This is a genomic window from Trinickia soli, assembly GCF_002879855.1.
Taxonomy (GTDB): Bacteria; Pseudomonadota; Gammaproteobacteria; order Burkholderiales; family Burkholderiaceae; genus Trinickia; species Trinickia soli.
Genome location: NZ_PNYB01000001.1, coordinates 461374 through 514473, shown reverse-complemented (window position 1 = coordinate 514473; position 53100 = coordinate 461374). Strand labels below are relative to the sequence as shown.

Sequence of the window (53100 nt, the reverse complement as noted above, 5' to 3'; positions counted from 1 at the left end):
CCGGTTTGGAAGCCGACCGATCGCTATCTGCCGGAAGAAGATCCGCTGCAACGCGTTGCGCAGGCGGCATCGCCTGCACACGTCTTCTACTACCACTGTGATCATATCGGCACGCCGTATATGATGATGGACGAGCTGGGCGATGTGGTGTGGGAGGCGACGTATCGAGCGTGGGGCGAGACGCAGGACGTGATCGCGCGCGTCTCGCAGGCGGTGGGGATCGCGGCGCGGAATCCGATTCGGTTTCAGGGGCAGCAGGAAGATTCTGAGACGGGGCTCAGCTACACGCGGAATCGTTACTATGACTCCAGCAGCGGACGCTTCATCAGTCAGGACCCGCTCGGCGTTCTGGGTGGCATCAATGCCTACCAGTATGCCCCCAGCCCGACTCAATGGATCGACCCTCTCGGCCTTCGCAAACGGCTAGGGTGTAAAGGGAAATTCCATTCGTTCCATGATTTCGATCTCCCCGAAGACAAGCTTTTCGCCAGCGACGCTGTGCAATTCCGCCTAGCCAACAAAACGCTGATCGAAAGGATGAATACGGACCCCGAGTATCGGAGGGATATGCTAGGTCGCAATCCTGCTTTGCTCGACTGGATGAAAGACCCCGATCTAAGCAAGAGCCCCCCGGGCATGACGTGGCACCATAACGATGCGCCAGGTTTACTTAACCTAGTTAGCTTCGATGACCACAGAGATGGTATGGACGCCTCCCTTCCGCGTCGGTAGCGAGAGGCAGTAGAAACGGCGGAGCCCTCGCTGTACCCGACGGCATCAGAGTGCCAAAGTGGTGGTGTTGCAACGACCACAAAGGGTAAGGAGGGCTCGAAATGAAGACTACGACATTTGGCCTGGACTTGGCAAAGCGAGTATTCCAGATTCACTGGGTTGACATGGAAACGGGCGAAATCGGAAAACGGCAACTGAAGCGGGATCAAGTGCGCCCGTTCTTCGCGAATCGGGCACCGGCGGTCGTGGCCATGGAGGCGTGCGGCAGCGCCCATTACTGGGCGCGACAGTTGACGGGGCTCGGCCACGACGTGCGGCTGATCGCTGCGCACTTCGTCAGACCGTTCGTAAAGCGCAACAAGACCGATGCCGCGGATGCTCAAGCGATCTGGGAAGCGGTGCAACGTCCCGAGATGCGCTTTGTGGCCATCAAGAGTGAAGCGCAGCAAGGCGTGCTGACGCTGCACCGCGTGCGCGAGCAACTGATGAAGATGCGCCGAATGCAGGTCAACCAGATGCACGGTTTGCTCTACGAATTTGGCGCGGGCGTGCCAGCCGGCCCGCACGGTATGACGCACGCAGCGCGCGCGTTGACCGAATTGGCTGACACGTTGCCGGCCATGGTGATCGAGACGCTGCGAGAACAACTGCAACGCATCGAAGCACTCACGCACGACATCGCCGCTATCGAACGCCGGTTGGCAGCCTGGCAACGCGAGGACGAAGCGGCCAAGCGCCTCATGGCGATTCCGGGCGTGGGACTGCTCAGCGCGAGCGCCGCCATCGCGACAATCGGCGATGCAAGCACGTTTCGCTCGGGACGGGAATTCGCCGCGTTCCTGGGCTTGGTACCCCGGCAGAGTGGCACCGGCGGGCGCGTCAAACTCTTGGGCATCAGCAAACGAGGCGACGTGTATTTGCGCACTTTGCTGATTCACGGCGCGCGATCGGTACTCACACACCAAAAGCAGTTCAGTGAGCACTTGCAGCATTTGCTAGCACGACGACCGTTCAATGTGGCCGTCGTCGCGCTAGCCAACAAAATAGCTCGCACGATCTGGGCGCTGCTCGCCCACGGCCGAACGTACGAGCATGGTTACGTGGCCCACGCTGCGTAGATGATTGATTGACTACAGGAGTTGGATCGCTAATAGGTTGCGCAGGTTGATGTACGCGTGATGGCACAACAGGTCGGACCGCGGGGAAGCAAGCCTGGATCGTTGTCTGTCCTTCGAGGACGCTACAGAGATGAGGCCTTCCCCGGCGAATTCCATCAGGGCCAGCGGACTCACGTCCGCACCAAAGGCCGGATATAAGTCTGCAGCCTGATCCTGTCCGTGCTCCACATCGAACATCACTTGGCAAACCGGGAGGCGTCCATATAAGACAACCATGGCATCTACCATCCCGACGGAAGCGGCGGTAGAGACAAGTGGGGAGGCGGAGACCCAGGAAGGCGAGGCAAGCTGAACCAACGCACAGGATGTCCAAAATGAGCCAATTCAAGAACAAGGCATATCAGATAGAGGATTTCATCGCCCTGGTTCGGGAGAAACGAGATCGCACCGTTGGGTACGATAGGACCTACCTATACGACGTCTACGGTGACGATTCCGACGATGGCTTCCGGCCTGGAATGACTATCTATGTTGGTGACACAGTCCAAGCGGACGACGATGGAGAGGAATTCTATCCGGCACAGGTCAACGATCTCGGATATTCGTTCCTTTACTCCGGAGAAAATTTTCAGGCCGTGGTGGACCTAGCATACCGGCAGAAGCCGACAGCTACGATCGAGGAAGTTGTCCGGTGCCTGAACCACTACGCGCAGTACGACGACTTCCTAGACTTGCACTGACGTGCTCATGTGAGCCGAACGAAACCGCATGCATGCAGAGCATCGCCCCGTTCGGCCGGATTGTCATTGGAGCTTACGAATGAGGTCCCTCGTCGAGGTTTTGAGCGGGACAGCGCTTGATGGGACGGTACCGCCAAAGATCATGAACGTGTTGCGACTCGACGCATGGTCCCGAAGCGATTATTTCGTCCGCAAGGTCGCCGACTTCGAGGTCGTGTGGGGGCTGTTCAACACCGGATGGGCCACTGCTTCCACTGGCGCAACGACAGCAGTGCCCTTCTGGCCAGAGGACGAGTTCGCGGCACTTTGTGCGACTGCAGAGTGGCAAGGGTTCCAGCCGAAAGCAATCGCGCTGGAGGATTTTCTTGCCCGATGGCTTCCCGGCATGGAGAAGGACCAACGAATTTGCCTTGTCTTTTCGACGCCGACCGACCGCGGAAGCCTCTTGCATCCGAAGGACCTCGACAGTTTGATCCGGCAGGAGTTGCAGCAATACGAGTGACGCTATAAGCATGCACGGTTTCAGGGGCAGCAGGTTGATGAAGAAAGCGGGCTGCATTACAACCGCTACCGTTACTACGACGCAACTGTTGGTAGGTTCATATCGAACGATCCCATTGGCTTGGCCGGCGGCGCCAACGCGTATCAATACGCGCCAAACCCATCAAGCTGGCTCGATCCGCTGGGACGCGCAAAACGATGCGGCTGCCCTTGCGGGGGCGAGCCGCATGGCAACCAACCATCACCGCGGCCGACGGGCTACCAAAGTCACCACGTCATTCAGGACCGGTGGGCCAAAGCGAACGAGATCGCGGGCTACAGCTATGGCGCAGCACCAGCGATCCTCATCCCTCAAAATCCGATTCACAAGGCAATCAGCGATAGCCAAAATGCGCGTCGCGATGCCGCGGTCGCCGCGGGTAAAGATCCCTGGTCATCGAGCATCCAAGGCCCATTCAATTACTCATCGCAAGACATGCGAGCTGCTGGGATATCTGACGAAACGGGACTGCATTACAACAGGCACAGGTACTACGCTGCAAGCAGCGGTCGGTTTCCAAGTCAAGATCCGATAAAGGGCCAGGCGGGCGCTCGCGCGACTCCCATCGCCTTGTACGAAAACGCATGCATGCTAAACGGCAAAACAGTTCTACAATTTTGGCGTTTTTCCACCCCCACTCGGAGGCACGAATGAGCGCGTCAAACGTAAAAGCCATTCCAGAAGGGTTTCACGCGGTCACACCGTACATCACCGCATCAGACGCACGCGCAGTGATCGATTTTCTGAAACGCGCGTTCGACGCGACAGTCGGCGAATGTCTCGAAGACGGCCAAGGCCGCATTCGCCACGCGCAAGTGAAACTCGGTGATTCCCATCTCATGCTGACGGACGGCAACGACGAATGCCGGCCAACGCCCGCTGCCTTCTACCTGTATCTGACCGATGTCGATAGCGCCTACGATCGCGCGTTGCGCGCCGGCGGTGCATCGGTGATGGAGCCTGCCGATCAGTTCTACGGCGACCGCAACGCCGGCGTGCGCGACAAATGCGGCAACACCTGGTGGCTCGCGACGCATATCGAGGACGTCCCGAGCGAGGAAATCGCGCGTCGTGCGCGGCCGGCCGGCGGGGCGTGAACGTTCCGGCCCGCTGCACGCTTCGGACCTTCTATTTCCAACCTTCCAGCCGGAGCGTCGCTCTCACCAGGCGCTGCTCCTCCCTTTCGATCTCACGAAGGCACTCGGCCACACTGCGCGTGTGCTCAGCTGCGGCTCGGCGCGCCTGATCCGGTAGTTTACCAAGCACCGCGTTGTACAGCCTCGCGTGCTGTCGGTCGATCGTGCGCTTTTCCTTCTCCCGGTGATACAGGTTATTTACCGAGGCAAATACCGAGCTAAGCAGCAAGTCGGTGAGCGACTGCAATGTGTGAACGAGAATCGGATTGTGCGACGCCTCGCATATTGCAAGATGAAAGGCATGGTCCAGCCGTGCGTGAGTCTCAGCGTCGCACTCGCCGACCTGCGTCATCTCCTCATAGCGGCGCGTAATCAGCACAAAATCGGCGGGCGTGCCGCGCAGCGCCGCCAAGCGCGCCGACTCGGCCTCGAGCACGCTCCGAACTTCGAAAAGATCATAGAGCGTGCGCGGCTGAGAGGAGAGCAGATGCATCATGGGCGTCGTATGCTCCCGCGGGGCGAGGCGCGCGACGAACGAGCCGCGCCCGTGGGCCGTCTCGATGATGCCCCGCGCACGCAACAGCTTGAGCCCTTCGCGCAAAGCAGCGCGTGAGACGCCCAATTTCTCTGTCAGGCGCCGTTCCGATGGTAATGCCTGCCCCTCTTTGAGCACGCCGTCGACGATCAGCTTTTCGATGCGCTCCGCCACGACATCCGCGACGTGGCGAGCGGCGTTGTCTTCAATCCCGGATTCCACTGGTCTGACCACCTGTTTGAGAGCAATGCGGACATAGGCCGAGTGCCTTTGTAGCCGCGATGTGCACGTATTTTCTGGGTTATTCGCGCCTGGTGCAACAAAAAAACTGGTATGACCACGCCGTTTCCTGATGGACAGATCCACTGCCCTACGTCCAACATCGCCCAAATGCATAGGCTGAAGAGACGGCTGTACCCAGGAAAACGCCACATGAGCTTTACATATGATGAAAGGATTGACGGTGCGCTGCCTGCGGTTGACCGCGAGGCGTTCATCGCTCAGTTGACAAGTCTGTCGCCGACCATGGAGGTGCTTCACGAGCGCGAAGACCTGCGCCCCTATGAGTGCGACGGTCTGTCCGCGTATCGCACCGTTCCGCTCTGCGTCGTCTTACCGCAGACAGTGGATGAGGTCGCGGCCGTACTCAGGCTTGCGGCATCGCGCGGGGTCCCCGTCGTTGCGCGAGGCGCGGGGACCGGCCTCTCCGGTGGCGCGCTGCCGCTCGAGAAGGGCATTTTGCTGGTGATGGCGAAATTCAACCGCATCCTCGAAATCGATGCTGACGCAGGCACCGCCCGCGTGCAGCCCGGCGTGCGCAACCTGGCGATTTCGCTCGCGGCCGCGCCTCACGGCCTCTACTACGCCCCCGATCCGTCGTCGCAAATCGCCTGCTCGATCGGCGGCAATGTGGCGGAGAACGCGGGCGGCGTACATTGCCTCAAGTACGGTCTCACCGTTCACAACATCCTCAGGGTCGAGATCGTGACGATCGATGGAGAGCGTCTGACGCTGGGCGCCGAATCGCTCGACAGTCCCGGCTTCGATCTGCTCGCGCTCTTCACCGGATCGGAGGGCTTGCTCGGCGTCGTCGTGGAAGTAACGGTGAAGCTGCTGCCCAAACCGCAGAGTACGAAGATGCTGATGGCGAGCTTCGACGACGTCGAAGCCGCGGGCAACGCGGTGGGTCAGATCATCGGCGCAGGCATCATTCCGGGCGGCTTGGAGATGATGGATAGTCTTGCGATCCGCGCCGCCGAAGATTTCATCCATGCGGGTTACCCCGTCGATGCCGCGGCAATCTTGCTGTGCGAACTCGACGGCGCCGCCGGCGATGTGGACGAAGACATGGAGAGCGTGAGCACGCTCCTCTCCCATGCAGGCGCCACGCGAATTCTGATTGCGCGCGACGAGACCGAAAGGCTTCGCTTGTGGGCGGGACGCAAGAATGCGTTCCCCGCAGTGGGCCGCATCTCGCCCGACTACTACTGCATCGACGGCACGATCCCGCGCCGCGAACTGCCGCGCGTGCTCAACGGGATTACGGCGTTTTCCGCCGAGCACGGGCTGCGGGTTGCCAATGTCTTCCATGCGGGCGATGGCAATCTGCATCCGCTTATCCTTTTCGATGCGAACCGGCCTGGCGAACTCGAGCGCACGGAGGCCCTGGCGGCCAGGATCCTCGAGCTTTGTGTCGCGGTAGGCGGCAGTATCACGGGCGAGCACGGCGTTGGCCGCGAGAAAATCAACCAGATGTGCGTGCAGTTCTCGAACGACGAAATCGAATTCTTTCATGCCGTAAAGGCCGCATTCGATCCGGCCCGGCTGCTCAACCCAGGGAAAAATATTCCGACGCTACATCGTTGCGCCGAGTTTGGCGGCATGCACGTACATCACGGCAAGCTGCCGTTTCCTGAATTGGAGCGCTTCTGATGCGACGCGAATGGGATTCAGCCGATTGCAGCGACGGGCTGGTCGAGATGGTGCGGGAAGCGATCGGAGCGGGTACGCCGCTCGCGATTCGCGGCGGCGGCACCAAACCGTTTCTCGGCCGTCTCGCGGAGGCACCGCACCAACGGCCGATTGATATCCGCGACCATTGCGGCATCGTCGACTACGACCCGACCGAACTCGTCATTACGGCCCGCGCAGGGACGCGGCTCGCCGAACTCGAAGGCGTGCTTGACGAGAACAACCAGATGCTGGCCTGCGAACCGCCCTCGTTCGATGGCAATGCGACGGTTGGCGGCATGGTCGCGGCCGGGCTGTCGGGCCCACGCCGTCCCTGGGCCGGTTCCGTGCGCGACTATGTGCTCGGCTGCCGGGTCATCACGGGTCATGGCAAGCATCTGCGCTTCGGCGGTCAGGTTATGAAGAACGTCGCGGGCTTCGACGTATCGCGTCTCATGACGGGCAGCCTGGGCTGCCTCGGTCTGATCACAGAGGTATCGCTGAAAGTCGTGCCGAAACCTCGCGCGACGCTCGATCTCACTCTCGAGATGTCGGACGCAGATGCCTTGAGCAGCTTGGCGCAATGGCGGCGCGAGGGGCTGCCGCTCGCTGGCGCGTGCCACGTGGGCGGGCAGCTTCGCTTGCGGCTCGAGGGCGGCACGAGCTCCGTGCGTGCTGCACGTGAGCGCCTCGGAGGCACTGTGTCCGACGGCGTATTCTGGGCCGACCTGCGAGCGATGAGGCTGCCGTTTTTCGCCCGCCCCGAGGCGCTATGGCGGCTTTCCGTGCCTGCCTCGGCGTCGATCGTCGCTTTGCACGGCGCGGCGCTGCTCGACTGGGGTGGCATGCAGCGTTGGATCAAAACCGACGCACCTGCCGAAACGGTGCGTGCAACGGCACACGCGCTCGGCGGCCATGCAACGTGCTTCACCCCGGGCATCACCGACGAACCATTTCATCCGCTACCCCCTGCGCTTCTCAACGTGCATCGGCAGTTGAAGGCACAACTGGACCCGCGCGCAATATTCAACCCTGGCCGTCTTTACGCGACCGTCTAAGCCGACGTTTTCGATGCAAACACAACTTAGCGAAGAAGCTCGCTCGATTCCTGGCGTCGACGAGGCAGAAGACATCCTGCGCTCTTGCGTCCATTGCGGCTTCTGCAATGCAACGTGTCCGACTTACCAGGTGCTCGGCAATGAGCTCGACGGACCCCGAGGACGGATCTATCTGATCAAGCAACTGCTCGAAGGCAATAGCGCTGGCGCCAAAACGCTGAGCCACCTGGACCGATGCCTCACGTGCCGCAACTGCGAAACGACGTGTCCTTCGGGCGTGCGTTATCACACGCTGCTCGACATCGGCCGGGCCGAGCTCGAGCGCCGGACCACGCGGCCCGTCAGGGAGCGGCTCGTCCGCGCAGCGCTGCGGGGCATCGTGCCCGAGCCGTCGCGCTTCGGCACGCTGCTCAAAGTGGGCCGGGCCGTGCGTCCGCTGCTGCCCAAAAAGCTGCAGGAAAAGATCCCGAGAAGCGGGAAAGCCGCTTCGGTCCGACCGCCCGCGCGCCACGTACGCCGCGTGCTGATGCTGGAAGGTTGCGTGCAGCCGAGCCTGGCGCCCAACACGAATGCCGCCGCGGCGCGCGTGCTCGACAGATTGGGCATCAGCGTGACGCCCGTTCATGAGGCCGGCTGTTGCGGCGCAACCGAGTACCACTTGAACGCGCAGGACGACGGACTGAGCCGGGCTCGCCGCAATATCGACGCCTGGTGGCCGCATATCGAGGCCGGTGCCGAAGCCATCGTGTTGACGGCCAGCGGCTGCGGCGCGTTCGTGAAGGAATACGGCGAGCTTTTGCGACGCGACGAGGGCTACGCGGAAAAAGCCCGACGCGTGAGCGCGCTTGCGCGCGATCTCGTCGAAGTCATCGCCGCGGAGCCGCTCGATGCGCTGCTGTCCAGCGGTGCTCCGGGCAGCGGCGCGCCCGCAAACCGTCTGGCTGTCCACTGCCCCTGCACGCTCCAGCATGCGCAAAAGCTCGGTGGCGCTGTCGAAGCGGTGCTGCGGCGCCTGGGCTTCGATCTCACCGCGGTCGCCGACGGGCACCTGTGCTGCGGCTCGGCAGGCACGTACTCGATCACTCAGCCCGATCTTGCCCGCACATTGCGAGACCAAAAGCTCGATGCTCTTGAAGCGGGCCATCCCGACACGATAGTGACGGCCAATATCGGTTGCCAGACCCACTTGGCCGGTGCCGGACGTACTTCGGTACAGCACTGGATCGAAGTTGTCGACGCGTCGCTGAGGCAGCGAACGTCGACGAGCATCGACCCTGCCACCCAATCCCAATAGGAAGAGAGCATTACATGCAAAGCAAACCCGTCCTCGGTACAGCGCAAATCAGCGAAATCCTTACCGCGGCGCGCGCCGAAGCCGACCAACATGGCTGGGCCGTATCGATCGCCGTCGTCGACGACGGCGGCCATCCGCTCGGCCTCATGAGGCTCGATGGCGCATCGCCCGGCAGTGCGTATCTCGCGACCGAGAAGGCGCGCACATCGGCGCTTGGCCGCCGCGAGTCCAAGGTCTACGAGGACATGATCAATGGCGGACGTTACGCCTTTCTGAGCGCACCGCTGCACGCGACGTTGGAAGGCGGTGTGCCCGTCATCGTGGAGGGTCAGTGCGTCGGGGCCGTCGGCGTCTCGGGCGTGAAGTCGGACCAGGACGCTCAGGTCGCAAAAGCGGGCATTGCCGGCGTCGTACGTCCGCAGTCTTGAGGCCGGCCCTTCAACGAAGCTTTCGACACACAAGACAAGCAAGCAACTCACCATCCACCACAGCAGCCGCATGAACAACCTGATCGACCAACATGGCTTGCGCGTCGCGCAAGCACTCGTCAGCTTCATCGAAGACGAGGCACTCCCCGGTACCGGGATCGAGCGTGAAGCATTCTGGCGGGGCTTCTCCGCCATCGTCCACGACCTTTCTCTTCGCAATCGCGCGCTGCTTGCCGAGCGCGATCGCCTGCAAAGTGCGCTCGACGAATGGCACCGGGTCCATCCGGGCCCCGTGCGCGACATGCGCGCCTACCGCACGTTTCTTGAAGAAACCGGCTATCTGGTGCCTGCGGCCGACTGCGTCCGGGTGACGACCGAAGGCGTCGATGCGGAAATCGCCGAACAAGCGGGTCCGCAGTTGGTCGTGCCGCTTTCGAACGCACGGTACGCGCTCAATGCGGCCAATGCACGCTGGGGTAGTTTGTACGATGCGCTGTATGGAACCGATGCGCTTGCGGAAGAGGATGGGGCGCAGAAAGACGCCACTTACAATCCCGTGCGCGGCGCGCGCGTGATCGCTTATGCGCGCGCCTTCCTCGACAAGGCCGCGCCGCTCGCGAGCGGTTCGCACAGCGACGCGAATCGCTATTCGGTTCGTCACGGACAGCTTTTCGTGAGCACAGCCGCCGGCGAGATAGCGCTTGCGGCACCGGGCCAGTTCGCGGGATTCCGCGGCGAGCCCCACGCACCCACGGCGATATTGCTGAAACACAATGGCCTGCACATCGAAATCCAGATCGATGCCTCGACGGGCATCGGCCGCACCGATCCGGCCGGTGTGAAGGACGTACTGCTCGAAGCGGCGATCACGACCATCATCGACTGTGAGGATTCGGTCGCCGCCGTGGATGCCGATGACAAGGTCGCGCTTTATCGGAACTGGCTCGGGCTCATGCAGGGCACCCTGACCGAACAGGTGACGAAAGGAGGCACGACGCTCACGCGCCGGCTCAACGAGGACCGCATCTACCGCGCGCCTGACGGCGGCCCCCTCGCGCTGCGAGGCCGCTCGCTGCTGTTCGTGCGTAACGTCGGCCACCTGATGACCATCGGCGCCGTGATCGACCGGGACGGCAACCCGATTCCTGAAGGTATTCTCGATGGCGTCGTGACGGTGCTCTGCGCGTTGCACGACCGCCAAAGCAAACGCAACTCGCGCGTGGGCTCGATCTACATCGTCAAGCCGAAGATGCATGGGCCCGCCGAGGTTGCGTTTGCCAATGAATTGTTCGATCGAATCGAATCCCTCTACGGCCTGCCGCGTGACACCATCAAGATGGGCGTCATGGATGAGGAGCGCCGCACGAGCGTCAATCTCGCGAGCTGCGTCGCCGCGGCGCGCAGCCGCATCGCGTTCATCAACACCGGGTTTCTTGACCGCACCGGCGATGAAATCCACACGGCGATGGAAGCGGGGCCTGTATTCAGAAAAGGCGACATGAAAGCCTCGGCCTGGATCAAGGCCTATGAGCGCAACAACGTGCTGGTCGGCCTTACATGCGGTATGCGCGGACGCGCGCAGATCGGCAAAGGGATGTGGGCGATGCCCGACATGATGCAGGCCATGCTCGAGCAGAAGGCCGCGCAACTGAGGGCCGGCGCCAATACAGCCTGGGTGCCTTCGCCGACAGCCGCGGTGCTGCATGCGCTGCACTATCACGAAATCGATGTGCAGGCGGTGCAGAAGGAACTCGAGAAGACCGATTACGCGAGCGAGCGTGATGCGTTGCTCGACGCTCTGCTGAGCGTGCCCGTTGCCTCAGGCGCGCAGTGGTCGCAAGACGAAATCCGCAACGAAGTCGAAAACAATGCGCAAGGCATCCTCGGCTACGTGGTGCGCTGGATCGATCAAGGTGTTGGCTGCTCGAAGGTGCCCGACATCAACAACGTCGGTCTGATGGAAGACCGCGCAACGTTGCGGATCTCGAGTCAGCATATTGCCAATTGGCTGCGCCATGGCGTAATCGACGAAGCGCTTGTCAAGCAAACGTTCGAGCGCATGGCGGCCGTGGTTGATAAACAGAATGCGGGCGATGAAGCGTACCGCCCGATGGCCGCCGATTTTCCCGGATCCATCGCTTTCAAGGCTGCCTGCGCGTTGGCGCTCGAAGGCCGGCATCAACCGAACGGCTATACGGAGCCGCTACTGCATCGATTCCGCCTGGAAGCAAAAACCCAGCCGTCGAATTAATGGAGTTTGCAATGTTGTAAAGAACGCCGCATTTGGGGCGTGGCCTCTTTTTGGCGGCCCTCCATGCGGCACGCGAGCCGGGACGCGCGTCGAGCAGATCGAAGCGGGCAACTGCTTCGATCTGCGAAAGAGCGGTTCTGTTTCAAGTGGGGGAGAGGGCCTGTCCGATTCAGGCCAGTGACTTTTAAAAAGCGACATCGGCCGACATAGGCCGTTTCAGGAGACGTGATGAATCCAACTTTAGCGCTACCAGCGGGAATCCTGTTTGCCCAGCCACTTACGCCGGTCGCAAATTCGCTCTTGCTGTCATTTCTTGTTGCCATCGTGCCCATTGCTGTCGCGTTGGTGATGCTGGGCGTTTTTCGGCGTCCCGCCTGGCAAGCGTCGCTCTCGGGGCTCGTCGCCGGTTTCGCGATCGCGGTCGCGGTCTGGGGCATGCCGGCCGGTCTGGCATTGAATGCGGTCGGCGCCGGTATGATGCTGGCGCTGATCCCCGTCATGTGGATCGTGTTCAATGCGCTCTTGCTCTATAACATTGCCGTTAAAAGCGGGCGGTTCGATCAGTTCCGCCAGTGGATGCTCGACCATCTGCCGGACGATCGCCGCCTGGTCCTGCTCGTCGTCGCGTTCTCGTTCGGATGCCTGCTCGAAGGGATTTCAGGCTTCGGGACGCCCGTCGCGATCACGAGCGCGCTATTGATCGGGCTCGGCTTCCCCGCACTGGAAGCGCTTACGTTCACGCTCATCTTCAACACGGCGCCGGTCGCGTTCGGCGCGCTCGGGGTGCCGATCACGGTCCTCGGTGCGGTCACCTCGCTGCCGGCCGCTACGCTTGGCGCGATGGTCGGGCGGCAGTTGCCGTTTTTTGCTCTGCTGCTGCCGTTTTACAGCGTCGGCATGTATGGCGGCTGGCGTTCGATTCGAGAACTGTTTCCGGCGCTGCTTGTATCGGGCGGTAGCTTCGCGCTCGCACAGTTCGTCACGTCCAACTTTCTCGGTTATCAACTCACGGACGTGCTGTCGTCACTCACTTCGCTGATCGTTACGATCGGCTTCCTGAAGGTCTGGAAGCCGCGGCCCAATCCCGCGTTCGCGATGGTGCGCGTTGGTGCGGGCAGCGGCGGTTCGGTGCGTGCGGGTGGCCCGGTCAAGTCCGGCAACGGCGCAGATTGCGCTGAAGCCGGCGATGCGGCGGTCGCCGTAGCCGTGAAGATCGAGCGCAATCACGATACCCATCGGATCGGGTATGGCGGCTGGTTACCATGGCTGGTCGTGTCGGCGGTCGTGATCTTTTGGGTACACGCGGGCGTGGCGGCGATTGGCGATGTCAAGGTCAAATGGCCGGGCCTGCATAACGCTGTGTATATGACGCTTTACCACAAGCCGTATGCGGCAATCTGGGATTTCCAGCCGCTTGGCACCGGTACGGCGATCTTGCTTGCAGCGATCATCACGGCCCTCTGGACGCGATTGTCGGTGCGGGATTTCTTCGGCTGCGTCGCCGGCACCTGGAAGCAGACGCGCATCGCTATCGTGACAGTGATGATGATCGTGGGGCTCGCCTATCTGCTCAACTACTCGGGCATGAGCTACACACTGGGGATGGGCGTTGCGTCGACGGGCGCACTGTTTCCTCTCGTGTCGGCAACCCTGGGCTGGGTCGCGGTTTTCCTTTCCGGAAGCGATACGTCAGGCAATGCGCTGTTCGGTAACCTGCAGGTCGTCGCCGCGCGGCAGTTGCATCTCGATCCGGTGCTGATGGCCGCGACGAACTCGTCAGGCGGGGTGATGGGGAAGATGATCTCGCCGCAGAACATTGCGACTGGCGTGTCGACCACCGACCTCAAGGGGCAGGAAGGGGTCGTGTTCGCGCGCACGTTCTGGCACAGCATCCTGCTTACGCTGCTGCTGGGTGTGCTCGTCTTCTTGCAGCAGCACGTGCTGTCGTGGATGATTCCGCATTGAGCGATCAGCAGCACACCTGGAACGGGTGCCTCCGCGATTGGCGCCAGCCCGATGCCTGCACGAGATCCGAGCGACAATCCGGGCCGGTTACGCGTAGTCCTTGCAGTGGGTAAAAGAAATATCGGGCAGGTGTCGATTCTGGCGCGCGTCGAACGTCGACGGAAAGAGGGGCTCAATGTGCGAAAGCTGTTCGTTGAAGGATTAATGAAAGCTTGAGCGCAGGTCAGCCCCGAACGCGCGCCAGCGTGCGCCTGAAACCAAGGAGTTCAATTCCCATGAAACTCTACGCTCACCCGTTTTCCGCTTACTGCCAAAAGGCGCTGACCGCGCTGTACGAAAACGGCACCTCGTTCGAATTCGCGCTGCTGTCACCCGACAACCCACGGGCGCAAGCCGAGCTGGCGGGGCTTTGGCCCCTAAACGCTGCTGTCTGCGGCGTCGAATCGCAGATATCGCAGGGCGAGCGTCGGCAGCACGAGCAGGTTGAGCGCCGTCGATGTGACGAGGCCGCCGAGAATGACGATCGCCATCGGGCCTTCGATTTCGTTGCCCGCGGCGCCGCTCGTCAGTGCGAGCGGCAGTAACGCGAGCGCCGTTACAAGTGCGGTCATGAGGATCGGCACGAGGCGCTCGGACGCGCCGCGCAATGCCGTGCCGGCGTTCCAATGCATGCCTTCGACATGGACCAGGTGTTCGTAGTGGCTGATCAACATGATCGAATTGCGCAATGAAATGCCCAATAGCGTCACGAAGCCCACCATGCTGCCGAGCGTCAGGTTGCCGCCCGCAGCGACAACGCTGACGACGCCGCCCACAAGGGCGAACGGCACGTTGAGCATGACGACTGTGACGGCTCGTGCGCTGCGCAGCGCGAGCGACAGCAGCAGCACGATGCCGACGAGCGAAATGGCGCCATAGGCCAGCAAGTCGCGTTGCGATTGGCGTCGCGCTTCGCTTTCGCCCCCGAACACCGCGTAGACGCCGGCCGGCATGGGAACGTCGTGCGCGATGCGCGCCTGCGCTTCCTTCACGAAATCGCTGACGGGGCGGCTGCCGAGCGTCACCGCAACCGTCTGCACGCGCTGGCCGCCGTCATGCGTGATCTGATAGCGGCCGGATACCTGGCGAATGGTCGCCAACGATCCGAGCGGGACGGCCAAACCGTCAGGATTCCTGATTGTCAGCGTTTTGACATCGTTCAGCGACTGCCGCGCGGAAGGCGCGAGTTGAACCGCGAGGTCGTAGGTGCGGCTGCCATCGTGAATCTGTGCCACCGTGACGCCTTCGTAGGCGGCTTGAATCGAGTCGAGCACTTCGACGGGTCTCAAGCCCCATCGGCTCAACTGTTCGGGCTTCAGCTTGACGTCCAATTGCGGCGTTCCAGGTGGCGACTCGACATTGACGCCCGCGACGCCATGGATCGTGGCAAGCACGCGGGCGATGGCTTGCGCCTTGCGATCGATGAGGTCGAGGTCGTTGCCGAAGACGTTCACGACAACGGGCGCGGTCACGCCCGAAATGGTTTCGTCGATCCGCTCGATCAAGAACGTATTGATCGAAGTCGTCAGACCGGGAAAGCGTGCCAGCGTCGCGTGCATGGCGTTGATCGTCTTGTCCTGGCGCGCAGGACTCATGGGGGCGAGATCGACTTCGAATTCCGATAGCTGCACACCGGTCGGGTCGACGACATCGTTGGCGCGTCCCGCTCGCTGTGCGACGAGTCGCACGCCCGGAACACGCATCAGCGCGTCGGATACCTTTGTCCCCACCCTGATCGACTCCGCCAACGAGGTGCCCGGCGCGAGGCCCATATGCACGATATAGTGCCCCTCGCGCAATTGCGGAATGAAGTTGCCGCTCATGAACGGCAGGACGCCCAGCGCCGCGACGCATAGCAGCGCAACCACGACGACCGTACCTGTCCGATACCGCTCGACGGTTGACAGCAGTCCTGCGTAACGCGCTTTGATGCCGGCGATCGAGCGCGGCTCGCGCGAAGGTAGCGCGCCGCGCGACAACAATGCCAGCGATAGCGCGGGTGTGACCGTCAGCGCAACGCCCAACGATGCGAGCACGGCAAGGATGTAAGCCACGCCGAGCGGCGCGAACAGCTTGCCGGCCACGCCCGAGAGCGTCAGCACCGGCAGGAAGATCAACATGACGACGAACGTGGCGAAGACGACCGCGCTGCGTACTTCCAAAGACGCTTTCAGCACCACGCGAAGCGGCGGGAGCGGCGTGGCGCGCAGCCGGTTTTCGCGCAAGCGGCGGTAGATGTTTTCGACGTCGATGATCGCATCGTCCACCACTTCGCCTAGTGCGATGGCGAGGCCGCCGAGCGTCATCGTATTGAGGCTTGCGCCGAGCGATGTCATGACGATGACGGCGGTCAGCAACGACAACGGAATGGCGACGGCCGAGATCAGCGCCGTGCGCACGTTCAGTAGAAACAGAAACAGCACGGCAATGACAAGCAGCGCGCCAACCAGCAATGCCGTGCGCAAATGATCGATCGCGGTCGCGATGAAATTCGCGGGGCGAAACACGTTCGGCTGCAGATCCACGCCCAGTTTGTCGAGCACGGGTGCGAGCGATGCCAGCCGCGCCTCGATGCTGCGCGTGACGGCCATCGTATTCGTGCCGTATTGGTTCTCCATGACGAGCATGACGCCAGGTTTGCCCATGATCGTCGCCGAGCCGACCTGCGTCGCCTCTCCCCATTCGACGGTCGCGACATCCGACAGATGCAAAGCTGCGCCGTTACTCCAGCGCAGCACGACATTGCCGAGCTGCTTCGGGTTCGCGATTTGCCCATCGACATGAACGTCGATACGTTGATTGGCGTTTTCGATGAAGCCAGCGCCACGCGTTCCGGTTGCCTGGCGCGCTGCCGCGATCACGTCCTGCAGCGACAAGCCGTAGCGCAGCAGTTTTTGCGGATCGACCTCGATCTGCAATTGCCGCGCGGCCCCGCCGAACACGATCGCGTCGGCTACGCCGTGAACGCTCAGCAGCTGCGGCCGTATCGTCCATTGCGCAATATCGTAGAGCGCGGTGGGCGAGAGCGTCTTCGACGTGAGACCTATCGTGCGTACGACGCTCGTCGTCGTGGTCAGCGGCAGCACGACCGGCGGCATGACACCTGTGGGCAACGCAGCGGCCGTCGCGCTGAGGCGTTCGGCCACCATCTGCCGGGCCTGCAATACGTTGGTGTGATCGTTGAAGACGAGCGTGATCGACGACAAGCCCTGCATGGACCGCGACCGTATCGATTTCAAACCGACCATGCCGCCGAGCGCTTCTTCGATGGGCTGCGTCACGAGCGTTTCCACCTGCTCGCTCGTCATGCCGGGCGCTTGCGCTTGCACGATGCTCATCGGTGGGGCGAATTCGGGGAAGACGTCGAGGTCCGCTCGCGTCAGCGAAAAAATCCCGTAGCCGGCAGTAACGACGGCCAGTGCGAAGACGATGCCGCGAAAGCGCAACGAAAATCGGATGATGGCTTGGAGCATGGATACGCGATGGCGCAAGGAGAGAGAAGCGAAGCGCGTGCGGCGCTTAGCCGTTGCGTACTATCAGTCGTCGCATTCGGGCGGATCTTTGCAGGCCGTCGCAACGCCTTGTGGTTTCAGCTCTTGCGACAGCAACAGTTGCGCGCCGCGTGTGACGACCTGATCGCCGCTGTGAAAGCCCGACGTTACGGCAATTCCAACCTCATTTTCGCTCGCGGGTTTCACGTATCGCCGTGCGAATCGATCTGGCGCAACGCGAACGTAGGCCCATGTTTGCCCGCCATACCAGACGATCGCATCGGAAGGGATCAGTAACGCAGGCGTGCTCGTTTGTGCGGCCGGCGCCGTCACCGTCGTATGCGTGCCGACCGGCAACGCACGCTGCGCGGCATAGAACCACGGTGTGCCTTGTACGGCAGGATCCGCTTGCAAAGACACAGATAGCTTTTGCAGCACAACGGGTCGGCCATCGGGCGCATCCAAGGTAAGGCGATCGGCGGGTGAGGCGCTGATCGACGAAGGCAGCGTGACGCGCAGAATCGAGGCTTCTCCAGATTGCAACTGCATCAGAAGCTTTGAATCGGGGTCAACGGCTGCGCGCGACAGCACCTCGCCGTATTGAAGTTTCGCGGTCGCAATCAACCCCGCCAGTGCGGCTTTCGCTGTTTGCAGCTTGTCGCGATCCGCTTGCATGAGCGCTTGCGCGTTTTGCAGCGCCTTCAGCGAGACATTGTGGCCGTCGTCGAAGAGCGTGCGGCTGCGTTGGTATTCCGCGCTCGAAGCCTTTGCCTGCCCGGTCAGCGTCGCAACGTCGGCGCGTGCGCCGGCGAGCTTCGTGCGCAAATCGACGAGCGGTTGCGGATCGACGACGGTCGCATAGGCGTCGTAGTGCGCTCGAACGCTCGTCGCGACGACAGGTGCAACGACGATGCCACTCGCCCGCTGAGCATCTACGGCCACCACGACCACGGTCTCGCCACCAACCGTTTGCACCGAGGGCGCCGCGGCGGCTTGAGGCGCCGATGCGGCGTGCGAAGGCAGGGCGGCGACGGTTTGGGACACATACCATCCGGCGGCGGCTGCGATACATAGCGAGGCCGCCGCAGCGAAAACCAATCGTGCGTTCATTGTTGTCCTCCCCGCCGATGAGTCGACGCATCATCCACATCGTCCGCATCGTGCGGACTACGGCGCAGCGGACGCTGCATGGCATCCTCGACGGCGGCGGCGGCCTGCCGGGCTGCGGCAAGGGCATCCAGTCGCACGATCTCGTGGGTTTCGTAAGCGGCTTTCGCTTTCGTATATTCGAGCCGATCGATCTCGCCCGACGAGAATTCGGCGGTCCCATCGTTCAACTGTTTGCGCGCGAGGTTCAATTGATCGTCGGCGAGACGTAGCGCCGCGAACGACGACCGATAGCGTGTCAGCGCCTGATCGAGTGCGCCGAGAATCGTGTCTTGCAACGCGGCCGTGCGCGCCGCGGCCTCCTTGCGTTTGCTCTCGGCCTCGCGGATGCCGCCTTGATTCTGGTCGAAGATCGGCAGTGTGATGCCGGCCAAGCCGAACGCAATGCGCCGTGTCCCGGTGTCATAGGTATAGCCGGGCCCCAGGTGAATGTCGGGATATTGTTTGGCGACTTCCAATTGCAATGCCGATTCGGCCGCGGCGTAATCGGCCAACGACGCCAGCAGGTCCGATCGATGAAAAATCGCTTCGCGTTGCGCCTCGGCATCGGGCGGCGGGAGCGGGGGCGCGCGGAGCGAAGACATGTCGATGTCGATTCCGTCCATGGCTGAGACGGGGATACCGATCGCGGCGGCCAGTTGTGCGCGGGCGTCGTCTATCGCCGCGCGCGACGCCGCGTACTCGCGCTGCGTTTGATTCATCGTCAAGGCTGCCCGTGTGACATCGGACGACGAATTCTCGCCTTGCTGATTGCGCATTTTCATCATGGCGACGACGGCCTGTTCGGCTGCGATGCTCCGTGCCAAAGCTGCGCGACGTGCTTGGGCCGCGCATAGCGCAATCAATGCATCGCGGACCTGTGCGGTGACTTTCCACGCTTGCGTGTCGAGGTCGAATTGCGCCGCGGTCGCCAGATGCGTCGCCTGATCGATGCGATACCCGCGCTTTCCGGCGGTCTCTATCGGAATGTCGAGCGCTATTCCCGTCGTAAATGGTGCGCCGGGCCCGGGGTTTGGCGTTGCATATTCGAACGGCAACTGAAGCGTGGGATTCGGTATCGCTCCGGCGACGTCGACATGCGCGCGTGCGGTCTCCGATTGGGCGCGCGCGACGGCCAGCGTCGGGCTGTAGTACCACGCCGCCAGCGTCAGCAACTCGCGATTCCATTGCGAGGGCGGCCACGGCGTGACATCGTGACCGATCGAGCTGACGACGAACGCATGCAATCCGGCATCGGCAAGCGAGCGCCGCTCGAACTTGTGAGCAAGATCGGCAGGCACGAGCGGTTGCGCATGGTACGTGGTGCAGCCTGCCAGCAGGCAGAGCGCGATGAGCGGAAACAGGCGGTGCATCGGGCAGGTATGGATCGATGGGTCCTCGAAGCGAGCATCCTTCGACTGCCGATACTACCGAACCGCGTGTGAAGTTTTCGTCAAGAAGCGTCGCAAGCCGACGTGACCCGCGCGCGGGAAGCGTCGGGCAGCAACAGCGATACGCAAGTGCCGCGCGACGGCGCGCTCTCGAGTTCGATTCGCCACCCATAACGGTCGGCGATCTTTTTGACGATCGAGAGGCCAATGCCAACGCCGTGCCTCACGTCAGGAAGCGGGTCCGCCTGGTAGAACCGATCGAAGACGTGCGGCGCCGCGCCGGGCGCGATGCCGGAGCCCGTGTCCTCGATGCGCAACCATCGTTGGTCGTAACTGAATCGCAAACGTCCGCCTTCCATGTGGCGTTCGGCGTTGTCGATCAGATTCGACAGCACGATGGCCAGCGCGGATGGGTTCGCCATGACAGATTGATCCGGTGGGATTTCGACTGTGATCTCGATGCCTTTGGCGGCGAGACGATCGGAAAATGGCGCGAGCGCTTCTTCGACCGCAGCGGCGAGGCGCACGCAAACGGTCTCGCGCGTACCCGGTTCTCTGGCGAGCGTCAGCAATGCGTTGACAAATTGCCGCATATTGTCGGCAGCACGATCGATCTGAGCAACACGCGTGCGCGCCTTGTGCCCCATTGACGCGTCTTGCTCGAGCAGCTCGCAGCTCGTTTTGATCGCCGTGAGCGGTGTGCGCAGCTCGTGACTTACGTTGCCCGTGAATTCTTTCTCGCGCGCGATCATCTCGGCCATGCGGCGATGGTAATCGTTGAATGCATCGACGAGTGCGACGAGTTCGGTTTCGTCGAATTTGCCCGGCTGAATCGGCGCAGACGGCTCCGAGCCCAGCGTTTTCACTTGTTTCGCGAGACCGGCCACTTGCCGCACCAGGAGCCCGGACAAGCCGAACGCCAGCCAGATCGTCAGGAGTGCGAACAAACCGGTGACGACCATGAGCGCGTCGACGACGTCTTTGAAACGCCGTTCATACGCGCTGAAGTTATAGACACGGTACAAACGCCCTGCGGCGAACGGCGCTACGGCGACGTGGATTTCCCGCCCGTCCAGGATGATTTCGTGGACGCCGTCGGGCAGGGCAGCGACAGATGCGGGGAGTGCGACAGGCAAACGGTCGGCGGTGGAGACGTAACCGCGCATGCGCGCATCGAACGGGGGGAGCAACACCGGATCGGAACGATAGGCTTTGGTGACGCTGGTCATGTCATCGTCGACGAGCGCCGTGATGAGCCGTTCTTCTTGCGCTTCGGCCAGCGCGCGCACTCCCAGCGCCTGTGCGACGAGCAGCGCGATCGTCAGCACGGAGAACCCCACCGCGACCTTGAAGCGAAGGCTATGACGCGCGCGCATGAGGAGCGACGAGCCGATAGCCGATACCGTGGACCGTTTCGATGAGATCTTCTTCGCCGTCAGCGGTCAGCGCGCGACGCAGCGAATAGACGTGCGAGCGCAGCGTATCGCTGTCGGGCAACGCATCGCCCCATACCTCAGTCTCGAGCTCGGTGCGACCGAAGACGCGGCCCGGGTCCTGCATCAGTATCCGCAGCAGTTGCAGGCATTTGGGCGGCAGGCGCAACGGGCGTCCCGAGCGCGCTACGGTAAGGGTCGAGACGTCGAGCAGCACGTCGGCAAAGCGCATTTGACGCGCGACGACGCGGCCGCGATAGCGTTTGATCTGCGCTTCGAGCCGCGCACCCACCTCTTTGAGCGAGAATGGCTTGACGAGGTAGTCGTCGGCCCCATGGCCGAATCCTGTCAGCTTGTCGTCGAGCGTATCGCGAGCGGTCAACATCAAAACGGGCGTGTCCCGATGCGCTTGCTCGCGCAACTGGCGACAGAGCGTAAGGCCGTCCATGCCGGGCAGCGAGAGGTCGAGCAGGATTGCGTCCCATGTATCGGCCAGCGCGAGGCGCAGCCCATTCGTCCCATTGGTCGCCAGATCGGCTTGGTAGCCCTGGCTTGTCAGATAGTCGTACAGATTGGCCGCAATGGCGGGGTCATCTTCGACGATGAGCACTTTCATGTGTGAGCCGTTGCGGCGACGCTGCGCCGCAACGCAGGCATTACCTGATTAATGACGCCCATACATCGATCGCCAGCTTGTGCTCGGCGTCATGACGGGCGAGCCCGATTGCACCGTGCCGGCCGTGGCACCGCCCATGTCGCTGACAGCCGTCGTGCTGACACCGGCTTGCGTGCCGACGCGGGCCTCGGCGGCCTGGATATCGGCAGGATAGTGGATTTTGCTCGGCACGTAGCCGTTCTGCCGCAGTTGGATCAGTTGATTCATCACCTGCGCGCGGGTGACCGGCGAATCGGGGCCTTGGGTTTGCGCCATGGCCGCAGCCGGGGCCAGTGCCAGAGCGATAACGGTTGTCAGTAAGGAGCGTTTCATGATCGGTACCTCCTGTTTCGCGTCGGCTGCGAACCGTAAGGGCCCGCAGCATGCGATTCAATTGTGGTCGACCAAGCTTAAGGTTCGGTTAAGCGCCGCTCATGCTGCCGTCAAAGAGCCGCCGACGACGCGGACATGCTCGCCGGGCTGGAACGAGGGCTGGGTCGAATACGTGAAGTTGCGATAGCCGCCGTCTTGCATCCGCACTTGAACCTGATACGACGTGGCTTTGCGCACTTCGTGTTCGATCCCGTTGCCGGCCAGGCCGCCACCGACCGCGCCGGCTATCGTCGCGAGCGTGCGCCCCCGCCCGTTGCCGATCTGGTTGCCGAGCAAGCCGCCTGCAATTGCGCCGCCGACAGCGCCGACCCCCGTCGTCGGCTCGGGCGCCTGTACGGCATTGATCGCTACGATTTCACCTGCGTCAGGGTCATATGCCGCCGGACGCGTTGCGTGTGTGCCGTAACCGTCGGCGCTGCCGTACGCCGCATTGCCATAAGACGGCGCTTGTTCCGGCGTGACTTTGACGACGTGATGATGGCGCCGGGCTTGCTCCGCGGCTTCGTTGACCGATGCGCGCTGCGCGCTATAGGAAGGCGCCGCCGTGACCGGCGCGCTTGCCGTTTGCATGTTGGACTTGTCGGCCGCCGCAATTTGCTCGGGCGATGTCGAGACGGCGTGCGAGGTGGGCAGCCAGCCGGCCATCGCTGCAATGCCTGTCGCACTGACCAGCATGACCGCAACGGCCGCGCCGGCGACCAGGGGATGGATACGACCGGCGGACGGATTCGAAGGGCGATTCGCGTTCATGAAAGACTCCAGGGAAGGATGTCTGCAAAAACGCTGAACGCTGCCTCGCGGACGACCGCGCAATGGTGACATCTGTAAGCAGATGTATTTGCGCGCAAGCCCGCAGGCGCGGCTCCCAATGAAAACGCCGCCGCATTCATGGCGGCGGCGCATCCTGACTGCGGTTTTAGTCGACGAGACGAATGCCAAACACCGTAGCCTGCGAGCGACGAACGCGCTCGGCTTCACGATGACGCGCTTCGAACGAGTAGTCGGAATCGAGCGGCAGGTGCGGCGAAACGAAGAGATCGTTGATCTTTTGGACGAGGGCGAAAACGAAGCTCATGGCAACTCCCGGTTGAATGCATCTAAGGGTTTTTCCTTAGATCAAATTCTAGGGTTTTCCCTATGAGAAATCTAGTGCATTGCACAAAAAATGGCCGAAGTCGCCAATTGGCTGGTGCGAGTGGGGATGTGGCGTTGCACAATCGCAACGGCCGATGCGGCCCTCAAAGATCTCTCGCCCAGATTTGCCCGATCAGATCTTTGCCGAAGCTGTGATGCGGCTCTTCCTCGATCAATGCGAAACCCGCCCGTTCGTAAATGCGCCGAGCCTCGACCAGCACGCTGTTCGTCCATAGCTTCATCCGCTTGTAGCCGGCGAGCCTGGCGAAACGCAGACATTCGTCGACGAGGCGATGCCCGATTCCAAGGCCGCGTGCGCTCGCTTCTACGTAGAGCAAGCGCAATTTGGCCGTCTCGGCGTCTTCGCGAACGACAAACACCGAGCCCACCGCTTTGCCGTCTTTTTCTGCGATCCAACAACGCTCGGACGTCGGATCGAACTCGCGGATGAACTTTGCGACGATCTCGGCTACGAGCGCTTCGAATTCGGCATTCCAACCGTACTGATGTGCATAGAGGACCGACTGCCGATGGACGATCCAACCCATATCGCCGGGGCGCGGATCGCGCAGCACATACGAGGTTTCCGCCTCGCCAAGCAACGCCTGGATCTGCGCCATGGCATCGACCAGCTGAAGCTGAGCCGGCTCGGCCAGCCGTTCGAGCATCGCGCCGACTTCACGCCGCGATGCCTCGTTCAATGGTCGAAATGCCGCTTGCCCTTTTTCTGTCAGTTGCAATTGAGCGACGCGCGCATCTGTCGTCGATCGCGTCTTGAAGAGCAATCCTTTGTTTTCGAAACCGGCAATGACGCGGCTCACATAGCCCGCATTGAGTCCGAGTTCGCGGCACAGATCGGAAGCGGTGATCCCTTTGCGATGCGCAAGCTCATAGAGAATCCGCACTTCCGTCAGCGAGAACTCGCTATCGAGCAGGTGTTCGTGCAAGACACCGATCTGGCGCGTGTAAAAGCGATTGAAGCGGCGGACGGTTTCCGCACGCTCGTCGAGAACAGTAGCGCTGGCCATGGCAGTCTCCTTGGTTGCCTCTGGCATAGTTTTAGTTGCCAAAAGCAATCATGTCAATCGGGGGAACCCGCGCGTGTCTCGCGGAGGCGGAAGGCGGAAAAGGACGAATGGTTGGCTGATTCGGATGGCATCGGCTCCGCTATGACTTCCCTGCGCCCGCTATCGTTCTGATCGTGCCGCCAGACCGGGAAAAAAGGGCACGAGCGGGAAGCACACATTCGAACATCGGAGACAAGGGGGCGCCATGCAGGTCATCAGTCAATCGAGCGAAGACACGGCTCACGGGAAAGATTTCGCCAACCTGGGGTGGACCATCCGACGGCGCCCCCTTACGGCTCTCGTGCCGATGGCCGTGGCCTTATGGAGTTGGGGCGCGGCCACCGCGCCGGCCTATGCCGCAGGTGCCCTGCCAAGCGGCGGCCAGTTCGTCGCCGGCTCCGGATCGATCAGCGGCAGCGCGACCGCGCTCACGATCAATCAAACGACGAGCCGCGGCGTAATCGACTGGTCGCATTTTTCCATCGGCAGCGGCAACCGCGTGACCTTCGACAACGGCAGCGGCGCTACGCTGAACCGCGTGACGGGCGGCGATCCCTCCGCGATCTTCGGCACGTTGTCAGCCACAGGTAGCGTGTATTTGATCAACCCGCAGGGCATCCTGATCGGTCCTGGCGGGCTCGTCAGCACGGGCGGCCGTTTTGTCGCCTCGACGCTCGATACCTGCAATTGCGGTTTCATGAGGGGCCATCCGCTTGCATTCAAAGGCGATTCGAACGCCAGCGTCATCAACCTCGGTACCGTGGGATCGACGGGGGGCGACGTGATGCTGATTTCAGGCAATAGCGTCGTCAACGCCGGAAGAATCTCCGCTCCGCACGGCACAGCCGAACTGGCAGTGGGGCAGAACGTGTTATTGCAGGATTCGTCCACGGGGCGACAAGTGTTCGTGCAAACGGGCAGTGGCGGAAACATCGAGAACGCAGGGCCGATCGACGCGGCGCAAGTAAGCCTGCAAGCGGCCGATGGCAACATCTTTGCGCTGGCGGGCGAGCACACGACGATCCGTGCGACCGGTACCGCGAAACGCGATGGACATGTCTGGCTGGTTGCTGAAACGGGCGTGGTCGCGCTCGGTGGCACGATCGAGGCGAAGAACGCCGATGGCAGCGCGGGCGCCGTCGACACGAACGCCGCACTGCTCGATCTCGGCTCCGATGACATCAAGCCGTTGATCAAAGCCGGCAAGTGGCAGGTGACGACCCCCGATCTGGCGATCGACAGCGGAGCCGCCGCCACGTTCGCCCGAAGTTTGAGTGCCGGCACGTCGATCGACGCGCAAGCAACGGGCGCGCAGGGCGGCACCGGCGATATTGACGTGCTGTCGTCGATTCATTGGACCGGCGCGGCTTCGCTGACACTCGGCGCCTATCATTCGTTGACGATCGAAGCGGGCGCGAAATTGAAGAACTGCGGCACAGGCAATCTGACGCTCAATGCCGATGCCGCAGCGATCGATAATGGCGGCAGCATCACGAATAACGGCGTCATCGACTGGTCCAGGAGCACCGGCGTCGTCACCGCCCTCTACGATATGAACGGCAGCTTCACGCCGGGTTCTCTGCTGGCCAACGCAACATGGAAAGCAGCGCCCTATAGCGGGCTCGTTACGCAGATCACGGGTTATCGGTTGGTCAATTCGTTAGGAGACCTGAAGAAAGTGGCCGCCGATCCAACGGCGAACTACGCCCTGGGCAGGAATATCGATGCGGGTTCGACGACCGACGGCTCGTTCGTGCCGATCGGCGATTACAACCATCCGTTCAGCGGGCAATTCGACGGACGCGGGCATCAAGTCGATTCATTGGATTTGATCCAGATGGTGCAGGGCGGACCGATCGACCCGCAAGGCTATACGTTGCAGGCGCAGGGCCTGTTTGGCGTGATCGGCACGGCGGGCGTTGTACGCGATATCACCGTGAGCGGCGGCTCAGTGGGCGCGGGGGGATATTTTTCGATCGGCCTGCTTGCCGGCGTCAATAACGGAACGATTGCCTACGGTCATTCGTCGGGCAACGTCGCGCAATCGGGCGACCTCGCCGCCTACTTGACGAGCTCGGGTGGATTGGTGGGCATCAATTACGGCAACATCCTGCGCTCGTCCAGCAGCGCGGGCATCGATTCCGCGGGGAACGCAGGTGGCCTCGCCGCGGAAAACGATGGCCTCATCGCGCAATCGTTCGCGACCGGCGGCGTGAGCGTAGAGCCTTATGCAGGCGGCGCGGGCGGGCTCGTGGGCGGCAACGGCGGAACGATCACGCAATCGTATGCGACCGGCGGCACCTCGACAAATTTCACTTATTGCCCGGGACCCGGATGCACGTCCGGGTCGGCCGGCCTCGTGTGGAACAACCTGGGCTCGATCACGCAATCGTTCGCCACGGGGCCCGTCAATAACGACAACGGTATTGCGCCAGCAGGCATTGCTTCGATCAATCAAGGCACGATCGGCAATGACGTCTATTGGAACAAGGACACGACGGGCGCTGCCGCGGGCGTGTATACGGGCAAGCCCATGCCGGATGCAAACGGACTGACCAGCGCGCAGATGCAACAAACGGCTTCGTTTGCGGGCTACGACTTCGGGCAGAACGGCGTTTGGGCGATGCCGGCCGGTGCGACGCATCCGGTATTGCAATGGCAAGTGCAGCAGTGACGCACGAAGAGCGGATCGCGGTGCCGGTTCGATGAATGGGCCGGTGCTGCGGGAAGCTAAGGCGTCTCGCCGAACGTGACATCGTCGAACCAGACCGTGCCTCCGCCGGCTGCCGCAGGCGCACCCGATTCCAAGTGAATCTCGACGTAGGCCGGCAACGCGCCGGCGCAAATCTGGGCGTTGCCTTGAGCCGGTAGTGCGATGCTGACCGAGAGCGGCGTCCAGTTCGAATCGCCGGGTGGCAACGACGCGGAGACGTTGCTGCCCAGGTAGCAACCCGCGCGCGTGTACATCGACAGGTTCAGGCGACTTGCGACGGTGGGATGGCCGTCGCCGTGAAGTCGGCATACGCCCACGGCGCCCCGTACGTGCAAATCGCGTAGTACATGGTGTGCGGTCAAGTTGCTGCTATGCGTCGATTATGGAATGTCGGTGTTATCAAGGGACGATCCTCGGAATTCCGTCGCTTTTGAGCGCACGGTTCTACGCTTAGCCGGAGTTGTTCTCTCACAATCAAGCACGGAGAATCTAGCCTTTCCGCCTGCCGGCAAGCGCACGTGTTTGTTATGCACCGGCCCCACGAGATGCCAAGATGGAACTACTGACCGAAGGACCGTCGGGCGCGGCACGCGTCCTGTCCGCCGCACCGCCGGCCCCCGAGCCGGCTCCGGCTGGTCAGGCCTATCTGGCGATGACGAAGAGTATTGGCACAAAACCGGTCGATGCGGACTCGATGGCCACGGCGCTGCAGGCTGCGTGGAAGTGCCGCGACGACGAAGCGCTCGTCGTGGGGCAAGCGGCGGTCACCATTCAGGTGCAACACGATATGCAGTCCGGCCCATCGGGCTCGAACCTGCCAGCCGATGCCGTCGACAGGGCGGTGAAAGAGCTCGAAGCCTACCGTGATTCGTCGCCCAAGGACAATCGTCTGTCGTCGCTCGACGCCAAAACATTGGAGCAGGTCGCTCGGTCCATGCACGCGGCGGCTGGGGCCTCGACCGCGGGCGCCAGTTCGACTGCGGCGGCCAGCGTCAATCTGCGTCCTACGGCCGAGGCGATCAAAAGCACGGCGGCCCAATTGACCGCATACCTGAATGCCGGCGCCGATTTGCCGGAAGCGCTCGCCTGCATCTCGACGCAATACGGCGGGGTCGGTTGCGATGCTTTGACGCTCGCTTGCGCCGCGTTGCACGTTCAAGCGCCGGCTTCGCTCCCCACGTTCTTGCGCAATCCGGGCGGATCGACCCCGATCGTGCTCGCCAAGGCCACGCTGACGAAGTATTTCGATGCGTCGACGCTCGAGCGAGCCACGCAGCTCATGGCCGCGAATGGGTATACGCGACCCATCGACACTCGTGCAGCGACAGCCGCGATGGCCCGGCTCGAGGCGGACAAGCAGGGCACGCTTCAGTATTCAAACGATATGAGCGCGCTACGCGGGGCGCTGAACGATGCGCTCAACGCAGCCACCGGGGAGCGGGGCATTGCCTGGGCCGACGATCCGTTTGCACGCGATGCGTGGGACATGGCTGAGCAAGTCGTAGCGCATCAGGTGATGGCCTCAGCGACGCCTTCGACGGGCCAAAGCACGACCCACAACCTCCTTCTGGCGCTAACCGAATTGCAGGCATTGGGCGCCGTTGCAGATGCGACGCCCGCGCATCGCCGCGCCGAGTCGCCCTCCGAGAGCAAAATCCATACGGACGTCGCCCGAACCGACGCGCTGACGGCACAGTTGGAAAAATTAGGGCTACTAACTATCGACCCGGTCACGCAGCAACTGACTGCGCCGGAGAACCCGTACGGTTTTGCACCCAACAGCGGCGTTACAAGCCTGGACGATTGGACGCTCTTCAATGACATCACACGCGATCCGTCGATCGCCACCTTGAAGTCGGACGACATCAATGACGTACTTGGTACGACGGGTACGACGTCGCACGAATCCGCCCAAGATGCGCAATCCGAATTGCGGGCAACTTCGGCAGTGTTGGCCGAATTCAAAAGCAACGGAGCGTTCAACTATCAGGAATTGCTGGCGGCCGCGTTGCGCTCGAATTCGGTGCAGCAACGCTTTAGCGATCTGGCCGGCTCGGTGCATGAAAAACATGCCGTCGATGAGGTCCACGCCGACGCGCAGATCCTGAAGAGCGTCGGTGAGCCTGCCGATGCGGATCTGATCGTCGCGCTCTATCAGCAGAAATTCCAATCGCGCTTCGAGGGTTTGGTCGCGCACGGCGTGTGGAACAACGCGAGCGGGCTCTCGGTCCTTTGGGAAAAGAACGACGCCCCGCGATACGCGATAGACGTAGGCGACGCATACGCCGCACTCGGAGATGCGACCACACCGGCGAGCCAGACTGCGGCCGGCCGCAGCCTGCTCGGCGTCGTCGCGAAGCGAATGGGCGGCAATGATTTCGTCGGCAGCAGCGATGGCAGTGATAAGTACTACGATCTGAACTGGTCCAGCAAGGACGGCACGCACGTTGTGAATCCTCAGTTGGCGCAGGACATCATCACTTCCGATCCGCACTCGAAGACGGCGAAGTACATCGAGGAAGAGCTTCCGACGTTGAATCGCGGCGATTCAACGCCGTCGAACGTGCCGCCTATGGCGAGCGCAAGCGCAGACGCGACCCAGGAAGCCGTCACGCAGCCGGGCACCCAGGTTATTACCTCCCGCTCCTCGCTCATCGACGCGCTCGGCCGCGCATACAGGCAAACCCCTCTTGCGAATGCACCGGCAGACGGCCAGCAATACGACGGCAATGACAAGGTGTACGGCGACACGACGCTCAATCAGCTGGCCGACAGCGTACTCGCTTCACAGGATGTGACTGAGCCGGGCAATGCCGCACCGATCGAAATCACGCTGCTCCCGATGCTCTATTGGAACCATGCATCGACGGACAACGGCGATCAACCAGCCGCGCCGCAACAGCTGCAGTTGGTCCAGGTCGATGGCAGGGCGGGGCGCCGGTTTGTCGGCCCGGCCGACACGAAAGCCTACGACAGCTATGACGCGTGGGTGCAAAACAATGGGCTGCCCAAAGGCACCCTGGTATCGCAGCAGTTTTTGACGACTGCCGGCACGGGCGTGCCGGCCGGCGTCATGGATCAGACGACCACGGGGCCGAAGCAGCACCTTGATAATTGGCAGATTCTGTTGAAGGCCGGCGAGGCGATGGTGCTGTTCCCCGTAGTTGGCGCCATCAGCGTCGCGCCGTTCGCTGTGCCGCTACTGGGGCCCGCCACGACCACCGGGCTTCGGCTGGTCTACTTTGGTCTACAAACCTACTACGCCGGGAATGCCGCCTATCAAGCGGCGAACGCGGTGCAGGATGTCGCCGCTAACCCTACGTCGTGGCGCACGTGGCTCTCGGGCACGATGACCACAACGCTGAGCGCGTTGCCGTACGTGAAATCGCTGCGCGGCGTACGGCTCGATGCAGGTGCGCGCGCCCTGACGACGGGGGCGTCATCGGAAGATCCCGTGCTCAATCAGATCCTGCAGAAGATCGGCGACAAGCGCGTGATCGTCATCGGCGGCTATTCCGGCCTGGGTTATGCCGACGAAGCCGTTGTTGAACAGGCGGTGCGGGCGGACCTCGAACAAAAGGTCGCCGCGCACGGCGCGGAGAACCTGATCGTGGTAGGCGGGTCGACCAGCGACGGCATTGGCGACATCGGATACCGCGTCGCGAAGGGCTTTTCGATCGACACGCTGGGTATCGTGTCGGAGGAGGCGAGGCAATTCGGCGCCTCCGCCTATTGCGACGACACGATCTACGTGCCCGATCCAGGGCAGACGTGGTCGGTTCTTGCCCCAGACGGACTGTCGTACATGGTCACCGCAGCCGCCGACGGTCGTGGCGCTTATTTCGCCTACGGCGGTGGCGATATCGCGCGCGATGAGCTGATGGAGGCCCAGCGGCGGGGGATTCCAACGGTGATCCACCCGCAGTTAGCGCCCGATCCGGCGAAGCTCGACGCCAAGGTGGCAAAAAATCCGGCTTTCGACGGAAGTCCGGTGCAAACCTCGATAAACGACGGCAGGCTGCGACTGGAACCCTGAGCCCATAGCCGATGTTGCAAAAAGTAGCGCGAGGCCGCGCTGCACGAGTAGGATGCCGGAACAACAGCCGTATTCCGCATGGACCATTGTCGACCCGACAAAACACGGAGAGGCCAGAATGAACCAGCTTCCAAAACTGCTGCCCACGAGCGCTACAGATGAAACGTACGGGGGCGTCACCTATCACATAGGCGGCGAGCTCGTGCCGGTGCTGTCGATCGACGTTTCGCAGCAGCCCGTCTACTTCGAGCATCACATTCTGCTCTGGAAGAACCCGGCCGTGAGGATCGGCCTGAAGTCGCTCAGAGGTGCGGTCAAGCGAATGATGGCGGGGATGCAGGTGTTCGTCACCGAAGCGAGCGGCCCGGGCGTCATCGCATTCAGCCGCGACGGCGCCGGCCACATCGTGCCGATACACCTTGCCGCGGGGGAGGAACTGCACGTGCGCGAGCACCAGTTCCTGGCGGCCACGGCCAGCGTCGACTACACGTTCGAACGTGTGCGCGGCATCAGCAACATGCTGTTCGGCCAGACGGGATTTTTCATCGACAAGTTTCGCAGTCATACCGCCAATGGCGTGTTGTGGGTGCATGGATACGGCAACGTGTTCGAGAAGGTGCTCGCGGCTGGAGAGACGATCGACGTCGAACCCGGCGGGTGGCTCTATAAAACGCCGGACGTTCGCATGGAAACCGTCGTCGACCGGCTCTCGAGCGGGCTCTTCGGCGCCGGCGTCAACTTCATCGTCAATCGTTTCACCGGGCCGGGGCGCGTCGGCATCCAATCGATGTACGTCAACTACGCCAGCGCGGAAACGTAAGATTTCGCGCCAGCGGAGCCGGCTCGGGCACTGCGCTGCCTCCCGGTAGACAACGCGCGAACAAGGCCATTGTTCGACCCACTCGGCCGTCGATGCGCGATCGAACGGCACTGCGCCCGAACACCTGAATCCGCCTCCATCTGCGGACGGGCCCCCGCGGCCGCTTGCCGCACATTACATCACATTGTGATATATATACGGCTTGCGGCCGAATGGGCCACTGAATCTCCACGCCTGACCTGAGGATCTTCATGAGCGAGCACAAGGGCGACTTTGCGACTGACGTCAGACTTTTGCGCATCTCGGCCATTGCGGCCGTCGGCGGTGCGCTCAGCACCGTCGCAGCCGATTTCCTGCTCCACCTGATTCGTCTGTTCACCAACCTGTTTTTCTTCCAGACCCTGTCCACGGCGAACCGCTCGCCGGCCGAAAACACGCTCGGCTGGCTCGTCGTCGCCGCGCCGGTCATCGGCGGGCTGCTTGTTGGGTTGATCGCGCGGTTCGGATCCGAGCAGATTCGTGGGCACGGGATTCCCGAAGCGATCGAAGCGATTCTGTTCGGCAAGAGCAAGATGTCGCCCAAAGTCGCCGTGCTCAAGCCGCTCGCTTCCGCGATCGCGATCGGCAGCGGCGGACCGTTCGGCGCTGAAGGGCCGATCATCATGACGGGCGGCGCGATCGGCTCGCTCATTGCGCAGTATTTTCATTTGTCGAGCGCCGAACGCAAGGCCTTGCTGGTCGCCGGCGCAGTGGCCGGCATGACGGCCGTGTTCGGCACGCCCATTGCGGCCGTGTTGCTTGCGATCGAGCTTTTGCTGTTCGAATTGCGGCCGCGCAGTCTCTTGCCGGTCGCCATTGCCTGTGCGGTCGCGGGCTTCACGCGCCCCTTGCTGCTCGGCAGCGGGCCGTTGTTTCCATTGCACACACTGCCGCTCGGCCCCATGGGTCTCGTCTCTTCCGCGCTCGCCGGCTTGATCGCCGGGGCGTTGTCCTGGGGTTTGTCGAGCTGGCTCTACAAGGTCGAAGATGCGTTCGGCAAGCTGCCTATTCATTGGATGTGGTGGCCTGCGCTCGGTGCGATCGCCGTGGGAATCGGCGGTTATTTTCAGCCGAGAACGCTCGGCGTCGGGTATGACGTGATCGGAGATTTGCTGCAAAACCATCTCCTGTTGCATGCGGTGGTTGCCATTGTCGTCGTCAAGGCCATCATTTGGGTCATCGCGCTGGCGTCGGGAACGTCGGGGGGCGTATTGGCGCCGTTGCTCATGATGGGCGCCGGCGTCGGTGCGATCGTCGGCCCTTATATGCCGGGCGGCGAGCCTGCGGTTTGGCCGCTGATCTTCATGGCCGCGGCCCTGGGCGGCATGATGCGTGCGCCCGTCATGGCGGCGGTTTTTGCATTCGAATTGACGGGCGATGCGAATGCTTTGCTGCCGTTGCTGGCTGCCGCAGCGGTTGCCTATGGCTTTACGGTGCTGGTGATGCGCCGTTCGATCCTGACCGAGAAGATTGCACGCCGCGGCTATCACATCTACCGCGAGTACAGCATCGATCCGTTGGAGCGGCACTATGTCGAAGAAGTGATGACGCGCACGCTGCAGACGATCGAATCGAACATGCCCATTGTCGACGTGCTTCGAGACTATTTCGGCCCGACGCAAAAGTTTCGTGCCTATCCGGTGGTGGCATCGGGGCGCCTGATCGGTATGGTGGATAAAGCGGTGCTGGCTCGGGTTTCGTCGGAACAGGCCGGCGCGCGCGTCGGTGAACTGTTCCCTCAATTGCACCCCGATGTCGCCCTTCCCGGGGAGACCTGTCGAAACGTCGCCGCCCGCTTGGCGGCCATGGGGCTCGAGCGCGTGCCTGTGGTCGAGGACGAAAAATCCTATCGGCTGGTGGGCATCGTTTCGCGGCACGATCTGCTCAAGCCTTCGGTGTCGGTCTTCACCGAGGAACGGCAACTCGAGCAATTCCGGCGCGTATGGCCGGCAGGGGGCGGGTTGTTCTCGAGCGAGGACGGCGATGATGGCGATGGCGGAACGTCGAAGGACGGCACGGGCGGCCGCGTAGAGGTCATGCGGCAGAAGATATCGGTCGAACACAGAGACGGTTAGCCGGCGAAGGGAGCGTCGGCTTGACCTTCCAGGCAACGAGACACATCGGCCGGGCGCGTCGCGGGCGGCCGGTTGTTCAGGTCGTGGTCATGCGTTCTCGATGACGCAGCGCCGGGAACAATCTCGTCCAGAGCGCGACGATCAGGATCGTACCAGCGCCGCCGATAAGGACCGAAGGCACCGCGCCGAACCAGCCTGCTGTGAGCCCCGATTCGAATTCGCCAAGCTGATTCGACGCTCCGATAAAAATCGAATTGACCGCGCTGACGCGACCTCTCATTTCGTTCGGTGTATCGAGTTGCACCAGCGATTGCCGAACGACCACGCTGACCATATCGAACGCGCCCGTCAGTGCAAGGGCGAACAGCGACAATCCAAACGAGCGCGAGAGCGCAAACACCAGCGTTGCGAGCCCGTACAGCGCCACGCAATAGAGCATGATTTTGCCCACGCGGCGCTCGATGGGGTGGCGGGCCAGATAGAGCGACACCAGCAACGCCCCGATCGCGGGCGCCGACCTCAGCAGTCCCAGGCCCCACGACCCGACATGCAACACGTCACGGGCGAAGATCGGTAGCAAAGCCGTGGCTCCGCCAAACAGAACGGCGAGCAAATCGAGCGAGATGGCGCCCAGCACCTGCTCCCGTTGCCATATGAAGTTGATGCCCGCGAACAGGCTTTGCAGCGTTACGGGTTCGCGAGCAGGACGTGCGTGGTCGTAGCGAATCAGATAAAGCATTGCGATTGCAAAGACGCACATGACCGCGCATACGTCGTACACGACTGCGGCACCCGCCACGTAGATAAACCCGCCAACGGCCGGCCCCAGTATCGTTGCGAACTGCGATGCGGCCGAATTGATTGCCAGCGCTTGTGGAAACATGGTTAGCGGAACGAGCGTAGGCAGCAACGCTTGCTGCGTCGGCAGTTGAAAGGCTCTCGTTGCGCCAAGCGCCAGCGACGCGATCAACAGCAGTTCCCGACCCAGCCATCCGTACCAGGTGCCGGCCGCGAGCAGCAGCGCGACGCCGCCTTGCGCAATCTGGCAACCGATCAGGACATAGCGACGATCGTAGCGATCGGCCACCTGGCCCACGAGCAGACAGAGCGCCAGCGCGGGTACGAACTGCGCCAAGCCGACGAGCCCCAGATCGAACGCGCTGTGGGTGATGTCGTACATCTGCCAGCCCACGATGACCATGAGCATCTGAGTGGACATCGTCGTCGCAATGCGGTTGAGGACGAAATACCGAAAGGACGCGATTTCAAGGGCTGTGTTCTTCATTACGGATTACATGCCGTTACGAAAGCAAAGCAAGCGAAGCACGGCATTGTAGAACGCATGTGCCGATCACCGCCGAAGCCGGGGCAGTGGGTCAATGTCGGCCCTCAACCCGACCTCGATGCGCGCCACCGGAGCGGGGGCGCTACGCTCATTGCAGTTGCATATTGAAACCATTCGAACTAATATTGAGTCGGTTTCATCTTGAAACCTTCCTGTTCATGAATCGCCAAGGGCCGAGGCGAGAGCCTATCCATGGCGACCGGGACCTTCAATAACGCATACGCAGCGAGCAAATCGACCCATGGACATTTCCTTCACCCGTTCCAATCGAAACGCCCTTGCATTGGCGGCCATATGCCTTGCGCAACTCATGTTCGCGCTGGAAATTTCAAGCGTGCCGGTTATTCTGGCGACGCTCGAAAAGCTGCTTCACGCCGATTTCAAGGATCTGCAATGGATCATGAACGCCTACACGATCGCTTGCACCACTGTGCTGATGGCGGCTGGCACGCTGGCGGATCGGTACGGCAGAAAACGGATGTTTCTGCTTAGCCTGAGCGTATTCGGCGTAGCTTCATTGATTTGCGGTCTTACACAGAGTGCGGCGCTATTGATCGCCGGACGGTTCATTCAAGGTCTGGGCGGCGGATCAATGTTGATTTGCGTGATCGCCATTCTTTCGAGTCAATTCAAAGAAGGTGCGGAGCGCGTCAAGGCGTTCGGCATCTGGGGCATTTTCCTGGGCGTCGGCCTGGGGTTCGGGCCGATGATCGGCGGCGCCATCGCCGCGTTCACGGGATGGCAATGGGTCTTTCTGATTCACGTGCCGCTGGCAGTACTAACCTTCGTTCTTTCACTCGGCAGCGTCGAAGAATCGAGCGACCCCGAGGCGAAGAAGCTCGATCTCATCGGCATCGTCACGCTGTCGCTTGCGGTATTCGGGTTGACGTACTTTATTACGCAGGGTTCGGAGATCGGATTCGCGAGCCGTGCGGCGCTCGGTATCATCGCGGCGACGTTCGTCAGTTTTATCGCTTTTGTCGTCGTCGAGCAGATCAATCCGCATCCCATGTTCGATTTTTCCGTGTTCCGCATCAGGCGGTTTTCGGGCGCGATCATGGGCTCGATCGGCATGAACTTCAGCTTCTGGCCGTTCATTATTTTTTTGCCGATCTTTTATCAAACGGGGCTGCATTACGATGTCGTGACTGCAGGGCTTTCGCTGCTGGCTTACACCCTGCCGACGCTCGTCGTCCCTCCCGTTGCCGAGCGGCTTTCGCACCGGCACCAGCCAGGCATCGTCATTCCGCTTGGCATGTTCGCGATCGGGCTCGGTTTTATGCTCATGCGCTTCGGTGCGACAGCGTCGATCGCGAGCGGTTGGACGATGCTGCCGGGCTCGCTCGTGGCGGGCATCGGCCTGGGCCTGACCAACACGCCGACGACGAACACGACCACCGGCTCGGTCCCATCGAACCGCGCCGGCATGGCATCGGGCATGGACATCAGCGCACGCCTGATCAGCCTTGCCATCAATATCGCCGTGATGGGCGTCGTTCTTGTGGCGGGCATCGTCGATCACCTGCGCGATGCGCTGCCTAACACGTTGAGTGCAGCCGATTTGCGGATGTTGGCCGAACGCGTCGCCGGCGGCGGCAGCATGGAGTCACTGCTTCAGCATTTTCCGGTGCTGGCTCAGGCTGACCCTTCGGGGACGATCTTGCATGCCGCGCTGATCGAGGGATTCAGCTGGTTGATGCTCTACGGCGGATTCGGCGTCTGGGTGCTCGGGGCAGTCAGTTTTCTGATTTTCTCACCGCACCGGGTTGGGCAGGCAGTGTGCAGCTGACCGCCATTTCGCGCCTTGCCATGACGCACGCGCAATCCGTCAATTGTTATGCCGCGGGGCGCGGTTTTATAATCGAACCGCTTGCCCCGCGATTTCGCATTCCCTGACTGTTCGACGTTGCGCTCCGTTCATGGATTGGCGATTCGATCGATGCAACCGTAATAGCGAGAACACGTCGGCTCTGCATGAGCGGTCGCAAGCGTCCGGGCGAGCGCGTTCAAAGAATGGAGAGCGGCAATGGTGAAGCGAACGAGTCATAAGGAAGCGCCTTGCGCGATTGCAAGGCCCTTGGATGCGATCGGAGATTGGTGGTCCCTGTTGATCGTTCGCGACGCTTTCAGCGGCCTGAATCGCTTTGGCGAATTTCAGAAGAGCCTGGGCCTTGCCAAAAATATTCTCTCGACGCGACTTCGAAACCTGGTTGATCACGGTATCCTGGAGATGGTCCCCGCATCGGAAGGCAGCGCCTATCAAAAGTACGTCCTGACGGAAAAAGGGAAGGGCCTGTTTCCGCTGCTTGTTGCGTTGAGGCAATGGGGCGAAGCGTATTTCTTCGACTCCGAAGAGTGTCAGATGCGCCTCGTCGACAAACGCCAGGGACTGCCGGTCAAACCGCTCGAACTTCACGCGCAAGACGGGCGACTGATCGGCCCTGACGACGCCGCGGTGGTATTGGCTGACGAGATCGGGCATCCTTATGCGGAGCCTCCGGCGCAAGCCGCTTTGCATGGCGCCGGGTGACCGTTGACGCACTCAATCACGCATTCAGGAAAATAACGACATCATGACCATTCCCGGGACATCGCGCGCGATTGGCGGCGGTATTGCGGTTTTTATTGCGCTGGTGATCATCAGCGGTTGTTTTGTGACAGTGGGGCCAGGGCAGCGCGGCGTATTGATGACCTGGGGGGCCGTTGAGCCGGGCGTGCTCGATCCCGGCTTACATTTGAAGATTCCAGCCGTGCAAACGGTGGCGAGAATGGATGTACAGGTGCAAAACTCGCAGGACGCGGAAACCGCGGCCAGCCTCGATCTCCAGGACGTGACGACTACGGTCGCGACGAACTGGCACATCTTGCCAGCAGACGCCGAATGGGTCTATCAGCACATCGGCAACGAAACGGCGCTCGTCAATAAGATCATCAAGCCGGCGATCAGTAATTCCGTAAAGGCGGTGACCGCGCATTACAACGCGGAAGATCTGATCACGCATAGAGATCAGGTGCGTGCGCAAATTGAAGCGCAAATCATGGCCGAGTTGAAGCCGTTTCGGTTGGTGGTGGATTCGGTGAACATCACCGATTTTCATTTCAGCTCGCAATTCGCTCAAGCCATCGAGCAGAAGCAGGTTGCGCAGCAGCGGGCGCAGCAGGCGCAATATGAATTGCAAAAGGCCAAGGTGGTGGCGGATCAACGGATCGTCGAAGCGAACGCGCAGGCGCAAGCGCAGAAGCTGCTGCAGCAGACGATAACGCCCGAAATCATCCAGCAGCAGGCGGTAGCCAAGTGGGATGGCCATTTGCCCGAGGTGATCGGAAGTAGCGGGGTGCTGCCGATGCTGGGCAATCTCAGTGCAGGTAGAGAGAACAGAAGAAGCGGGGAGTGATGCGTCGCACGACCGCTTTCGATGCCACGGTTTTTGATTCGATAAAAGGGCGCGAGTTACAATGCCGCGTCGCCCGGGCCCGGTAATCCGGGGCTGAGTTCGATTAAAAAAGGGAAGGTAGAAAGTATGTCGAAGCTTTGCATGACTACACTGGTGCTCGTCGGCAGTTTGCTCTTGTTGACGGGCTGCAACACCATTGCGGGCGTGGGCCAGGATATCTCGGGATCCGCTCGTGCGGTTCAGCACGCGCTGTAATTGACGCAGCAAAAGGCGTAATACGAGACGCTGAAAAGCGCCCGCTAAATTGGTGCGAAGGTATTCCGCTTGCCAGGAAGCCGATTCGTCTCCGGCTCGGGGCCGCTTGAACGCGCGTTGCATGATGGCGGCTTTCGAATCGGAGGCTGGCAGCAGTGGAGGTTTTGAACGACGCGGGCCGCATTGGCGTGCTCGATTCCGGACCTGATAGTGGCAACGGTGAGGAGGGCGAACTACCTGACGAAACGCGCGGACTGCCAGGCGCGCCTTCTGACGTATCTCTGCAGGGGCTGAACCATAGCACTTGGTAGTCGGGGTTGCACGAAAAGTCATCATCGATTGGAAAAAGCCATGCGACAAGAGGCCGTTGCCAAGACCGACAAGGCTGGCGTTCATGACGATGTTGAGGGGGGTGCCGAAAAAGAGAGGCATGGCGCCCCAGACATTGCCGACTATCGCACCGATTCCGTCGCACAGCGCCAACTCATTGACGATATCCGCGTCAGCCCGCGCGTGATGGCTCAGCGCGCGCGGCTAAGCGCAATCTTTGGCGACCCCGTGCAAATGAAAATCGGACGCTCTTCGCGAGCTGCGTCTGATCAGGGACACGCCGCGCAATCGCCGGACTCGCACGGTCGACGAAACGATACCGGCATGCCCGCGCAATTGAAGGCCGGTATCGAGTCGTTGTCCGGCATATCGATGGACGGTGTCAAGGTCCATTACAATTCGCCGCAACCGGCGCAATTGAACGCCCTGGCCTATGCGCAGGGAAGCGACATTCACCTGTCCCCGGGCCAAGAGGCGCATTTGCCGCACGAGGCCTGGCATGTGGTCCAGCAAGCGCAGGGACGGGTTGCGCCAACGAGGCAAATGAAAGACGCGGTGTCGATAAACGACGATACGTCATTAGAACGCGAGGCCGATGCGATGGGCGCGCGCGCATCGACGAGCGGTGCGGTGCACGCGCCCACGCAACTCGCGCGTCGTAGCTCCGCGCCCGTCGTACAGCGCTTTATCGATGACGAAGGTATGGAAAACGGGGTGGAGCCGATTGGTGTAGCCGGTCGTTATGTCGTGCACCATGGGGCCACCTACCTGGAAACGGATATCGGTACGTTTTATCTGGAGCCGACGGGCGTCATACCGGTCCACGCTCCGGGCGAGGATGCGCCGAGCGCGATGCCTGGCGCGAGCGCCTCGTCGGGTGGATGGGCAGACTACCCGCCATCGTCGACGGCTGACGTCGCGACAGAACCCGACCTCCTGATGGGCCGTAGTCAGTCCGGTTCGATGATCGGCACAGGCTTCCCGTCGTTGCCGGTCGGTGACCCGCAGCAGTTGCCGCCATTGACCTTCTTGCCCCAGCCTGGTCTCGTGACGGACGATAGCGATGGCTTGACGGGCGGTGGAGGGCTTGCGTCGCTTGTCCCGGGCGACGATAACCATGACATGCAGCCTATCGCTGCGGAAGACGACGAGTTCGAACTCGATCTGTCGCCCGACGAGGAAAACATCGAAGAGGACGACGAGCCTGAAAAATCCACCAAGGATTCGAGAAATCACTACTTGGACATCATAGAAAGCGACTTGAGACAAGCGCAGAAAAATTTCGAGGAAGAGAGCTCCGATTCAGACATCGACGAGGACGATCCCGATATCAGGGCCGGCAGGTATACGAAAAAGGAGCTCGAGGCGGCCCGAAGAAAGCGCAAGTCGATGGACCTGGAGGCAATCATGTCAACCGCCGAGCCCGTCGGCGACGACGAGATGGAGCGCATCCAAGCGCTCGAAAGCAGTCGGGAAGCCGACGTCAAAAGCCGGCAGGGAAAGCGAGGGCGTTATACCAAAGCGACCATCAGGATGTTGCGGGAACGGGGTTTGGATATGAAGAGGACAAACCTTTACCACAACACCTATTTGCGGCGCGCAGTACGCGAAGCGACGACGTCGGCGGAGAGGACGTCGTCAACATCCGCTCAGTACGATAGGAAGCAGAAGATCGTCAGGAATAAATTATTGGAAACGATCGTCAGCGATCATAAAAAAATGGGCTGGAAAGAAGAGGATTTCAGCAGCAAGGAGAAGTGGAATACTTTTCAATGGATGTTGAAGAATAATTGGTCGAATCCGCCGAGCGGGGTTCGGCTTCACCAAAAGACCGATATTAAACCGGACGACAAATTAAATCCACGCGCGGCTTTTCATCACGGTTATTGGAAAGAGAGCGAGGGGGCGCGCTCCAGTCCGTTCGCCTTGACGCCTCCCAATCTGACGCTGCGTCACGATGAACGCGAGATGGATCAGAAGAAGAAACGTAAGCGGATCGACGCTGGCCAGGAGGTGTACAAGCCAGGCAGCCACGAGTACGACCATCGCACGAACGGCTATCAAAAAGGGGATGCGGCACGGTTTCCGGGGCGGTGGCAGAGCGGAGGGCACTTTAGCGCAATGGATGCGGAAGCGGTGGCGCACACCATCAAGCCCATGCTGGCCAAGCGCGCGAGGAAACTCGAGGTCGCGAAGAGGCTCGTGGACAAGTCCAAGAAACGTCGGCGAGGCTCCGATAAACCGGCAAAGCCGACGGACAATCCGCCGAGCGCCGCCTTGTCGATGCCGGATGTCGCGCCGCCTACGCTGGACGTTGCTTCGGTGCTGCCGGGCGTTGCGCCGGCTACGCTCGACATTGCACAGCCCGACCTGTCATCGCTTGCCGCCGATGCGAGCCAAGAGGCCTTGTTCGACAACGGCATGGCGCTCTCGCTACTGTCCTTTAGCGATGAGGAGATTGCCGAATTGCAAGAATTCGTCGATGCGTTACGGGCGGATTATATGCAAAATCAACCTCGCGCCCAGACGCTAAATGGCGCTAACCTGCAGTCGAATATTGTCGGCATTGGAGCGTTGGAGCAATTCGAGCATGAATGTGGACAAATGGCGGTTTTTAATGCGTCAATCATGCGAACAGTTGGCGGCAACACGATGCATAACGTGCTGCAAGATGCCGCGCTCATGGGGGCATTTCGGGCAGCAGCAAGCGACCAGCAATCCTTGAACGCCGTCGGCCCATTCCGCAACGACGTGGATGAGGTGCAGATCATGGCGATGCTGGAGCAGATAAACGCCACCGACGTTGCCGTCGTGAATAACTATCAGCAGTTGCGCGGTATCTTGCAGCGCATGCGGCAAGGCGATCAGGAGGATCTGGCGGCCGAACTTGGGGAAGTGCTGTACCAGCACTATCGGCCGGGGGTGACGGCCATGCTCAACTTTGTGCAAGGCGCTACTCCGGTGCTGAATCTGGTCGTCAATACCGCGGCGGACGCAGGCGGTCATGTCGCCGATCCCGAGGCGGTGCTGCATTGGATCGCCGTCCGAGTAGAGCGCCATCACGACGGTTCGTTGCAGGTCTTCTTTATGGACAGTTTGAATGGCGCTCATTCCTACACGGACTTGTTGAATGGGCTAAGAGCCTTGCTGCATTGACGATATCGACGATAGAAAGCCCGCCACCGTGCGGATGCTCAACTGCCTGTCGGCCATAGCGTTTATGCGGCGCTGTGCCGGCATACAAGGGCCCTGGCTGTATCTCTGAATGGCATCAAGTTCTCAGCGCGAGCATGGCCAATCAGATCGGCACCCGGTAGCCGTAGAATTCGTGATCCTCGTTGTAGCCGCCTTCACTCGCGCCGATGTCGGCGAAATCGTGCACGAACTCGATGGCCGCAACCCATTTGACCATCTTGAAGCCGAGTTCGTTCTCGCAGCGCAGCCGCAACGGCGCGCCATGCAGCACGCTAAGGGGCGTGCCGTTCATCTCGTAGGCGAGGATGGTCAACTCGTGCCGCATGTTGGCGATGCTGTGCGCGTCGTAGTAGCGTCCACCGTCGCCGCCATCGGCCAATGAATAGAACACCGCGTAGCGGGCATCGGCGGTCGGTTTCACCAGGTCGAGAAGGTGACGCATCGGAACCCCGCCCCACTTGGCGACCCCGGACCATCCTTGAATGCAGAAATGGGTGGTGATCTGCTCCTGCTTCGGCATGGCTTTCAGCTCGGCGTATGAAAACTCTGCCGGCTGTTCGACCAGCCCATCGATTCTCAGCCGGTAATGCACAAAACTGTCCTTCACGAGCTGGTCAAACTCGGCCGACGTCGGCATCGTCCCGTTGGGCCAGAAGTATGGCGAAATGTCCTGTTCGGCAAGCTGGCTCGTCGGATCCCACCACTGCGTCACGCTATTGAACGGCCGGGCCATAAACGCTCCGACGTGCTGAACCAGACGCGCATGACGGAGTGTGAATGGAGACGCCAGCCACCAGGTTGCGGCCACGAGCGCCATAGCGGGGACAAAAACCAGGACGCCGCTCCAGGAGTCGCCGTTGACACCGGCGAACATCATGTTCAGATTCGCCCGTGCGCCTGTGATGAATACCAGCGTTACATGCGCGAGGATATAGAACAGGAACCAGCACAGCGCGATGAAATGGACCGAACGCGCCCGCTGTCGGTTTAACGCCCGACCGACCCAGCCGAGCCGGTTGGAGATCGCCGGGCTCTGCATGAGGCCGGTCACGATGGAGGTGGGCGCCGCGATGAACACCGTAATGAAATAGGTGATCTGTTGCAGGCTGTTGTAGCGCAGCCAGCTGTGATCGGCGGGGAACGTGAGCGACAGGTACTGAAGGGCGGTCGAGGCTGCGTTGGGAATCACTTCCCATGTTGTCGGCACCAGCCGCAGCCACTGGCCGGTCGTGAACAGCAGCGCGTAAAAGACGATGCCGTTGATCATCCACAACAAAGTGATCGAAAAATGCCACCATCGGGCGAGGCCGATGGAGTGACGGATTCCAGGAATACCGAGCCACGCGGGAAGCGTGACCGAATCGTCCTTCGCAGTCCACACCCGGCCGGCCGGCACGGCCTTCTGGAAGCGAAACCATTCCGTGCCAGGCGTGCAGTCGCGTTTCCAGTACAACCGCGGGTGGTCGGCCAGAATCTGGAGTCCAGCTCGAATGATGAACGTCATGAAAAACAGGTTTAGGAAATGCTGCAGCCTGAGCCAGGCGGGGAATCCCGTGGTGACGGCCACCGCGGACGGCGGGATGCCCGGGTAGCGCACGAGGAATTCCTGCACCGCCGGGACTTGCCGCAGTGCCTGTGCGATGGCCACGCCGATGACCAGTAGTACGAAAGCAATCGGCAATGCCCACAGCACGTTGACCCAGCTCTGACCGATCCGGATCCGGGGAACCACGCCCGCCTGCGGCGGTAGCCAGTGATTCAGGCGAACCCGGTCGTCGGCCGGGCTCAGACTTGCCTCCACCGGATCATGTGGGGGTGCCGGGTGAACGTGTGCCATCCCGTCTCCTTCTTGCAGTTCCGCAACCTCGTGCTCCGTCGGTCGCGCATCAACCGCCTCGATTCACAGGTTAGCCGGCCGGCCAACCATGTCTTGATCTCATACCCCGCATATTCTGGGCCTTGATGTCCGGCTCGTCCTTGAGCCGATGCGGAAGTGAAAAACGCGTTCAGCGACCGGACCAGCGTCTGGAACGCGCCCGTAACGCGTTGATTTCATCGAGCAGGTCGAGCGCGAGCGCAATGCCGGGTGCGTTGATCTCGAGATCCTGTGCGAGCCGTCGAGCGGTTCGCACGCGGCGCAGTGCGGCACCACTGAAGCGCCATTCTCGCTGCGTGGTGCCTTGCGGCTCGATGACACCTTCTGCGATCCATAACGTCAGCTGTTCTTCCGACGCGCCGCTCGCCCGGCACAATTCAACGAGCGTGAACTCGACGTCTTCCTCAACAATCTCACCTTCCACGAAGACCGTCACGGATTCTTTCATGGTCGACCACCCGTAACATGCGCGCGCGGATCGAAGTGGAACGCCTGCCGCATCGCTTCGTAGGCCGCCCGCGCGCTGTCGCTGTCGGCCGGTGGCAGCACGATCGTCAAAATCACGTACAGGTCGCCCGGCGTCTTCCCCGGAATCCCCTTGCCCTTGAGCCGCAGCCGCCGGCCGCTGGCCGATCCCGCTGGCACGGTCAGCTCGACCGAACCATCAGGAGTAGGAACAGTGACCTGGGCACCGAGTGCAGCCTCCCAGGGCGCCACCGGTACATCGAGCCAAACATCGCGTCCGTCTACGCGAAAACGCGGATCCTCCCGAAAGGTGATTTCCAGATACAGGTCACCGGCTGGTCGGTTTCCCAGGCCGGGGCCGCCCTGACCGGCAAGGCGCAGGTGCTGCCCGGCCCGCACGCCCTTCGGAATGGTGACGTTCAACGTACGCGACTGCAGGGTGACATGACCGTGTGCATCGAGGACCGGCGTTTGCAGCGAAATGGAACGCTGCGCGCCGTGATAGGCGTCCATCAGATCGATCACGACTCTGGCGTGATGATCCTGTCCGGGGATCGGGCGTTGCGTGCCACGATAGGCATCCTCCAGATCGTCCGCGGTTGGGGCGCCGCGATTGGGTGCCGCGCGGTGCCTTTTCGTTTGCCGCGAATCGCTGCCCGCCCGCGTACGGCCGAACATCGCTTCGAAGAATTCACTGAAATCGGCATTCGCGCTGGGTTCGTTGCCTGCGCCGCTGAATTCGAAGCCCTCGTCCCAGTCGGGCGGCGGCTGAAAATCCTGGCCGTTCTGCCATTGGCGGCCCAAACGGTCATAGGCTGCGCGCTTCTCCGTATCCTTGAGGACCTGATAGGCCTCACCCAGTTCCTTGAAACGGGCCTCGCCATCAGCCTGCTGGGTGACGTCCGGGTGATATTTGCGCGCGAGCTTGCGATACGCGCGTCGGACCTCGTCCTGCGTCGCGGTGCGTGGCAGTCCGAGAACCTCGTAGTAGTCCCTGTATTTCATTCCGCAGTCCGCCTGACCCCGAGTCGCGCCGCTATCGCGTATTGCGTTGGCCTTTTACCTGGAACTGTTGTGCTTCCCTCAGTCCACCGCACCCGAATGTCGCCGGTCTGTCGCCGCGATCATCCTCTCGAATTCGACTTCCGCGCGCAGACCTTCAAGATCGCGGTGAACGACAGCCACGGCGAGCTTCCTGCCACCACGACGATAGGTGACCGTGCAGTTTTGCGTTTCGGCGTCGAGCCGGCCGTCGATCCCGATCTCATCCCAGTGCTCGGCATGGCCGATATAAGCGAGACCAAAATCGTACTGCTCGGTCCAGAAGAAAGGCACGGCGTCGAACGGCTCGCGCCGGCCGAGCATGTTGCGTGCCGCAGTCTGCCCCTGGCGTTCGGCGACCACCCAGTGTTCGACGCGGACGCGCTCGCCCGTGAGCCGGTCCGGCCAGCGTGCGATGTCGCCTGCTGCGAAGATGCCCGGGACGCTCGTTTCGAGGTACGCGTTGACGATGATGCCGTGGTCGACGAGGAGGCCCGCCTGCTGCGCGAACGAGATCACCGGCCGTACACCGATGCCGATAACGACAAGATCGGCGGGTAGCCGCTCCCCACTCTTCAACTCGACGCCTTGTGGGTCGATGGAAATCGCTGTGGTGCCGAGGTGGAACGTGACACCGTGGCGTTCGTGCAGCCCGCGGATGAAGTTTCCAATGTCTGGTCCGAGAATTTTCTCCATCGGAACGGCGTCTGGCGCAACCACCTGTACCTCGATATTGCGCGCGCGCAGCGAGGCGGCCACTTCGAGTCCGATGAAGCTTGCGCCGATCACCACCGCCCGCTTCGCGGTGAGCGCCCCGGCGACAAGTGCGCAGCTGTCGGCGAGCGTGCGCAGATAGTGCACATGCGGGAGACTCGCACCTGGCACATCGAGCCGCACCGGGTCGGCGCCGGTGGCGAGGAGCAGTGCGTCGTAGATAACCCGGGTGCCGTCGACAAGTTGCAGGTGCCGACTCCTCGTATCGAGCGTAGCGACGGGAGCATCCAGCTTCAGGTCGATGCGATGCGCTTCGTAGAACGCGAGTGGACGCAGGGGATTCGACTCCACGGACGCGGTGCCAGCGAGGAAGCCTTTCGACAGGTTGGGCCGGTCACACGGGCCTGACGGATCGGCGCTCAGCAGGGTGATGCTGCCCGTATATCCTTCGAGACGGAGTGTTTCGGCAGCGGCGTGCCCCGCGGCCCCACCGCCCACGATGACGATCGAGTGAGGCGTGCCGGCCACTGATGGCAAGGGCTTCGGTTCGACAGGAGCGAGCTTTTCACGAACGTACACGCTGCCGTCCTGCTGCTCGACACGCCAGCAGGCAATCGGGTCCTGTGCCGGTGCGCGGAGCGCAGCGCCGGTGCGCAGGCTGAAACAGGCATGGTGCCAGGGACAGCGGACCGTGTCGTCGACCAGCAGACCGTCGGCCAGCGGACCACCGTAATGCGTGCAAACAGCGCCGATCGCGAACAACTCGTCCGCGCGCCGCACGAGCAATACCGGCTCGCCGTGGGCATGCCCCTGCAGCATTGCACCGTCGGTAATTTCTGAAAGCGCGACGCCTCCGGCGAGATCAGGTCCGCTGAGTTGATTCGCAGGTTCGTTCATTCGATTCTCCTGACGTCGGCGATGCGCGGCACCGTCTCACCTGCCTTGTGCGTCAGCGCGATCTTCCTGACTGGCGTAACGCCACCCTTGTAGAAGAGCAGGTCGATCAATCCTGGCACTGCCGCGCAAAGCGCGCCAATGAAGCAGCCAAGCATGCGTGCAAAACGCAACCGTGGGCCGCGCTGGGAGCGATCCCGGAAGGGTCAATGCGCACAGCTTGCCAGCGTATAGCAGCAACGTCGCACATTCGTCGGCGGCTCGTCTGTACGGTAGTAGTCAACGTCGATCAGGAATCGATCTTTTTTAGCGCGCCACCTTTGTGCATGGCGATATGGTCGGTCTTGTGACTCCTGATCTCATACTGTGGATCGTCCACGCTGGCGTGATGGGTGTATCCCTTGTAATCGGTGTCTCTCGTATGCACTTTGATGATCTTGCCGCTGACATGGCCGGCCTCCGAATTCCACGTCACGTGATCGCCAACCTTAAATTGCGTCGTCATGATGGATGCCCTCCGTTTGGTACTGCGTGCAATGCACTGATGTGAGGACGCGCGGGCTGGTGCTCCAGTGCATTCCACTATAGATCACGTTGTGACATAGATTAAATTCAATTGAATTGCCGAAGTTCATGATGCACAAGAGAAGAGGGCTTCGTACGCCTCTGGCGACGCTGGATGAGTCCATCGCAGGTGACAGCACCGTACGGCACGTTTTGCGCGTGCATCGGCTGCACGGCTTATAGCGAGGTGGCGCCGTCATTGAACCAGCATTGGGAGCCAAGCCATGGACAAAGCAATGTATCCGCCGTCGAACCCCGGAATCGCAGCAAGGCGCAAGCAACTGGCGCCCGGACCGCTCGCCGCATTCAAGGCATTCAGCGAAAGCGTCTTCGCCGACGGCGCGCTGCCCGCGAAGACGAAACAGCTGATCGCCGTTGCCGTCGCCCATGTCACCCAGTGCCCGTATTGCATACGCGGCCACACGGCGGCCGCCCTGAAAAGCGGCGCGACCGGACAGGAGATCATGGAGGCCATCTGGGTCGCGGCCGAGATGCGTGCCGGCGCGGCGTACGCGCATTCGGCACTGGCACTCGACACGATGGCAGAGAAGTCGAGTACGAATCCGAATCCCGACGAGGCGCCCCATGCCCACGGTCATTGAGCGCCTGCAGGCCGAACATGGCAGTCTGGGACGACTGGTGCAACTGCTCGACGGCGAGCGGTCGCTGCGCACCGATCCGGGCGCCCCGCACATCGCGCTGCTGGTGGATACGCTTTACTACCTGACACGCTTTCCCGATGTCACCCATCACGCGATCGAGGATCGCATTGCGGAGACGCTGCGGGGCAAGAATGCGCTGCCCGACGGGATTGCGCGGGAAATCAAAGCGCAACACGCCACACTGATTTCGCAGGGTCACGAACTTCTCCAGGATCTCGAAGCGGCTGCCCGTGAAGAAAACATGTCGCAGGAACTGGTCGAAATCCACGTTCGTCTCTACGCGGAAAGGCTGCGCCATAACATGATCGTCGAGGAGCTGATACTGTTTCCTGCGGCAGCACGCCACCTCGACGATGACGACTGGCATGCCATCGAGCTTGCTGATGGGGGCGGACAGCCGGACCCGCTCTTTGGGGGCCCGGTAGACGAGCGATTCGCACAGCTTCAGCGGGTCATTACATTGGAGCAGGCAGCAATGGCGATCATCGAAGCTGAGAGTAAAGAACAACCCGCGCGCCGACTGCCTTATTGATCCGTGACAGCGGAATGCTGTCCCCCTGAGCAGGACGGCCGGCTCAGAACCCGGAACACGAAGTGGAGATACACGATGAGTGACAGCCGCGTGATCGAGATCTTCCGATATGAGCCGGATACGGAGACCAAGCCGAATATGCAGGACGGTCTTGCATGCCAGATCAACGATACGCCGTCACGCGGGCGACACGCGCGGCAGGCCGTCGGCGATCAACACTATCTGCTGACCTGATCGGGTTGCACGTTAAGGAGAGACAGGTGGCTATATCACATCTTTCGTCTGGTGAAGTTGCGAGCCTGTTACCGCTCGGTGACCGGCTTGACCAGACTCCGACCACGGCACTGTTCAAGGAAAAGCGCCTCGAAGTCATGCGGATTGTTCTTCCGGCTGGCAAAGGGATGCCTGTGCACGCAGTTGATGGCCCGGTCACGGTGCAATGCATCGAAGGTGAGGTCGATCTCGAGATGAATGAAGGGCACCAGATCCTGCATACCGGGGACCTTATCTATCTGGCAGCCGGCGTCCCGCATGCACTGACAGCGTTCCAGAACACATCGATACTCGTAACTGTCGTGCTCGTCAGTCCGAATGAGTTGCAGGGGCTCGCCGGAGAGCGGCGTAAACACCATGACGACGATCTGGAAATGAAGTGGCCGGAAAATGAATAAGTACTCCTGTTCTCCCTTCGACGCGCGTCCCGGCGATCCATGATCGTTGTCCAGACGGTGGCCAACGTCCAGACCATGCAGTCGCGTCAAAAAATCCACTGATGTGCGGACGCGCGGGCACTGCCGTGCATTCATCTGCACATTTTCGTCTTGCCCTCTGCGCTTCACTATAGGTCATGTTGTGACATAGTTTAAATTCAATGGAATTGCCGAAGTTCATGATGCAAAAGAGAAGGGGCGACCGCGTCTGGCGACGTTGAACGTGTGCATTTCGCGGTGACCAGAATCGAGGAGAGCAGCGCATGCAATTCGAACATATGGAATTCGAAACGGAAAAGACGACCGGGGGTGGCGACGCACAGACGCTTGCCCGGGCCATCGGCGCGGTCGACCCGGACGCGAAGGTCGATGTCGACGTCGATGCCGGGATCGTAAAGATCCACTCGTGGATGATGGCCGAGGAATTCCTGGTTGCATTCGAGGACGCCGGCTACAAGGCGAAGATCAGCAAAGGGTGATCATGCAAATTCCTCATGAAGTCGAGCGCGCGGCCCGAGAGCGCGCAGATCACCTCGAAGCCCTGCTCGACGAGGCTGGGGCGGAGAGTTTCCCGGCAAGCGATCCTCCTGCCGTCCATCCGGAACCGCGGCCAGTCAAGACGAACGTGGCGACCGATATTGAGACGACGGGAACACCGTGATAGATCATGTGCTGAAGGCGGGATCGTTCAGGCTGGCGAGCGTCCCGCCTTCACGGCCCCGAGGCGCTACGAGTCATCCTCCTGGCATCCGCATTCGGCTTCGGCAGCGATCACACGGTGCAACTGAACGAAGCGCTTTGTTTCATGATCTCGATACTCCCGTGTCGGCGTCTCCCAGAAGAATGTGAAAGTCGGTGCCGGCCCAGCGTTGCGACTGAGGGAAATAGAAAGTGAAATCAAGGACTGAATGACCGGCAATGTCGGCCGTATCGAATCGGACGCCGTGTATCGAAAACGCTCGCACCTGCGAAGGTCTGTCAGCGACGTCGTGCCATCCGTCGAACCCATAGTGGAGCCAGAAGGGCTCCAGATTTTCGATGAGCAGCGCTCGGCCCGCAGGCAGTGCATCGAACGGTTGCGCCTGACGCCAATGCCAGGTGGCCGCCTCGGGCTGCTGGGCGTGGTAGCGCTGTTCAACACTCGAGAGCAGTTCAATCGGGCGCCTTTGATGCCGTGCAATGAGCAACTTGAGAAATTCGGCATGCGCCCACACGAGCGGCATGGCGCTGCCGGTCGGCTTGCCAGGCTCGAGGCCTCGCCCGGGTATCGGGTCGGCGTCCCATACCTGTTCCGGAATCAGGCCACTTACTCCGGTCATCTGCGTCATCGTCTCAAGATAGGGCAACGGATCGATTCCCTGCATCAGATCGAGATGTGCTCGCTCGCCCGTCAGCAGCGGCCACAAGCGCCCGACGCCAGTACCATCGAACGGTGCGCCGTTTTCGTGTTCGCCGTAACCATCGCCGTTATAGCGGCGGTAAGCGATGCCGTGCGGCGTCCGGACACCCAGTAAGCCGTCGATGACTTTCGCCGTGTTCACGATGCGCCGATCGCGTGCATCCCGCAGTCCGAGACGAACCAGATAGAGGCACTCCATACCGATTAGCGCGAAAGCGGGCGCGCTGCTGCCTGCCCGATTGGCGATGTCGATTCGACCTCGCAATCCGCCTTTGCATAGCGGTGCCGCAATTCGAACGTAATAGCCGTCGATGCCAAAGGCCTCGGAAAACGTTTCGTTTTCGACGTACGTCCAGTCTTCAAGCCGTTCATTCCAATAGTCGGCGAGCGAGAGGGCGTAGGCGTTCTCTTCGTCCGCCAAATGTTCGGCCGCGCAGACGAGTGCCGCGATCTCGATGCCGAGCGTGAACGGCGAAATGCCGGCGTTTTCTTCCCAACGGTCCTGGGGGCTGCCGGGACCGTTGCGCGCGACATAGCCAATGGCACGTGCAATCATTTCGGTCCAGCCTGTCAGTGCGCCCGTCGCACCGCGCTCGGCGAGCTTGGCTGCAAGCAGTACGGGCAGGCCCACTTCATCGAGCTGGATGCCGGTCCAGAACGGCCGTCCGTCAGGATAGCTGTTCTGACTCCAACTTCCGTCTGCTCGTTGCGTTGCAATCAGGTAGTCAAGCGTGTGCCGAGTATCTTCCACACAGCCGATCGCTAGCAGTGCGAAGGCGGCTTCGACGGCGTCGCGCGTCCAGACGAGGTGATACCCGCCGGTACTGTCGCTCGTGTTACCCCATGGAATGCTCAGGCTGGCGATCAGCGCGCCAGGATACGTCCGTCCCTCATGGGCTTTCAGCACCATCGCGGAAAGGTAAGCCTCGTATCGAACCCGCTCCGGCGTGTCAGGGATAGCGATGCCGGCGGTCCACGCTTGCCAGGCTGCGTCGCACGAACGCTGTACGGCATCGAAGCCCTCGGAAAGGCTCGATCGCGCGAGCGTGCAGGCGCCTTCCGGCGTCTCGGCAAAACCGAGGGCGAGCACGCCCGTGGAGGCTGCCAGCTCCCCCATCAAGGCAACGTTGCCATTCAGTGCCTCCGCGAACGTCCACTCCATGCGCGCATGGTTGGCGAAGTCTTGCCAACCATCGGAATACCCAACGTATCCAGCACTTGCACGTGAGAAGCCGCAATCGGCGGCAAGCTGAAGTGCAACGCTGTCCTTCCATGCAACGAGACCATTTGCTACGCGCGCATTGTTATGCAGACCGCTGCCGCCCAGGTGGGGCGCGAGCAGGGCGTAGAGCTTGACGCCGGTTCCGGTGAGTCGGAAGGCGACGAGCATCACGTCACGAATCGGATCCGGCGACAGATTAAGCTCGAGGCGATACCCGTCGCCTTCATGCACGATCCGCGGCAGAGGAATGCAAGGGCTGGGGAGCGAAAGCCGGTACCTGGCGACGCGCTTCAGTTCGTGCCAGCCGCCCGGACCGGCGAC

General features: G+C 61.6%; 44 protein-coding genes and 2 pseudogenes (1 of these 46 only partly in view). 27 read left to right on the top strand and 19 right to left on the bottom strand.

What is annotated here, in order from left to right; translation table 11 throughout:
- From C0Z19_RS02275 to C0Z19_RS02245, 6 genes and pseudogenes are all read left to right on the top strand, one after another.
- Positions 1 to 732: RHS repeat-associated core domain-containing protein (locus tag C0Z19_RS02275; protein WP_199180744.1), on the top strand; the 732-nt coding region annotated here is incomplete at its 5' end.
- A gap of 101 nt (positions 733 to 833) precedes the next feature.
- A complete protein-coding gene (locus tag C0Z19_RS02270) occupies positions 834 to 1850 on the top strand; it encodes an IS110 family RNA-guided transposase (RefSeq protein WP_102608129.1) in 1017 nt (338 codons plus the stop codon).
- Between the two features lie 374 nt (positions 1851 to 2224).
- The gene (locus C0Z19_RS02260; protein WP_102608127.1) at positions 2225 to 2590 is read left to right on the top strand and encodes a DUF7716 domain-containing protein; all 366 of its coding nucleotides are present in this window, start codon (positions 2225 to 2227) and stop codon (positions 2588 to 2590) included.
- 79 nt (positions 2591 to 2669) lie between these two features.
- Positions 2670 to 3092 carry a DUF2750 domain-containing protein gene (locus C0Z19_RS02255; RefSeq protein WP_102608126.1) on the top strand — a complete coding sequence of 141 codons (423 nt, stop codon included), beginning with the start codon at positions 2670 to 2672 and terminating at the stop codon, positions 3090 to 3092.
- A 15-nt stretch (positions 3093 to 3107) separates the two neighbouring features.
- Positions 3108 to 3785, top strand: a pseudogene (locus C0Z19_RS02250) (RHS repeat-associated core domain-containing protein); the annotation flags it as partial.
- Positions 3782 to 4228 (top strand): VOC family protein, encoded by a 447-nt coding sequence (locus tag C0Z19_RS02245; RefSeq protein WP_102608124.1) that lies wholly within the window; start codon positions 3782 to 3784, stop codon positions 4226 to 4228. The pseudogene C0Z19_RS02250 and the gene C0Z19_RS02245, both read left to right, overlap by 4 nt.
- A 31-nt stretch (positions 4229 to 4259) precedes the next feature.
- Here C0Z19_RS02245 and glcC read toward each other — a convergent pair whose 3' ends face one another.
- The gene (gene glcC, locus C0Z19_RS02240; protein WP_233195966.1) at positions 4260 to 5024 is read right to left on the bottom strand and encodes a transcriptional regulator GlcC; all 765 of its coding nucleotides are present in this window, start codon (positions 5022 to 5024) and stop codon (positions 4260 to 4262) included.
- Positions 5025 to 5234: 210 nt separating this feature from the next.
- Between glcC and glcD the strand changes: the two genes are divergently transcribed.
- The 7 genes and pseudogenes from glcD to C0Z19_RS02205 all read left to right on the top strand — a co-directional run.
- Positions 5235 to 6734, top strand: coding sequence for a glycolate oxidase subunit GlcD (gene glcD / locus C0Z19_RS02235; RefSeq protein ID WP_102608122.1), 1500 nt, complete (start codon positions 5235 to 5237; stop codon positions 6732 to 6734).
- Positions 6734 to 7810 carry a glycolate oxidase subunit GlcE gene (gene glcE, locus C0Z19_RS02230; protein ID WP_102608121.1) on the top strand — a complete coding sequence of 359 codons (1077 nt, stop codon included), beginning with the start codon at positions 6734 to 6736 and terminating at the stop codon, positions 7808 to 7810. Before glcD ends, glcE begins: the two co-directional genes overlap by 1 nt.
- A gap of 13 nt (positions 7811 to 7823) precedes the next feature.
- Positions 7824 to 9104, top strand: a complete 1281-nt coding sequence (gene glcF, locus C0Z19_RS02225) for a glycolate oxidase subunit GlcF (protein WP_102608120.1) — start codon at positions 7824 to 7826, stop codon at positions 9102 to 9104.
- Positions 9105 to 9118: 14 nt separating this feature from the next.
- Positions 9119 to 9532, top strand: coding sequence for a GlcG/HbpS family heme-binding protein (locus tag C0Z19_RS02220; RefSeq protein ID WP_102608119.1), 414 nt, complete (start codon positions 9119 to 9121; stop codon positions 9530 to 9532).
- 79 nt (positions 9533 to 9611) lie between these two features.
- A complete protein-coding gene (locus C0Z19_RS02215) occupies positions 9612 to 11783 on the top strand; it encodes a malate synthase G (RefSeq protein ID WP_102608188.1) in 2172 nt (723 codons plus the stop codon).
- Between the two features lie 228 nt (positions 11784 to 12011).
- The gene (locus tag C0Z19_RS02210; protein WP_102608118.1) at positions 12012 to 13748 is read left to right on the top strand and encodes an L-lactate permease; all 1737 of its coding nucleotides are present in this window, start codon (positions 12012 to 12014) and stop codon (positions 13746 to 13748) included.
- 269 nt (positions 13749 to 14017) lie between these two features.
- Positions 14018 to 14167 (top strand): annotated as a pseudogene (locus C0Z19_RS02205) (glutathione S-transferase N-terminal domain-containing protein); the annotation flags it as partial.
- Here the strand turns inward: C0Z19_RS02205 and C0Z19_RS02200 are convergent.
- The 9 genes from C0Z19_RS02200 to C0Z19_RS02165 all read right to left on the bottom strand — a co-directional run bounded on the left by C0Z19_RS02200 (position 14165) and on the right by C0Z19_RS02165 (position 24458).
- The gene (locus tag C0Z19_RS02200; protein ID WP_102608117.1) at positions 14165 to 17260 is read right to left on the bottom strand and encodes an efflux RND transporter permease subunit; all 3096 of its coding nucleotides are present in this window, start codon (positions 17258 to 17260) and stop codon (positions 14165 to 14167) included. The pseudogene C0Z19_RS02205 and the gene C0Z19_RS02200 sit on opposite strands and share 3 nt — an antisense overlap.
- Positions 17261 to 17323: 63 nt before the next feature.
- A complete protein-coding gene (locus C0Z19_RS02195) occupies positions 17324 to 18388 on the bottom strand; it encodes an efflux RND transporter periplasmic adaptor subunit (protein ID WP_102608116.1) in 1065 nt (354 codons plus the stop codon).
- A complete protein-coding gene (locus C0Z19_RS02190) occupies positions 18385 to 19797 on the bottom strand; it encodes a TolC family protein (RefSeq protein ID WP_102608115.1) in 1413 nt (470 codons plus the stop codon). The genes C0Z19_RS02195 and C0Z19_RS02190 overlap by 4 nt, the downstream gene beginning before the upstream one ends.
- 80 nt (positions 19798 to 19877) lie before the next feature.
- The gene (locus C0Z19_RS02185) at positions 19878 to 21191 is read right to left on the bottom strand and encodes a sensor histidine kinase (protein ID WP_102608114.1); all 1314 of its coding nucleotides are present in this window, start codon (positions 21189 to 21191) and stop codon (positions 19878 to 19880) included.
- Complete coding sequence (locus C0Z19_RS02180; protein WP_102608113.1) at positions 21175 to 21864, bottom strand: response regulator transcription factor; 690 nt, start codon at positions 21862 to 21864, stop codon at positions 21175 to 21177. Before C0Z19_RS02180 ends, C0Z19_RS02185 begins: the two co-directional genes overlap by 17 nt.
- Before the next feature lie 48 nt (positions 21865 to 21912).
- Complete coding sequence (locus C0Z19_RS02175; protein ID WP_102608112.1) at positions 21913 to 22236, bottom strand: DUF4148 domain-containing protein; 324 nt, start codon at positions 22234 to 22236, stop codon at positions 21913 to 21915.
- Positions 22237 to 22335: 99 nt separating this feature from the next.
- Positions 22336 to 23046, bottom strand: coding sequence for a glycine zipper 2TM domain-containing protein (locus tag C0Z19_RS02170; protein WP_102608111.1), 711 nt, complete (start codon positions 23044 to 23046; stop codon positions 22336 to 22338).
- 166 nt (positions 23047 to 23212) lie between these two features.
- Positions 23213 to 23371, bottom strand: coding sequence for a hypothetical protein (locus C0Z19_RS28420; RefSeq protein ID WP_175083989.1), 159 nt, complete (start codon positions 23369 to 23371; stop codon positions 23213 to 23215).
- Positions 23372 to 23534: 163 nt separating this feature from the next.
- Positions 23535 to 24458 (bottom strand): bifunctional helix-turn-helix transcriptional regulator/GNAT family N-acetyltransferase, encoded by a 924-nt coding sequence (locus C0Z19_RS02165; protein ID WP_102608187.1) that lies wholly within the window; start codon positions 24456 to 24458, stop codon positions 23535 to 23537.
- Positions 24459 to 24702: 244 nt separating this feature from the next.
- On the opposite strand from C0Z19_RS02165, the gene C0Z19_RS02160 reads away from it, so the two are divergent.
- Positions 24703 to 27171 carry a two-partner secretion domain-containing protein gene (locus C0Z19_RS02160; protein WP_233195950.1) on the top strand — a complete coding sequence of 823 codons (2469 nt, stop codon included), beginning with the start codon at positions 24703 to 24705 and terminating at the stop codon, positions 27169 to 27171.
- 56 nt (positions 27172 to 27227) lie between these two features.
- Here C0Z19_RS02160 and C0Z19_RS02155 read toward each other — a convergent pair whose 3' ends face one another.
- Positions 27228 to 27572: a hypothetical protein gene (locus tag C0Z19_RS02155; protein WP_146011980.1), complete on the bottom strand. Its 345-nt coding sequence runs from the start codon at positions 27570 to 27572 to the stop codon at positions 27228 to 27230.
- 191 nt (positions 27573 to 27763) lie between these two features.
- On the opposite strand from C0Z19_RS02155, the gene C0Z19_RS02150 reads away from it, so the two are divergent.
- The 3 genes from C0Z19_RS02150 (at position 27764) to C0Z19_RS02140 (ending at position 34180) form a co-directional block, all read left to right on the top strand.
- On the top strand, positions 27764 to 31246 hold the full coding sequence (locus C0Z19_RS02150; RefSeq protein ID WP_102608109.1) for a hypothetical protein: 3483 nt from the start codon (positions 27764 to 27766) through the stop codon (positions 31244 to 31246).
- 118 nt (positions 31247 to 31364) lie between these two features.
- Positions 31365 to 32066 (top strand): AIM24 family protein, encoded by a 702-nt coding sequence (locus C0Z19_RS02145; protein WP_102608108.1) that lies wholly within the window; start codon positions 31365 to 31367, stop codon positions 32064 to 32066.
- A gap of 251 nt (positions 32067 to 32317) precedes the next feature.
- On the top strand, positions 32318 to 34180 hold the full coding sequence (locus tag C0Z19_RS02140) for a chloride channel protein (protein WP_102608107.1): 1863 nt from the start codon (positions 32318 to 32320) through the stop codon (positions 34178 to 34180).
- Positions 34181 to 34256: 76 nt separating this feature from the next.
- Here C0Z19_RS02140 and C0Z19_RS02135 read toward each other — a convergent pair whose 3' ends face one another.
- Positions 34257 to 35465, bottom strand: coding sequence for an MFS transporter (locus C0Z19_RS02135; RefSeq protein ID WP_102608106.1), 1209 nt, complete (start codon positions 35463 to 35465; stop codon positions 34257 to 34259).
- A 301-nt stretch (positions 35466 to 35766) separates the two neighbouring features.
- Here C0Z19_RS02135 and C0Z19_RS02130 point away from each other — a divergent pair, with 301 nt between their 5' ends.
- The 4 genes from C0Z19_RS02130 (at position 35767) to C0Z19_RS02115 (ending at position 42661) form a co-directional block, all read left to right on the top strand.
- Positions 35767 to 37314, top strand: a complete 1548-nt coding sequence (locus tag C0Z19_RS02130) for an MFS transporter (RefSeq protein ID WP_175083988.1) — start codon at positions 35767 to 35769, stop codon at positions 37312 to 37314.
- Positions 37315 to 37551: 237 nt separating this feature from the next.
- Positions 37552 to 38055 (top strand): winged helix-turn-helix transcriptional regulator, encoded by a 504-nt coding sequence (locus C0Z19_RS02125; protein WP_102608105.1) that lies wholly within the window; start codon positions 37552 to 37554, stop codon positions 38053 to 38055.
- Between the two features lie 43 nt (positions 38056 to 38098).
- A complete protein-coding gene (locus C0Z19_RS02120) occupies positions 38099 to 38920 on the top strand; it encodes a prohibitin family protein (protein WP_102608104.1) in 822 nt (273 codons plus the stop codon).
- A gap of 606 nt (positions 38921 to 39526) precedes the next feature.
- Positions 39527 to 42661 carry an eCIS core domain-containing protein gene (locus C0Z19_RS02115; RefSeq protein ID WP_233195949.1) on the top strand — a complete coding sequence of 1045 codons (3135 nt, stop codon included), beginning with the start codon at positions 39527 to 39529 and terminating at the stop codon, positions 42659 to 42661.
- Positions 42662 to 42803: 142 nt separating this feature from the next.
- Here C0Z19_RS02115 and C0Z19_RS02110 read toward each other — a convergent pair whose 3' ends face one another.
- The 6 genes from C0Z19_RS02110 to C0Z19_RS02090 form a co-directional block, all read right to left on the bottom strand.
- Positions 42804 to 44537: a molybdopterin-dependent oxidoreductase gene (locus C0Z19_RS02110; RefSeq protein ID WP_102608103.1), complete on the bottom strand. Its 1734-nt coding sequence runs from the start codon at positions 44535 to 44537 to the stop codon at positions 42804 to 42806.
- A gap of 169 nt (positions 44538 to 44706) precedes the next feature.
- Complete coding sequence (locus tag C0Z19_RS02105) at positions 44707 to 45024, bottom strand: chaperone modulator CbpM (RefSeq protein WP_102608102.1); 318 nt, start codon at positions 45022 to 45024, stop codon at positions 44707 to 44709.
- On the bottom strand, positions 45021 to 46046 hold the full coding sequence (locus tag C0Z19_RS02100; RefSeq protein WP_102608101.1) for a DnaJ C-terminal domain-containing protein: 1026 nt from the start codon (positions 46044 to 46046) through the stop codon (positions 45021 to 45023). Before C0Z19_RS02100 ends, C0Z19_RS02105 begins: the two co-directional genes overlap by 4 nt.
- Before the next feature lie 78 nt (positions 46047 to 46124).
- Positions 46125 to 47693: an FAD-dependent oxidoreductase gene (locus tag C0Z19_RS02095; RefSeq protein ID WP_102608100.1), complete on the bottom strand. Its 1569-nt coding sequence runs from the start codon at positions 47691 to 47693 to the stop codon at positions 46125 to 46127.
- Positions 47690 to 47812 carry a hypothetical protein gene (locus C0Z19_RS28885; RefSeq protein ID WP_269844780.1) on the bottom strand — a complete coding sequence of 41 codons (123 nt, stop codon included), beginning with the start codon at positions 47810 to 47812 and terminating at the stop codon, positions 47690 to 47692. The genes C0Z19_RS02095 and C0Z19_RS28885 overlap by 4 nt, the downstream gene beginning before the upstream one ends.
- A gap of 167 nt (positions 47813 to 47979) precedes the next feature.
- Positions 47980 to 48195 (bottom strand): hypervirulence associated TUDOR domain-containing protein, encoded by a 216-nt coding sequence (locus tag C0Z19_RS02090; protein ID WP_102608099.1) that lies wholly within the window; start codon positions 48193 to 48195, stop codon positions 47980 to 47982.
- Between the two features lie 283 nt (positions 48196 to 48478).
- Between C0Z19_RS02090 and C0Z19_RS02085 the strand changes: the two genes are divergently transcribed.
- From C0Z19_RS02085 to C0Z19_RS02065, 6 genes are all read left to right on the top strand, one after another.
- Positions 48479 to 48856: a carboxymuconolactone decarboxylase family protein gene (locus C0Z19_RS02085; protein ID WP_102608098.1), complete on the top strand. Its 378-nt coding sequence runs from the start codon at positions 48479 to 48481 to the stop codon at positions 48854 to 48856.
- Complete coding sequence (locus C0Z19_RS02080) at positions 48840 to 49448, top strand: hemerythrin domain-containing protein (RefSeq protein ID WP_233195948.1); 609 nt, start codon at positions 48840 to 48842, stop codon at positions 49446 to 49448. The genes C0Z19_RS02085 and C0Z19_RS02080 overlap by 17 nt, the downstream gene beginning before the upstream one ends.
- A 75-nt stretch (positions 49449 to 49523) precedes the next feature.
- On the top strand, positions 49524 to 49682 hold the full coding sequence (locus tag C0Z19_RS28165) for a hypothetical protein (RefSeq protein ID WP_158242934.1): 159 nt from the start codon (positions 49524 to 49526) through the stop codon (positions 49680 to 49682).
- 26 nt (positions 49683 to 49708) lie between these two features.
- Entirely contained in the window at positions 49709 to 50119 is a 411-nt protein-coding gene (locus C0Z19_RS02075) for a cupin domain-containing protein (RefSeq protein WP_102608183.1), read from the top strand.
- Between the two features lie 302 nt (positions 50120 to 50421).
- Complete coding sequence (locus C0Z19_RS02070) at positions 50422 to 50637, top strand: copper chaperone (protein WP_425330261.1); 216 nt, start codon at positions 50422 to 50424, stop codon at positions 50635 to 50637.
- A gap of 2 nt (positions 50638 to 50639) precedes the next feature.
- Positions 50640 to 50819, top strand: a complete 180-nt coding sequence (locus C0Z19_RS02065) for a hypothetical protein (RefSeq protein WP_102608182.1) — start codon at positions 50640 to 50642, stop codon at positions 50817 to 50819.
- A gap of 142 nt (positions 50820 to 50961) precedes the next feature.
- Here C0Z19_RS02065 and C0Z19_RS02060 read toward each other — a convergent pair whose 3' ends face one another.
- Positions 50962 to 53100: the 3' portion of a glycoside hydrolase family 15 protein gene (locus tag C0Z19_RS02060; RefSeq protein WP_102608096.1), read on the bottom strand. It continues 204 nt past the right edge of the window; the window shows 2139 of its 2343 coding nt (coding positions 205-2343); the start codon falls outside the window, past its right edge — the gene reads right to left on this strand; its stop codon occupies positions 50962 to 50964.

Bases quoted from the DNA above. Each gene is read 5' to 3' on its own strand.
- C0Z19_RS02190 (WP_102608115.1), bottom strand. From the start codon at position 19,797: ATGCACCGCCTGTTTCCGCTCATCGCGCTCTGCCTGCTGGCAGGCTGC.
- C0Z19_RS02065 (WP_102608182.1), top strand. From the start codon at position 50,640: ATGCAAATTCCTCATGAAGTCGAGCGCGCGGCCCGAGAGCGCGCAGAT.
- C0Z19_RS28420 (WP_175083989.1), bottom strand. From the start codon at position 23,371: ATGAGCTTCGTTTTCGCCCTCGTCCAAAAGATCAACGATCTCTTCGTT.
- C0Z19_RS02130 (WP_175083988.1), top strand. From the start codon at position 35,767: ATGGACATTTCCTTCACCCGTTCCAATCGAAACGCCCTTGCATTGGCG.
- C0Z19_RS02210 (WP_102608118.1), top strand. From the start codon at position 12,012: ATGAATCCAACTTTAGCGCTACCAGCGGGAATCCTGTTTGCCCAGCCA.
- C0Z19_RS02245 (WP_102608124.1), top strand. From the start codon at position 3,782: ATGAGCGCGTCAAACGTAAAAGCCATTCCAGAAGGGTTTCACGCGGTC.
- C0Z19_RS28165 (WP_158242934.1), top strand. From the start codon at position 49,524: ATGAGTGACAGCCGCGTGATCGAGATCTTCCGATATGAGCCGGATACG.
- C0Z19_RS02175 (WP_102608112.1), bottom strand. From the start codon at position 22,236: ATGAAACGCTCCTTACTGACAACCGTTATCGCTCTGGCACTGGCCCCG.
- C0Z19_RS02105 (WP_102608102.1), bottom strand. From the start codon at position 45,024: ATGAAAGAATCCGTGACGGTCTTCGTGGAAGGTGAGATTGTTGAGGAA.
- glcF (WP_102608120.1), top strand. From the start codon at position 7,824: ATGCAAACACAACTTAGCGAAGAAGCTCGCTCGATTCCTGGCGTCGAC.
- C0Z19_RS02185 (WP_102608114.1), bottom strand. From the start codon at position 21,191: ATGCGCGCGCGTCATAGCCTTCGCTTCAAGGTCGCGGTGGGGTTCTCC.
- C0Z19_RS02095 (WP_102608100.1), bottom strand. From the start codon at position 47,693: ATGAACGAACCTGCGAATCAACTCAGCGGACCTGATCTCGCCGGAGGC.
- C0Z19_RS02070 (WP_425330261.1), top strand. From the start codon at position 50,422: ATGCAATTCGAACATATGGAATTCGAAACGGAAAAGACGACCGGGGGT.
- C0Z19_RS02165 (WP_102608187.1), bottom strand. From the start codon at position 24,458: ATGGCCAGCGCTACTGTTCTCGACGAGCGTGCGGAAACCGTCCGCCGC.
- C0Z19_RS02150 (WP_102608109.1), top strand. From the start codon at position 27,764: ATGGAACTACTGACCGAAGGACCGTCGGGCGCGGCACGCGTCCTGTCC.
- C0Z19_RS02220 (WP_102608119.1), top strand. From the start codon at position 9,119: ATGCAAAGCAAACCCGTCCTCGGTACAGCGCAAATCAGCGAAATCCTT.
- C0Z19_RS02160 (WP_233195950.1), top strand. From the start codon at position 24,703: ATGCAGGTCATCAGTCAATCGAGCGAAGACACGGCTCACGGGAAAGAT.
- C0Z19_RS02110 (WP_102608103.1), bottom strand. From the start codon at position 44,537: ATGGCACACGTTCACCCGGCACCCCCACATGATCCGGTGGAGGCAAGT.
- C0Z19_RS02195 (WP_102608116.1), bottom strand. From the start codon at position 18,388: ATGAACGCACGATTGGTTTTCGCTGCGGCGGCCTCGCTATGTATCGCA.
- C0Z19_RS02255 (WP_102608126.1), top strand. From the start codon at position 2,670: ATGAGGTCCCTCGTCGAGGTTTTGAGCGGGACAGCGCTTGATGGGACG.
- C0Z19_RS02080 (WP_233195948.1), top strand. From the start codon at position 48,840: ATGCCCACGGTCATTGAGCGCCTGCAGGCCGAACATGGCAGTCTGGGA.
- glcD (WP_102608122.1), top strand. From the start codon at position 5,235: ATGAGCTTTACATATGATGAAAGGATTGACGGTGCGCTGCCTGCGGTT.
- C0Z19_RS02180 (WP_102608113.1), bottom strand. From the start codon at position 21,864: ATGAAAGTGCTCATCGTCGAAGATGACCCCGCCATTGCGGCCAATCTG.
- C0Z19_RS02200 (WP_102608117.1), bottom strand. From the start codon at position 17,260: ATGCTCCAAGCCATCATCCGATTTTCGTTGCGCTTTCGCGGCATCGTC.
- C0Z19_RS02140 (WP_102608107.1), top strand. From the start codon at position 32,318: ATGAGCGAGCACAAGGGCGACTTTGCGACTGACGTCAGACTTTTGCGC.
- glcE (WP_102608121.1), top strand. From the start codon at position 6,734: ATGCGACGCGAATGGGATTCAGCCGATTGCAGCGACGGGCTGGTCGAG.
- C0Z19_RS02115 (WP_233195949.1), top strand. From the start codon at position 39,527: ATGCGACAAGAGGCCGTTGCCAAGACCGACAAGGCTGGCGTTCATGAC.
- C0Z19_RS02125 (WP_102608105.1), top strand. From the start codon at position 37,552: ATGGTGAAGCGAACGAGTCATAAGGAAGCGCCTTGCGCGATTGCAAGG.
- C0Z19_RS02260 (WP_102608127.1), top strand. From the start codon at position 2,225: ATGAGCCAATTCAAGAACAAGGCATATCAGATAGAGGATTTCATCGCC.
- C0Z19_RS02170 (WP_102608111.1), bottom strand. From the start codon at position 23,046: ATGAACGCGAATCGCCCTTCGAATCCGTCCGCCGGTCGTATCCATCCC.
- C0Z19_RS02100 (WP_102608101.1), bottom strand. From the start codon at position 46,046: ATGAAATACAGGGACTACTACGAGGTTCTCGGACTGCCACGCACCGCG.
- C0Z19_RS02090 (WP_102608099.1), bottom strand. From the start codon at position 48,195: ATGACGACGCAATTTAAGGTTGGCGATCACGTGACGTGGAATTCGGAG.
- C0Z19_RS02270 (WP_102608129.1), top strand. From the start codon at position 834: ATGAAGACTACGACATTTGGCCTGGACTTGGCAAAGCGAGTATTCCAG.
- C0Z19_RS02145 (WP_102608108.1), top strand. From the start codon at position 31,365: ATGAACCAGCTTCCAAAACTGCTGCCCACGAGCGCTACAGATGAAACG.
- C0Z19_RS02120 (WP_102608104.1), top strand. From the start codon at position 38,099: ATGACCATTCCCGGGACATCGCGCGCGATTGGCGGCGGTATTGCGGTT.
- C0Z19_RS02135 (WP_102608106.1), bottom strand. From the start codon at position 35,465: ATGAAGAACACAGCCCTTGAAATCGCGTCCTTTCGGTATTTCGTCCTC.
- C0Z19_RS02085 (WP_102608098.1), top strand. From the start codon at position 48,479: ATGGACAAAGCAATGTATCCGCCGTCGAACCCCGGAATCGCAGCAAGG.